The sequence below is a fragment of the Flavobacterium sp. FlaQc-48 genome (genome assembly GCF_044007335.1).
GTDB lineage: Bacteria > Bacteroidota > Bacteroidia > Flavobacteriales > Flavobacteriaceae > Flavobacterium.
This window is the reverse complement of sequence record NZ_JBIPCR010000020.1, coordinates 1-57671: the sequence shown is the minus strand read 5'-3', so window position 1 is coordinate 57671 and position 57671 is coordinate 1. Positions and strand designations below refer to the sequence as shown.

Genomic DNA, 57671 nt, shown 5'->3' with positions numbered 1-57671 from the left:
TAATTTGCTGGTCTTTTAATGTCTGACCGCTTACAATTTGTATGTTTTGCGGAATTTCAAGCACTGGAGTCTGAAGACGTAATGACAATGAAGGTTTATCCTGTTTGTATTTATTCTTGGTAATTACTACTTCGTCAAGATCTTCTTGGCTTTCAGAAAGGCTGAAGTTTTTAGTTGTTGTTTGTTTTGCAATTATCGTAATCTGATCTTCAATTGGATGAATGCCTACAGCACGTATACTGATTGTGTAAGTAGCCGGTTTAATGTTTTTAATTTCGTATTGTCCATGCTCGTTTGTAACAGCTGTATATTTTGTTCCCTTAAGAATTACAGAAATATTTTCTGCTGGTGCATTTCCACTCAAAGAAACTTTTCCCGTTACTTTTCCTAGTTCCTGGCCCATCATGGATAATGAGGTCAAAAACAGCAGGCAAAATATCATTTTTTTAATCATCATGGTATTCATTTTTTTTGGTTTTGATTTCGATGGCAAAAGTAAATGCTAAATATCTGTTTTCCAAATTATTTTTAATCATTCTAAATAAATATAAACTCTAATTAAAATCATACAAATCTTAAACAATATTGTCGTCCAAAAGATTAAATAATAAGTAAGTCTGCTTATCTTTAATCTGCAAAACAAAAAATCCCGCTATGAACACTACCACCACCATTAGAAAAGTTGCCATTGTTGGCTATAACAGAATTCCATTTGCACGTGCTAATACCGCTTACGCAGAGGTTGGAAATCAGCAAATGATGACTGCTGCTCTCAATGGACTTATCGATAAATACCATTTGCAGGGAAAATTATTAGGCGAAGTTGCCGGAGGCGCCGTAATCAAGCACACGTATGACAATAACCTGATCAGAGAATGTGTAATGAAAACTTCCCTTGATCCAGCTACTCCTGCCTGTGATTTGCAACAAGCCTGTGATACCGGAATCGAAAGTGCCATTTATATTGCCAATAAAATCGCACTGGGTCAAATAGAATCAGGAATTGCCGGAGGTGTGGATTCTATAAGTGATATGCCAATTGCCGTTAGCGAAAAACTGAGAAAGATTTTACTGAATGCCCGAAAAGCAAAATCATTAGGCGAAAAAATGAAGCTGTTTCTAAAACTTCGTCCAAAAGATTTATCGCCTTTGGTTCCTAAAAATGAAGAATCGCAAACAGGACTTTCGATGGGTGGCCATACCGAAATTACGGCCAAACATTATAAAATTTCACGGGAAGATCAGGATAACCTGGCCCTTAAAAGTCATTTGAATATGGCTAAAGCGTACGAGGAAGGCTTTTTTAATGATATGATCACGCCTTTTAACGGATTGGAGAAAGACAATAATCTAAGAAAAGACAGTACCATTGAAAAATTAGCACAATTAAAACCTGCCTTTGATAAAGTAAACGGAACATTGACCGCAGGAAATTCAACTCCGCTTACTGATGGTGCTTCCTGTATCCTTTTAGCCAGTGAAGAATGGGCTGCAGCACAAGGATTACCCATTTTGGCTTACATTACTTTTGCTGAAATCGCTGCCATTGAATATGTAAAAAATCAGCAAAATCTTTTACTGGCCCCTTTATTTGCAGCCAGCAGAATGCTCGAAAAAGCCGGACTCACTTTACAGGATTTTGATTATTATGAAATTCACGAAGCTTTTGCCGCACAAGTTTTAGCCACTTTAAAAATTTGGGAAAGTCCGGAACTAAGCACACAATTAGGCTTAAAGAAATCTCTTGGGGCTATTGACAGAGAAAAACTCAATATAAAAGGAAGCAGTCTTGCCGCAGCACATCCTTTTGCCGCAACCGGAGGACGAATCATTGGTGTTATGGCAAAACTATTAAACGAAAAAGGTTCAGGAAGAGGGTTTATCTCAATTTGTGCCGCCGGAGGACAAGGCGTAACCATGATCATCGAAAAGTAATTTATACAAAATAAAATCCCAGCCAAAGCTGGGATTTGTAACTTAATACTAAAAAGCAAATCCTTCAACAGCTGCCAGAGCACTTGGTAAAGCGTTCTCTGCCAGATCCGGAATTGATGTTCCTTCTACACGAAAAGTGGTTATATCAGTAATTCCTAAAAAGCCCAGAACAGCACGTAAATACGGTTCTGCAAAATCATAACTTTTATAAGGACCATTAGAAAATACTGCTCCTGAAGCAATAGATAAGTATACTTTTTTACCCGTTATTAAACCTTTTGGCCCATTTTCATCATAACTAAAAGTTTTACCCGCTCTCGCAACCTGATCAATCCATCCTTTTAATAATGCCGGAATTCCAAAATTATAGATGGGAACACCAATTACAATAATATCAGCTTCTAATAAATCATGTATAGCATCATCAGAAAGTTTAACAGATTCTAATTGGTTTTCAGAATGCGATCCTACAGGAGTGTAAAATGCATTAAGCTGCAATTCATCAAGATAAGGCAATGGTGTTTTAGAAAGATCAAAAGTTTGTACTTCACTTTGTGGGTACTCTTTTGCAAGCTTTTCCAAAACGGCATTTGATAATTTATTACTAAATGAAGCATCTCCTTTGACGCTTGTCACTATATTCAGAATCTTTTTACTCATACTTATTCTAATTTTGTTTTATGATACAAACTTATATACATTTGCTATCTCTTTTATAGTACTATCCTCAAGGATAGCGCTATCCTTGAGGATAGTAACATCATCAATATGAAAACAAAAAGCGAAATAACAAAAGAGATGGGCTTTCAACCAGAGGAGTGTCTGGCAGCATTATTACCTGTAAGAGATGCCCTGGAAGTTTTAAGTGGCAGATGGAAGTTACCAATTTTGATCGCATTATCGAACAGGCCAAAACGATTTAAGGAAATTTCTAAAGACATAAACGGGATTACAGATAAAATGCTTTCGAAAGAACTTAAAGATCTGGAAATAAACAAACTGGTTACCAGAACTGTTTATGATACGTTTCCACCAACTGTTGAATATGCAAGAACAGAACACAGCCATACTTTATACAATGTCATTGGAGCATTGAATGAATGGGGAACCTTACACAGAAAAGAAATCATTGGCCATTAGATAATTTAACGAAATCCCAACCCGATAGTTTAAAAGCCTGTCGGGTTTGTTTTTTTTATAAATTTCTATTTCAGAACATCCGGCAGGAATCTATTTTGTAAAAACAAATACCGTCTCTAAAGCTATTTCTATTAGTAAAAAATGATATTTATCAGGACACAAGTCAATATTTTGTAGTAAATTACACCTTTTAAAGATAGATTTCATTTTAAACAAAATAAAAATGATAAACTCAAAAATACCCGAAGGTCCTTTAGCGGAAAAATGGAATACTTACAAGGCAAAAGCAAAACTTGTTAATCCTGCCAACAGAAAAAAACTGAACATTATAGTTGTGGGCACTGGTCTTGCCGGTGCTTCCTGTGCAGCCTCGCTGGCAGAACAGGGCTATAATGTTCAGTCATTTTGTTTTCAGGATTCAGCCCGAAGAGCACATTCTGTAGCGGCACAAGGAGGCGTTAATGCTGCCAAAAACTACAAAAATGATGGCGACAGTACGTACAGAATGTTTTATGATACCATAAAAGGTGGTGATTTCAGATCGCGCGAAGCCAATGTTTACCGTCTGGCGGAATGCTCAGCGGCTTTAATCGATCATGCCGTGGCACAAGGTGTTCCTTTTGCGCGAGAATATGCAGGCTATCTGAATAACAGGTCTTTTGGAGGTGTTCAGGTTTCCAGAACATTTTATGCACGCGGACAAACCGGACAGCAACTTTTACTTGGGGCATATCAGGGATTACTAAGACAAGTTTCATTAGGGAAAGTTAGTTTGCATACCCGACATGAAATGCTGGAATTAGTAGTTATTGACGGAAAAGCAAAAGGGATCATTGCCCGAAATCTGGAAACAGGAGAACTTGAACGTCACGTTGCTGATGCCGTTGTGCTGGCTTCCGGCGGTTACGGAAAAGTCTATTATCTTTCTACACTCGCAATGGGCTGCAACAGTTCTGCTATTTGGAGAGCGCATAAAAAAGGGGCCTATATGGCAGGCGTGAGCTGGATTCAGTTTCACCCTACTTCGCTTCCGCAGCACGGAGCCAATCAGTCTAAACTTACTTTAATGTCGGAATCACTTCGTAATGACGGACGAATCTGGGTGCCTAAAAAAGCTGCCGATGACAGAAACCCAAATACAATTCCGGAAGACGAACGGGATTATTATCTCGAACGAAAATATCCATCCTTTGGAAATCTTGCCCCCCGCGATATTTCATCAAGAGCCGCAAAAGAACAAATCGATGCCGGACACGGAGTTGGACCGATGAAAAATGCCATTTATCTTGACTTTTCGGATGCTATTAAAGTTCAGGGAAAAAATACAATCGAAGCCAAATACAGTAATCTTTTTGCGATGTACGAGAAAATTACCGGAATCAATGCTTATAAGGAACCCATGTTAATTTCACCCTCGGCACATTTCACGATGGGCGGTCTTTGGGTTGATTATGAACTGATGACCACTATTCCGGGTTTATTTGCCCTGGGAGAAGCTAATTTTGCCGATCATGGCGCAAATCGACTTGGAGCAAATTCATTGCTTCAGGCTTGTGTTGATGGTTATTTTATTGCGCCTTATACGATTCCGAATTATTTGACAGGAGAATTAAACAGTCCGAAATCAGATATATCCCATCCAGCTTTTGACGAAGCTGAAAAATCAGTCAGAGATCAGTTAGATAAATTTCTAAACAGTAAAGGAACGCTTTCAACAGATTATTTTCATAAAAAAATAGGCCGGTTATTGTATGAAAAGTGCGGGCTTTCCAGAAGTAAAGAAAAACTGGAAGAAGCTTTGAATGAAATCAAATTAATAAAAGCCTCTTTTGAAAAAGACTTACTTATTACCGGGGATGATACTTTAAACAGCGAACTCGAAAAAGCCGGACGAATCGCCGATTATATTGAACTGGCCGAATTAATGTGTTATGATGCCCTGCAAAGAGAAGAATCCTGTGGCGCACACTTTCGCGAAGAATACCAGACTGCCGATGGTGAAGCGGTTCGAAACGATGCTGATTTCTGCTATGTTTCGGCCTGGGAATGGAAAGGAAAAGAACAAGCACCGGAATTACACAAAGAGCCCCTTGTATTCGAATCGGTTGAACTGGCAGTTAGAAGTTACAAATAATCAAAAAGCTTACGAATATGAAACTATATCTTAAAATATGGCGACAAATCAATACTTCTTCTAAAGGAGAAATGGTAAATTATGAAATTGACGAAGTTTCGGAACACATGTCTTTTCTGGAAATGCTCGATCTTTTGAACGAATCTTTAATTCAGAAAAAAGAGCGTGTTATTGAATTTGATCACGATTGCCGTGAAGGAATTTGCGGACAATGTGGTGTTATGATTAATGGAAGAGCTCACGGACCTTTAAAAAATACGACCACCTGCCAACTTCACATGAGAAGTTTTAAGGATGGGGATACCATTTATATTGAACCCTTTCGGGCAAAAGCCTTTCCCGTTTTAAGAGATTTAAAAATAGACAGGTCTGCTTTTGATACTATTATAGAATCCGGTGGTTTTATTGGCGCTTCAACAGGTCAGGCGCCTGAGGCCAATAGTATTCCGATCTCGTACGAAACTGCCGAAGCTTCTTTTGATGCTGCCGCCTGTATTGGTTGTGGTGCCTGCGTAGCAACGTGTAAAAATGCGAGTGCGGCTTTGTTTGTTGGTGCCAAAATAACGCATTTGGCTTTGCTTCCGCAAGGAAAAATCGAAGCTTCAAAAAGAGTTTTAACTATGGTTGAACAAATGGATTCAGCAGGTTTTGGAAACTGTTCCAATACGGGAGCCTGCGAAATCGAATGCCCACAAGGGATTTCTATTCTTTCAATTGCCAAAATGAATGCGGAATATAGTAAAGCTTTGATTTTTAGAAAGTGATAGTGTAACAAAAAGGAATCTCGCAAAGCCGCCAAGCCGCCAAGTTTAAAAACTCAAAAAAGAAAAAACTTTGCGTCTCCCACCTCTGCGAGATTAAATCCTAAAAAAAATTACTCTTTTTTATAAAACTTCTCCTGCCCAACCTGATAAATTCTTTTAATTCCTGTTACAACATTATTTTCTAAAACAATCTTTATACGGAAATCATCTATTCCATCCAGTAGAAATAAATCCTTTTCCAGAGGAATCAGTAATAAAGTGACTATATTATTCCAGTTGTAATACAAATTATTGTTTTCATATTTCAATTCGGCTTTTCCATATTTGCCTTGATAAGATTTTAAAATTTCGCTGTTAATAGTTACCGTTTTTTGTCTGTTTTTAATAATTGGAATAAACCAATCCAGATTGTTTGATGCATCTTTATTTTTTGATGATAGTTTCTGTAAAGCAAGTATGTGCGATGTGTTTATGGCTTCTTCGCTTTTGCATAAAACATCCGGCACAACGCCTTTTCCTTCAAAATCAGTATTGGTAATTGGGTCTTTGACTTCTCCAAAAGGGATATTTACAGAAAAACCGTCTGGCAATACTTTTCGATCAATTGGGTGTGCGCCACCAGCCGTTTTTTCGCCCACAATCGTAACACGTTTTAAGTTTTGGAGTGAATAGCTCATCCATTCAGCAGCAGAAAATGTAGTGTTGCCTGTTAAAATATAAATATCAACATCCTCCATACGTTTCCCTGGTACAGATGGTAATAACCACATTTCTCTTTCTACTTTTTTTCTGTTTTTTTCGTAATAATAATATTTATAAAGAGGCAATTCCTTAGCTGAATAGAAATAACTGCTTAAAAACTGTCCCATTTCCATAGCTCCGCCATTATTTTGGCGTAAATCGATAATTAGCGCATCAGTACTGCTTAAAAATTGCATGGCCGATGCTGCAGTTTCACTTCCTATTGCAGGATCTTCAAAATAATCAAACTTTAGATAGCCTATATTTCCTTCTAAAATCCGTGCTTGCTGAAAACCGAAATTTTTCTTTTTAGCTTCGGTTAATTCCTCGGCTTTAATTTTTTTCTGTATCTCTTTATTTTCTTTTTTTAGCTGATTTTCTGTCCATTCCGGATCATACATTACCCTAAAATGTAAATCTTTACTAACCTCTATAAGATCTGAGCTTAGCTTACCGGCAAATTCATTTGGTTTTACAATATCTTTGTAGAGTCCTTTTTTATAATTCTCATTCAGTTTCTTTTTAATCTCTCCAACTGCATTTGGTCGTATATAAAACGCTTCAAGGTGTTTGGTCAGCGAATCAATAATTTGTTTTTTACTTAATTCAGTAAGTTTAATTTCTTCTTTTAGATCTGGGGCATTTTGGGCATAGGAACCAATTGAAAATGTTAGAAATAATAAGGCAAATAGGTGTTTCATTTTTATGAAGTTTTACAGTTTAAAATTATTTTATGGAGGATTTTATCAAGTAATTGAATTTCATCAACAGCTAATCCATTAAGAGCAGTTTTACGATTGAGTTTAAAAACAGGTGTTAGTAAAACAATTGTCTTTTTACCTTTTTCTGTTATGATAAGCTTAGATTTCCTTTTATCCAATTCATCTGTTTCTCTGGTCAGGTAATCTTTTTTAACCATTAATTCAATTATTCTTGTAATCGAGGCATTATCCTTAAAGATTAATTTAGCTATATCGATTTGAGAAATTTTAGCATTTTCATTCAAGATGATTAATACTAAACACTGGTCAACAGTAATATCGCTTACCAACTTCTGTATGTTTTTCTGGCAAATTTTCCTGTATTCCTTAATAGTCTGCTCAATAGTATACAGTACAGTTCCGGTTGGGTTTTTCTGGTTCATATTAAATGGGTTCGTTTGAATTTATTTGATATATCAAATATAATTATTTATTTGATATATCAAGTATTATTGATTAAAAATTTTCTACATACAAGAAAGCCCGACAGGTTTTAAAAACCTGTTGGGCCTGGATATTAAAGAAAATATACTTTATGCGATTAATTTTCTAAGCTTTATTGTGGAGTTTCTGGTGTGATCCTTCCTTCGTCAGGATGACAATACCAAACTTTGTGGCTCTTCGGGATTAACTTTTCAGCTTTACTTTGTGGAGTTTCTGGTGTGATCCTTCCTTCGTCAGGATGACAATACCAAACTTTGTGGCTTTGTGCTTTTGCGGGATTAATTTTCTAAGCTTCACTTTGTGGAGCTTCTGGTGTGATCCTTTCTTCGTCAGGATGACAATCATAAACTTTGCGGCTTTGTGCTTTTTCGGAATTTACTTCATTTTTTCAAGTTCTGAATTAATCATTTTATAAAATCAAATAAAAATTTCCGATAAATACTACAGATAATTTTTGCTTAATATATAGAAAAAAAACAGACGTAAAAAAAACTTTTGAAATGCTCAACTACATTTATTTTCAGTAGTTTTACGAACTGATTGTCCCAAATAAAATCAGTAAATAATGGCTTACAATAACAAAGAATTGGTTCGTTTTTTAGATGCGCAAAATAAGTTATACCTGTCTGCGCTTTCGGAAATTAAAAAAGGTAAAAAAGAATCTCCTTGGATGTGGTTTATTTTTCCTCAGATCAAAGGACTTGGCTCTTGCGATACTTCTAAGTTTTACGAAATTAAAAATGCCGACGAAGCCATCGCTTTTTTAGAACATCCGATCCTGGGCAAACATCTTATCGAAATTACGGCTGAATTAATCAAAACTGACGAAAAAACGGCTACCGAAATATTCGGAAATCCTGACGATGAAAAACTACAATCCTGTATGACTTTGTTTGCCAGTGTTCAAAACACTGAACCTGTATTTAATGAAGTATTGGATAAGTACTTTGACGGATCATCTGATTTTCATACACTGCAATTGTTATACAGTAATTTTTAGACTACTTTTTTACGTAACAGAATTTATACAACTAAAATAATACGCGATTTTAGCTCATTTCTAAATAAGATATCTATATTTGCAACTAAGTTGCATTAGTTAATAACTCAGAAAGTCCGCTACCTGTAAGGTTTTCCAAAACAAGAATGAAAAAGAAAATTGTCTTAATTAATCTTTTTATGTCTGTAACCGTATTGTTCGCAATGCTGTTTCAGACGATACATTCTTACGAGCATGTTTACAAACAACTCCATCAAAAGCATTGTGATCATCATTCTGCCAATGGTCAGAAGCAAATAACTCACAGTCATACTGTCGAGAGCAATTGCCATGTCTGTCATTTTGCTTTTAGTACATTTATTCCCAATACATTTCAGGCTTTATCCTTTCATAAAGTCATTATCGAAACTTCTTCTGTATGCTATTATACAAAAGGAATTTCTACTTTCTTTAAAGGCAGTCTTTTTGCCCTTAGAGCACCTCCTGCTTTGATCTCGTTTACTACATTTTATTCGAAAAATTAAGAATACCTCTTACGGATCATTGGTACATGTTAAGCCCTAAAGATTAAGCATTACATTTATTTAGAGCGAAAAAAAGAATTCAACATTCTTTACAACTCTGAAATTTTATCCTATTTCAATTACATCGCAAGGTTTCACCTTTGGGACGTTTGTTGCATGATAATGAGATGTTTTATAAAATGCGGTTCAACGTTTTTAAACCATTGGTTATGTAACAGGCTATTTAAATGGGCGTATTTCCTTATAATTTATTTAAGGGAGAAATCTATTTGTAGCCTTGCCAGAATCATTTTTCCGGCAAAAACAAGATCAGACTGAGAGACATAAAGACATTCTTATTTTTCAAATCCTAATAGAAATTTTTCTACTAAAACAGTAGTAAACTCCCATTATTCCAACTCAAATTCACCTCTTATCTCATTAAGAATGTCACTGACATTGTTATTGCGACTGAAAGTTAAAACTAAAAAATCATCCAAATACATCAAAACTATGCTTATAGCTGAAAACCTGACCAAAAAATATGGTGACAATGTCGCTTTGAATAAACTGAACTTAACCATTAAAGAGGGCGAAATCTTTGCACTTTTAGGTCAAAATGGAGCCGGAAAAACCACTACAATCAATCTTTTTTTGGGATTTATAGCACCAACAGACGGAGAATTAAAAATCAATGGCATTTCGGTTATAGAAAAGGCTCAGGAAACTAAGAAGTATGTAGCTTATATTCCTGAAACAGTAAAGTTATATCCAAATCTTACCGGTCTAGAGAACCTGAAATTCTTCTCTTCTCTTGCCGGATTTAAATATTCGACAGGAGAACTAACCTATTTCCTTACCAAAGCAGGTTTACAAGTTACGGCACACGATCAGAATCTTGAAGGATATTCTAAAGGAATGCGACAAAAAGTGGGTATTGCCATTGCTATTGCAAAAAAAGCCAAAGTACTATTGTTAGATGAACCTACAAGCGGATTAGATCCTAAGGCATCCAATGAATTCTCTCAAATCCTGAAAGAACTTTCAGCAGACGGAACGGCAATATTGATGGCGACTCACGACATCTTCAGAGCCCGGGAAGTCGCCTCACACATTGGAATCATGAAACAAGGAAACCTGGTTACGATTATAGAAGCTGATAAAATCTCGGCAAACGAACTTGAAAACCTGTATTTACAAACTGTATAAAGGAAGTACCATTTCCATCATCATAAAAATGAAACATTTATATCCTTTTTTATTTTTAATAATGGGTACACAATGCGCACAATCGCAAACCATTACTACAAAAGCCACAGATAGTATCAATTCTGATTCCATCAACCGAAATGAATTGCAAACCGTTGAAATCGTGGGCCGTTCGACAAAAAAATACAACAGCGATTATTCTTTCGCGGCTACAAAAACGGCAGCATTGAACAAAGATATTCCGCAATCTATATCGACTATTACTAAAGAATTAATTGCCGATAAAGCCGCCTTTTATCTGGCCGATGCCGTAAAAATGGCAAGTGGTGTGATTCCGGCTAGTTATTACAATCAATATACCATTCGGGGCACTAGTCAAAACGAAGAAGGCCAGATTATCAACGGCATGCGAACACGGCAATATTATTTTTTACAGCCTTTGACCAATAATATAGAACGTGTTGAAGTAATCAAAGGTCCGTCGAGTGCCACATTTTCGTCTGTAGATCCGGGCGGAAGCATTAATTTAGTTACCAAAAAACCTTTGACTGTCGATCGAAAAGAAGTGAACCTGAGCGTGGCGAGCTTTAGCACTTTCCGGGGATCTTTAGACTTTACAGGACCTCTAAACAAATCTAAAACGCTTTTATATCGGGTAAACGGAGCGTATCAGGAAGCCAAATCATTCCGGGATTTAGTGCGTAACAAATCATTTCTGATCTCTCCATCGTTCAGTTATATCCCCAATGAAAAAACGGCTATTAATACCGAACTGATTCTAAGCGACATGACGGGAATTCTGGATCGTGGCCAGCCTATTTTTGGCGCTGTTGCGGGTGTTACTCATTTAAATAAAACACCAATTAGTCTCAATCTGGGTTCTCCGGGTGATTTTTTCAAATCTAAGGAAATGATTTTCACGACCAGTTTTGCGCATAAATTTAGTTCTAAAATTGGTTTTAATGCACAATATATGAAACAGTCCTGGACCGAAAACCTTCAGGAACACAGAACCACCAACGGTTTTGCGGTAGATATGAACAATCAGCCCGTTACTAGTCTGGCGATGATGCAATTCGTGCAACGCCAGCAATATTGGGCGATTGATAATTTGAGTACCTATTTTAATTTCAATTTGAAAACTGGAAAACTCAAACATACACTATTAGCAGGTTACGATTTAAGCTCCTGGAACAAAACGAAAGGAGGCGGACAAAATGCGGCAAGGGGTTATCTGTTAAAAGACGGAACCGTAGCCAGTACTTTTGTCACCGCAAACGCTGCAAATTATCAAACCACCACAATTGATGGGGTCGTTTTACCCAGGCCAAATGTCAATTATTTCAATCTCAATAACCCAACGTATACGCTAACAAGTGCCGACGATTATACGCTGAATGTCAGAACGGCATTGCCATCAGCTTTGACAACTACAAATGCCATTTATATTCAGGATCAGATACAGTGGGATAGCTTTACTTTTTTACTGGGCTTGCGAAACGAGTGGTTTGAAGATATTACCAATTATGAATCGAACAATGAAATAAAGGTTAAAAAAGCGGCTTTGCTGCCTCGTGTGGGCCTGACTTATGCGATTAACAATGAAATCAATGTTTACACGACCTATCTCGAAGGGTATCAGCCACAATCGAATACGGTTACTTTAATGCCGCAAACTGGTTCTTTGCCAGCCGGAAGTTTGTTTGATCCGCTTAAAAGTAATTTGAAAGAAGTGGGTGTAAAAGCTACTTTCTTCAACAATTCAATGAGTTTTAATGCTGCGGTTTACGAAATCAATCAGCGCAATATTTTGATGAACGCCAATGATCCTGCAAATCCTGATTTACTGGTAACGAGGGGCGCTGAAAGAAGCCGTGGTTTTGAGTGCGATTTAGCGGGTTACATCACCGCCGACTGGCAAATAAATGCTTCATACAGCTACATAGATGCCCAAATTACGAATGATCGTGATGCTTCGTTAATTGGTGCCAGAAAACAAAACACGCCAAAGAACAGCGCTAATTTATGGACGCGATATAATTTCAATTCTGATTCGGCTTTAAAAGATTTGGGCGTTGGTTTCGGGATGCAGTATCAAAGCAGCAAAGTGCCCTGGTTTACCAGGGCTTTTACACTTCCTGATTTTACTGTTTTTGATGCCGCTTTATATTACAAACCTAACAAAAGCAATATGCAAATTGCGGTAAATGCGGGTAATCTATTCAACAAAACGTATTGGTTAGGCGCTCAGAATTATTTGCGATTGTTTCCCGGAGCACCACGAAATTTTAGCTTAACTGTTACTTATAAATTTTAATTGGTATGAAAGCATTGCACATCGAAATTTTAATTGCCAGACATTTAAAGAATTCCGTTTTTAAGAATAAGGCTGTGTTTATCATCACACTTTTTATTGGGATTATTTTACTTTACGCTGCCTTTTCGGGTTGGGAAAACTACACCAATCAAAACAAAACCAGCGAAAAATACCAACATGAATCCCGCGAGGACTGGCTAAAAAATCCGGACAAAAACCCACACCGAATGGCACATTACGGCAACTTTGCGTTTCGAAAAAGTACGCCGTTAAGTGTTTTTGAATTTGGAATGGAACCCTTTTTCGGAAATGCTGTTTTTCTCGAGGCACACAAACAAAATACCGCCAATTTCTCTGAAGCCGGATTCTCAAACAGTATGCTTCGTTTTGGAGAAATCAGTATTGCGATGGTTTTGCAAATTTTACTGCCTTTATTGATCTTTTTCTTAGGTTTTAATGCCGTTGCAGCCGAAAGAGAAAACGGAACCTTAAAGCTGCTTTTGAGTCAGGGAATCAACTGGAAACAACTTTTAACGGGTAAAATTTTAGGAATCGCAAGCGTAATCATGCTGCTTTTTGTTCCAGCCATTATAGTATTGGTTTTTATCTGGCTTTTGCTTCAAAACTTTAGCGTTTTAGTTGATGAGATGATCAAAATGCTTTTATTTATTGGTTTCCATTTTATTTATCTGATCTTCTTTTGTGTCCTTGCCGTTTTGGTTTCTGCTTCCAGTAAAACCTCTAAAAAAGCTTTGATTTCGCTAATCGGGATCTGGCTGGTTTTTACGATTATTTTACCCCGAACCACTCAGGCGATTGGTGCTTATATTTTTCAGGCGCCATCTAAAATTCAGTTTCAGAGCGATATCGAAAAAGATATTCTAAAACAAGGAGACAGCCATAATCCGAACGATTTGCATTATAAAGCAATTAAAGACTCCCTTTTGAGCGTTTACCAAGTTGATTCGGTACAAAAACTACCTTTTAATTATTCGGGGTTTATCATGACTGAAGGCGAGAAAATAAGTTCCGGAATCTACAATCAGCATTTAGAAAGGTTACTGCAGGTTTACGAAAAGCAAAACCGTTTTTCTAAAACAGTTTCTTTTATAAATCCGTACATCGCGATCAAAAACGTATCAATGGGATTATCAAATACAGATTATGATTCGTATATCGATTTTCAGAAACAAGCCGAAAAATACCGTTATGCTATGGCGCAAAAAATGAATGCTCTGCAGGTTAAGTACATCAGCAACAAAAAACCGGGACCCAATGATAAACCTCTTACTATTAACAAAGAACATTGGGCTGATGTAGCCGAATTTCATTATGAACCGAAAGGAGTTTCAGATGTTTTAAAATCTGAAATAGTTGCTGTCCTTTCAATTATTCTCTGGATTATACTGCTGTTCATTTTCATTCGAATAGCAGCTAAAAACCTTAAAGCCATTTAATATGTTAACATTACTATTTAAAAATTTTATACGATCTAAAGGAACCAAAATCGGACTGATATTCCTTTTAATCATTTGTTTTATAAGTCTGTTAATTGGTCAGCAATTTCAGCAAAAACAACAGAATAACATTCAAGAAGCGGCACTTTATCAAAAAGAACATATTGCCAGAAATGCGGCTTTTCATAAAGACGAAATGGGACTCCTCCTTTACTACATCAAGTTTTCATTGGTCAACAAAACACTGCCTTTAAACAGTCTGGCAATTGGTCAGCGAGATGTAAATCCGTCGATACAAAGTGTTACGATTCGCGCTTTGGAAGGCCAGAAATATGACGCGGAACTAAATAATCCGAATAATCTTTTATCCGGAAATATCGATTTTAGTTTTGTGCTGATTTATCTTTTTCCGCTTTTAATTATTGCATTTTCGTATAATCTGGTTTCAGAAGAAAAAGAAAGCGGAACCTGGAAAATTGTCGCTACTCAAAGCCAGAACACCTTTTTGTACATTCTCAAATTATTCTATATCCGAATTTTAAGTCTGGTTTTGCTTTTAACAATCGTGCTTTTTATAGCAGTTTTGTTTTTAAGCATCCCATTTAACACATCACTTTTCATTTTTTACACTATTGGGATTCTATATGTCCTTTTTTGGTTTGCGGTTTGCTTTTTTATTGTCTCATTGCAAAAACACTCAAACTTCAACGCCGTTATTTTATTGACGATCTGGTTGTTTCTGATTATCATTTTACCGGCAACCATCAATACTTATATTGTCACTAAATTTCCAGTTCCCGAAGCTTTAGAATTAACGGTTAAACAACGAAACGCCTATCATGAAAAGTGGGATATGGATAAAAAGATTACTATGGATAAATTTTATCATCATTATCCGCAATTTGCACATTATCCTTTGCCTAATACTGAGTTCAGCTGGCTTTGGTATTATGCAATGCAGCAAGCGGGAGATGATGATTCGGCAAAACAATCTCAGGAATTAGAAAGCAAATTACAACAACGAAATGCGGCAAGTCAGTTTATTGGGCAATTTATCCCTACTTTACATGCGCAGATGCAGCTGAATGAAATCGCGAAAGCTGATTTAGGAAATCAGCTTTTGTTTCTAAAAAAAACAAAGCAATTCCATGAAAAAATGAGGTTGTATTTCTATCCAAAAATATTTGATAATGCAAAAGTGGAAAAAGAAAACTGGTCGAAATTTAAAGTTGAAACATTCAGTGATGCTTCAGAAATCAACTTTTTAAAAGCATTTTTACCATTATTACTTTTCAATTTAATATTAATTGGTTTGGGATGGCGAAATTTTAAACGCAACCTATTTTAAAAGGAGTGTATTTTTAACTGCAAAGTTCGCAAGGGTTTATCTAAAGCTATCAGGCAAAGCTTGCGATCTTTGTTTGCGTTTTTGTAAAACGTATCGTACATAAAAGACCTTGTTTCTTTGCAGTAAAAAACAAACAACTCACTTCTTTCTAATCCTATTCTGAATAAAATTTCTTCAAATATTCAATAATTCTATTTTATTTAGAATTAATATAAATAAACTTTTATATTTGCCGCTTTCCAGGCAAATCCGTGTAGTTTTATAAATTTACGAAATTGCCTTTCCAAAGTAAATTTCGTTTGATGAACAACAATAACAGTTTCGAATTGAATCTTTTTGAATCTTTCAAAGAAGGAGACGAAACTGCTTTTACTTATTTTTACGACAAATACTTTCGTCGAATCACTGCTTTTAGCGTTCAGTTTATTTATGATCAGGAAGAAGCCGAAAACCTGGCTCAGGAGGCTTTTTTGCATTTATGGCAAAGCAGAGAAAACGTCGGGTCTGTCAACGGCATACCATCTTTTCTTTACACCTATGCCAAATCGAAATGCTTAAATATGATCCGTCATAATAAAGTGAAGGATAAATTTAAAAGCGACATACTCAATCAAAAAGAAAGAGAACTGGATATCGAAATTTTAAATTCGGTGCAATTTGATACGTTAGAATTGACGGAATTAGAACGTTTAATTCACGAATATATAAACGATTTACCTCCCAAAACCAGGGAAGTTTTTATAAAAAAACGCTTTGAAGATAAAAAAAATGCAGAAATAGCCGAAGAAATGCAAGTAACCTTAAAAGCGGTTGAAGCCCACATGACAAAGGCTTTGAAGATTTTAAAAACGAAATTATCGGATTATTTATTCTTCATTTTTATCCTTATTTGTAATAATTAAAAATAAAAGGTAGGGTATTTTATTTCTGAAGTGTACTTACTATAACCAGAAGATTAAAAACCAAAATATGATTACCGAAATTATTCATAAATACCTTTCCAACGAAGCTTCAGAACCAGAAGTTCAGGCACTTTTTGACTGGATCGACGCTTCAGAAGAAAACAAAAAGCATTTTATTGCCTTAAAGAAAACCTGGGCTTTAGCAGCGCTTTCTGAAAATATTGCAAACCATTCAACTCCGGTAATCTCTATTCAGCCAAAAAAGAAAACAATTCAGTATTTGAAATATGCTGCTGTCTTTTTAGTTCTATTGGGTCTGGGAAAACTGGCTTTCGATTTTAGTCAAAAAGAAAATTCATCAAAAGAAATTATTTTGGAATTAGCAGACGGGCACTCAGAGAAGATTACGACAGACAATCAGACGCAATTAGTAAATGACAAAGGCGATTTGGTGGCAAAGAAATTTCCAAACCAAATTATCTATTTCGGAAAAGTTGAGGATCAAAAAATAGTTTACAATACACTAAAGGTTCCTTACGGCAAAAGATTCAAACTTATTCTTTCAGACGGAACTGTTGTAAGTTTAAATTCAGGTACAACTTTAAGATATCCGGAACAATTTGGCATCAACGGAAAAAGAAATGTATACTTAACCGGTGAAGCTTTTTTTGAAGTGGCCAAAGACAAGGAACATCCGTTTATAGTCAACGCCAATCAGGTTGACATTGAAGTTCTCGGAACCAAATTCAATGTGAGTGCTTATCCTGAAAACCCTACTGTTAATGGTACTTTGGTTGAAGGAAGCATTCAGATGTATGAAGTCGAAAACAAACAAAATCTGGTTTTGCTCAGGCCAAATCAAATGGCAACCTGGAATATGAACTCCAAAAAAATTATAACTAAAGAAGTTGACCCTGCCTTTTATGCGGCCTGGACAAAAGGTGAACTTGCTTTTAAAGATACCCCATTTTCTACAATCGCTAAAATAATTCAGCGTACCTACGATGTCGAAATTATCAATGAAAATACTGTTTTGGCCAGGCAGAATTTCACTGGTACTATTAAAATTAGCGACTCGAGTGTCGAAAACATTTTAGAACTTCTAAAACGTGACACGCCATTCCATTATTCGATTAAAGAAAATACAATTACCATTACCAATCTTCCATAACTAAACAAACATGACTTTTACGATACCCAATTTCAGGAAAATGCTATTTTTCCTAGCCCTGCTCATATCCAGTTTTAAAGGTTTTTCTCAGAATAAAGGCATAACATTACAGGTAAAAAATAAGCCTATTAGTTTGATTATTAAATCGATTGAAGAACAAACTGATTTTAGGATCCTTTACAATGCCCGAAAAATTGATGCCAATCAACTGGCCGATATTAAGGTTCAAAACGCCACTTTAGAAACCACATTAACGCAATTATTTGCCGGAAAAAATATTTCATTTTACATTCAAAACAAACAGGTTTTATTAACGGGCACTGCTCCTGCTTCGCCTTCTAATACAAACGTTACCGAAAAGGAAAGATTTATAAGCGGAATCGTTTATAGTGCCAAAGAAAAACTGCCGCTTGCCGGAGCAACAATCCGTATTAAAGGAACCGGAATGGGTGCTATAACCGATTTTAACGGAAAATTTGTTTATGAACTAAAAGGGAACAATATCAATAATATGGTTCTTGAAGCTGGCTTTTTGGGGATGGAATCGCAAACTGTAAAGGCAGAAAACAAAAAAGAATTTATATTTTATCTGGAAGAATTCACAGACGAATTAAATCAGGTGGTGATTACGTCTTCTTACGGAACTAAAAAATTGAAAGAAGAAATTGTGGGAAGTATTTCTACTTTGACGTCAAAAGACATTCCGGTACAACAGGCTTCAGAAAGTATTGATAAAATGGTCGAAGGGCAAATTGCAGGTGTTTTAGTCGAAAATACTTCTGGTGTTGGAACTCCGGTTAAAATAAACATTCGTGGTCAGGGAACTTTAAAATCTATAAACGGAAATCTTTTAGGCACTTCAACTCAGCCATTAATTATCGTTGACGGTGTGATCATGAATGAACAAAAAGGTATCGATAGTGCAAGTTTTGAAGCAACTGGTGGTCTTGGAGAAAGTTTATCAAATCCTTTAGCGTTTATATCTCCTGATAACATTGACTCTTTTACAGTTCTAAAAGATGCTGCAGCTGTTGGTATTTATGGTGCCGACGGAGCAAACGGAGTCATTTTGATTACGACTAAAAGAGGAAAACAAGGAAAGGCTCAGTTTCAGTTTTCGAATCAGTTAGGCGTTTCTACTGCAATCAATCAAATTAAATATTTAAACGGAGAACAGTATAATGAAATTAACAATGCGTTCAATGTAAGCCAAAATCCAAATTATGTCCCCGTTCCTTACAATGGAGTTAACACAGATTGGTTCGGTATTTTAAATAATTCCGGTATTTATAATAAGTATAATTTCAGTGTTTCGGGAGGAACCTCAAAAATTACATATCGTACCAATATTACGTATTTGAATATTGATGAAGCACAATTAGGAAATTCAACAAAACAACTAAATGGTAGTATAAATTTAGGCTACAAACAATCTAAATGGGACATTAATTTATCTTTCAATCCGAGTTATGTAAAAAAAGATGCACCAAACATCTATTATGATTTTGCATATTTGCCAACGATTTCTCCTTACAATGCTGACGGATCATATTCTAAAATAGGTTTAATAGGTTCTACCGGAGGAAATCCGTTAGCGGCAATCGAACAAAACAAAAATGAAACTGAATCCAAAGCGATTTTAGGAAGTTTAAACGTTGGTTATGAACTTAATAAAAACATCCGATTTGCAACTTTATTTGGTTTAGACTATTTGGATAAAGTACAGGATCGTTATTTTTCCGGTGAAAATGAAAGCGGCCAAAATAATGGTACATTCCTTTTAAATGGAGAGACTTATTCAAATTGGGGAAGACGATTATTAAACAAACGAAATTCGACCAAATGGAACTGGCAGGGGCAAATGATATTTAATAAAGATATAGATAAAAACAATTCGATTGATGGTGTTGCAGGATTTGAACTTTCACAAGAAAGAAACAATTTTAATTTTGCCTCAGGAACAGGATTTGTAAATCCGAATGTGATTAATAATATTCAGGATGCGCTTCAGGATGATAATCCGGATACTACTACTGATGAATCTAAAACAAAACAATCTTACAGAAGTGATATCAATTATAATGCCCGTGTTTCTTTCTTTGGACAGTTAAATTACAATTACAAAAAAAGATATTTTGTCTTAGGAAATATAAGACGTGACGAAAGTTCTGTTTTTGGAGACGATACAAACGTTGCCTTAAACAGTGGTGCTGGTTTGGCCTGGATAATTTCTAATGAAAATTTCTTAAATCACTCTTCCTGGATTGATTTCTTAAAATTAAAAGTAAGTTATGGTTCTACAGGAAATTCCAGAATTGGTTCTTACCGTTCTAAAGGTTTGTATAGTGTCCTTCAAAATGGATATAATGGAGGTTCTTATGCTACGCCAAGTACTTCTCCAAACGGAAATTTAAGCTGGGAAAAGAACAAAAAGTTTAATGCAGGTGTCGATTTTAATGTATTTAATACTATAGAATTATCATTAGAATATTATTATGATGACTTAAACGATTTGATTACAAGCCGCGAAATCCCCACAGAAACGGGTTACAGCAGTATGCAATTGAACGCAGCAAGTATGTATAATAAAGGTTTTGAACTGACTACAAGAATTAAATGGTTTCAAAAAGGAAAATTCAAATGGACATCTTCTTTCAATATTTCAACAGTTGATAATAAAGTAACCGATTTAGTTGGTTTAGGAAGTGATTATTCTATAGCCAATCTTGCTCTTGCTCAAAAAATTGGTTACAGTACAACAACTATTTGGGGAATAAAATGGGCTGGTATTGATCCTGCAACAGGTCGCGATTTAATTCGAAAAGACGGACAGCTTTACGATGCTGCAACCTGGAGAAGTTTGTTTAACGAAACTGACTGGGAGCCTATAGGCGATATGCAGCCAAAAGCATTTGGAGGCTTCAGCAATAGTTTTTCATTCAACAACCGTTTTACTTTGTCTTTTACCGGAGCATTCCAGTGGGGAGGCGACAAATTAATTTCGGATGAAATCGTTTCAAAGTACAGTAATTTATCAAACCGAAATATGTCTGTAAATGCTTATGATTACTGGAAAAATCAGGGTGATATTGTTTCACAGCCTGCTCCTAGCAGAAATACACTGCTTCCTAATTTAAGCAAATATGTTTATGATGCTACTTATATTAAAATTAGTAATATCACCCTGAGCTATAATGTGCCAATCAAAAACACTTTTCTGGAAACTTTGACCGTTTTTGCAGATGTTTCTAATGCACTTTATTGGTATAAAGAAAAAAGCCCTTCAGGAATGAATGGAATTAGAGAATTCAGCTTTAATTATCCGCAGTCGAGAACAATTTCATGTGGAATTAATACAAAATTTTAAAAAATGAAACATTTTAAACATACGATAAAACTAAAAGTAACTTTCCTACTGGCCTCAATAGTATTATTGCAAAGCTGTAGTGATTTTCTGGAACAAGAACCTGGTACTCAAACTTCTATTACAGAACAGTTAAAAAACAAAGAAGGCGTACTGCAGGCAATGAGAGGAATGTATGGTGAAGTTGAAGCAGCGGTCCGAACGGCCCCTTTTGCCGTTTATGCAGATTTACAGGGCGGAAATTTAAAATTTACCCCCACAATAAGCAGTGGTACTTCTAATGGTCAGATTACTGTGGCAGGAAGTGTTACAGGAATTTATTCCTTTGACGATGTAGCTGAATCTTCCAATTTTGCTTCATTTTATGGTAATTGTTATGATATCATCAATCAAACCAATTTGTTTTTAGAATTTACAGATGCTCTTCCGGATGCAACAATAGAAGAGAAAAATCAAATAAAAGCAGAAGCATTAACAATTAGAGCTTATATACATTTTTTACTAAGCGAAATATATGCTCAAAATTATGGTTATACAGCAGATGCTTCTCATCCTGGAATCGTCTACAATAAAACTTCAATAAACGAAAAACTTACTTATCCGGCGAGAGAAACAGTCGCAAATACATATACTTTTATAATTGAAGATATTACAACTGCCCTAAATCTGTATTCTGGTGTAAATTTATTTGATGGGCCTTCTTATTCTTATTTTAATAAAATAAGTGCTAAAGCCTTATTAGCCAAAGTTTATTTATCTAAAAAAGATTGGAAAAATGCTTATGATACAGCCAATGATATTATTACAAATTCTGGCGTGAATTTAATAAGTTCAGACAACTACATAGCACAATGGGAACAGCCAGATCTTCCTGTTTCAGAGATTCTATTAGAATTTTCTATTCCAAGATCTAATGATGGGGCGGTAAGTGGATCGCTATTTGCACAATATGGATATACCAACAATACAAATTATGGTACTTATGCTGCATCTGACGATTTGGTAAATCTGTATGAAAACACAGATATCAGAAAGCAATTATTTTTAACCCGATCAATTCCAACAATCGTTAATTTACAATCGGTTCCAAGAGATTACAATTTTACAAAAAAATTTCAAAACAATCCTGGTTATGTGGCTTTTAGATTAAGCGAACAATATTTAATCCGCGCCGAAGCTGCTATTGGATTGAATAACCCGGATCAAGCCAGAACAGATATTAATAGTATTAGAGCCAGAGCAAAAGCATCACTACTTACAAACAACAATAATATTGCAGACCTATTGTTCCTGGAGCGTAGAAAAGAGCTTTGTTTTGAAGGGCACTTATTTTTTGATATTGCCCGAAACAAAAAAGATGTTTCCCGTAATGACGGCTGTATCTCGCTTAGCTGCGGCTTAACTTATCCGTCTACAAAATATGTATTACCAATACCACGCAGAAATATAACTCTTAACTCAAACTTAAAACAAAATGAATCATACTAAAATTATATCCGCATTATGCCTAGTTGTAATCTTACTTTCATCTTGTTCTAAAGATGATTATAAACTGGATTCACAAAATATTGATCCTTTTATCAGATTCAATTTTATGACTCTAAATGGAGTTCCATTAGAATATCCAAGAGTAAGTACAACTACTTTGCCAGCTGCAGACTACGAAAACAAATCGGTTAAAATACTTAAAGTACCGGTTACTTTAACTACTTCATCTTTAAAAACTCCGGTTACGGCAACATTCAGTGCGGTTACTTCCGGAAGCCCAGATACATTTACACTAGAGCCAGCGACCGAATTACTGTTTCAGGGCAGTAAATTGACCGATACTATCTATCTGTCATTTGATAAAAGATGGAAAGACAAACAAACCATCACCTTAAAATTAGAAAACACATCAGATGCTAATATTCATATTGGAAATCGAAATACTGCAGCTCCAAATGATATTTTTACAATTAATTTAGGTGAAGTGGTCACGCCTTATACCTTTCCTGTAAATAGTTATCTTCTGAAAGGGCAAGTTGGGGAAAAAATCGATTTTAAAGTTAATTTCCCAAACGGATTTGTTCCTGAGGAAATTGACCAAACCAGCATTTTCAAATTTGTAAATGGTTTTGAATATTCTTTAACGCATGATGATTATGGAGACAATAGAAGTTCGATCACGTATCATCTTACACTTTTAGAAGACATTCAAAATGATGATGTTCGTTACGAAACAAAACTTTCTCTTGTTACTTCTACAAATTACATTGCTACCGGAAATACAGTTTTAACCATTGCCAAACCAATAAAATCGCTTAGAGATGTTCAGGCAAATCCGGCTTCCAAATTTTATGATTTATCTAATCAGTTTTATTTAACTTATGGTGAAAACTGGTTTGACAAAAGCGGAACCTGTGCGTGGCAGGCATTTAATGCATTTACTTTTCCGGTTGTAGTAACCAAAGACAATGAAAATGCCATTTTATACAGCGATAAAGGCACAGCAAATACAAACGATGACGTATATCATGATGCTTTCAAAATTGGGTTTAATGTGGTAACCGGAACTTCAACAACGAATTCTTTTAATTTAAAAAGATGGTTTACTAATGAAGCCATAGCTGCTGCAAGTTCTCCGGGTTTTAATATTACCTCAGCTTTAGAATTTTTCCCAGATAAAGGAAACAGTAAAACAAGTGGAAAAGTTTTAGTAATTCCGCAGGATATTACCATTGCAGGAACGAACAAAAACAGCTACAGCATTGCCATTTCCGGTGAAGGAACTTATAAAGAAATCAGTGCAGGCTTATTTGAAATTTCTTTTGAATTAAAACTAACAAATGATAAACTTTTTGGCGGTACAGTTTCGGGACAATATAAAATGTACAATAACAAGACCTATCCAAAAATTAATCCCTTAACAGTAGACTGTCCGAAAGAAGTTACGCTTTAATGGGGAATTGTTGATGGTTGATCGCCATAGAGCTTTGTCAAAGTTTTTGGCGGGTAAAACAAAAAAAAAAGTTTCAGGTTTCAGGTTTCAAGTTGCTGCAGAACGTGAAACCTGAAACAAAAACAAAAACAAAAAGATAAAAAATTGAAAAAACTAATCTTCCCTCTCCTATTCCTGCTGGGTTTGTCGGCTTATAAAAGCGTTGAACAGCCCGATTATATAGATGTTCAGGAATTACGAAAAGTCTATTCCGGCGGTGATGTTTCAAAATGGCCAGCTGCGGAATTGCACGAAAGTGTCGATAAATCTAAATTTCAGGATATTGGAGGGCTTCCTGCTGTTCCTTATCCTGCTTATAATCCGTATTCTAAGGAAAAAGAAAGCTTGGGAAAGATTTTGTTTTTTGATCCGAGGTTATCCCGAAGCGGACAAATTGCCTGTGCTTCGTGCCATAATCCAGAATTGGGCTGGACAGATAATTTGACGCGTTCTTTCGGGCATGATCGCCAAACGGGAAAACGAAATTCGATGACGATTTTAAACTCGGCGTATGCCACTTCTTTATTTTGGGACGGACGCGCTTCTAGTTTAGAAGATCAGGCACAGTTTCCTGTTTCGGATCCTTTGGAAATGAACGAGAAACTGACCATTGCCGTTGATAAAATTGCGAAGATTAAAGGTTATAATTCTTTATTTGCAGCTGCTTTTGGAGACAAAAAAGTGACTTTAGAACGAATTCAATATGCGATTGCGACTTTTGAAAGATCAATCAATAGTCCGAAAAGTAAATTTGACCAGTTTGTGAGCGGAAAATCAGAGGCTTATTCTGATTCTCAGGTTAAAGGAATGCATTTATTCAGAACCAAAGCGCAATGCATCAATTGTCATAATACGCCTTATTTCAGCGACAATCAGTTTCATAACGATGGTCAGACTTTATTTGGCACTAAAAATGAAGATTTCGGACGTTATAATGTCACGAAAGATGTAAAAGACATTGGCAAATTCAGAACGCCAACGCTTCGTGAAGTGGTCAACACAAAACCGTGGATGCATCACGGGCATTTTCCGAGTTTATTGGATGTTGTGGAATTGTATAACGGAGGAAACCCTTCTCCTGTTCAGAAAAAATATCTGGGAACAGCGAGAGATTCCCTAATTCCGAAAGTAGATCCTGCTCTTAAGAAACTGAATTTAAGTAAAGAAGAAATAAGCGATCTTTTGGCTTTTATCGAAACGTTGAGCACGCCAACACGACGAATTATAACGCCAGCAATGCCGAAGTAATTTATAATTACAGACTTAAAATGGTTTGCAAATTGCCCCCAATAATTTTTAAACCTGCTAAGCCTGTTTCTTTTCTGAAACAGGCTTTTTTGACTCAAAGAATGTTTTGAAATAAATATCTTTACAAGACCAAAAATTATTCAGATGCCAAAACAGGAATTAAGTAAGAACTTTAATCAGATGAATAAGCAATTATTTAGAGAAAATCTTTTGAAAACAATTGAGGAAATATGCTCCGCCCAAAAACAGTCCTCGACAATTTATAAATTTTTAGTAACAATAGATGAAGAGCCTACCAAAAATCACAATTCAGCTGATGATTTTATGAGATTAGTAGTTTTAAACAACTATGATATTCCTAATCAGGTCAAAGAATTAGATAACGTTATTGATTTTCTTACGCATCCTAAGCACTACTTTCCATTATGGATTAATGTTTCCGTACATGAACATAAAGAGGGCTGTATTATCTTCAAACTGGAGTCAAGTTCCAGATTCAGAAAACCTTCTGAATTGCAAAATAAAGAAACAAACCATCCTCCATTTAAAGCAGTCTACTAAAATAACCAGGCTGAACAGCGAACTTTTTGCTGCCATTGGTGATGACGACGGTTTATTGATTATCGTAAAACCAAATCGAAACTTCCAACTCAGACCCCTTCTGAAAGTAATAAAACTAAAGTGGGTGTAGAAAATAAGGGAATTAAAAATTTTAATAAAATTCTTACTTTTATATTCTAATATTTTTTATTTTTATAACCAACTTAAAATTTAAAAAAATGCCATTTGTCCGAATCAGTCTTCCCAAGAAACTTTCGCAGGAAACAAAAAATAATATTTCAGCATCAATTCATCAATCTCTAATAGCAGAATTTCATATTCCTGAAGCTGATTATTTTCATGTTATTGAAGAGTTAGCACCTCATCAAATAAAATACCCTGAGAGTTATCTTGGTATTTCGCATTCCCAAGATATTATATACGTTCAGATCACTGCAGGCCAGGGAAGATCATTAGATCAAAAAAAGAAGCTGTACCATCAAATTGCTACAAGAATTTCGGCTTCAACAGAAATACTGATCAATAACATCATCATTATTTTATTAGAAAATAATGGATTAGAAAATTGGTCTTTTGGCAATGGAGAAATTCAGGAACAAAAGCATTTAAAGAAATAGTAAGAATAATAAAATTTATAGGAGATGAACTGGAAAAATTCGATTACAGATTTACTTAATATTCAATACCCTCTTATTCAGTCGCCTATGTTTGGGGTTACAACACCGCAAATGACAGCGGCAAGTTCTAAGGCAGGCTGTTTAGGATCATTACCTCTTGCAGATTTAAGTCCTGAAAACTGCATCAAACTTATTAACGATACTCAAAAGCTGACAGACCAGCCATTTGCAGTCAACATTTTTGTAAATGAAGTTCCAAAAATTGATGCCACGCTTACAGAACAATACTTTAAAGCGAAGACTTTTATAGAACATCTGGCCAATGAAAACGGGCTTCACGTCGTGTTACCGGAATTAAACACCTTAAAAATAACGGATTATCACGATCAGATCGAAGCTATTATCAGTCAAAAATGTAAAATTCTGAGTTTTATTTTTGGATGTATCGACGATCAATCGATAGCACTTTTAAAGAAAAACAATGTTCTTTTAATAGGAACCTGTACTTCTGTAGAAGAAGCTAAGATTTTATCCGAAAAAGAAACAGATATTATCTGCGTTCAGGGAATTGAAGCCGGTGGTCATCGAGGAAGTTTTAAAGCTGATAAAATAGCCCAAATTGGCGGAATTTCTTTGTTGTCTCAAATAGCGGAACAAGTAAAGAATCCTTTAATTTATGCAGGCGGAATTTACAACGCAAAAACCCTTCTGGCCGCAAAAACTTTAGGAGCTGCGGGAGTTCAGGTAGGAAGCTTACTTTTAGGAGCAACAGAAAGTGCCTTAAAACCATTTGAAAAGAACCACTTAAAATGGGCTAAAGAAGAAGATATAATGCTAACAAAATCTTTTTCAGGAAGATATGCCCGAGGAGTCAAAAATAAATTTATTGAAATCATTGAGCATTCTGAGTATGTTTTGCCCTATCCCTATCAGAATAAATTAACCTATGAACTTAGAAAAGCTGCAAAAGAAAAAGAGCTTGCTGATTTTGTAGGCATTTGGATGGGACAATCTATTAATGGTTTTAGTGAGAAATCTACAACTGAATTATTGAAAGGTTTAATTCAGGAAACGGAAGATTTTTATAAAAATTAAAACAGTTACATTTTTGCCTAATGCTGGTTTTGTCGTATGCTTCAAAAAAAAATTCCCTTTGATATAGTCGTAAAATGGCTTACCGCCTGGTCCTTATCCAGAAAATTGCCATCACCTGTACCGTACAAATCGGGACTTATGGTCGATGTTGGGTATGAAGATCAAAAAAGGCGCTATGTTTTTACAGCTCTTAATGATGATCTTATTCAATTATCAAAATCTATTGATCAACCGGGAATTTTTATAAAAGTTTGTGCTTCGCCTGATGAACTAAAAAATAGCGTATCCAAAAAATGGATTGTTCAGCCTCAAGGTTATATGATGTATTGTTGGCACAAAATGGATATTCCAAACCGTACTTTGCACACTGCTTATAAAGTAGAATTTGAGCAATACAACTCGACTTATCTTGTTCGAATTGTTACCAGAAAGGGGGAATTGGCGGCAACAGGACGCGTTGTTCTTGTCGATGATCTGGCAGTTTATGACAGAATTTCAACTGAACCCAATCATAAACGAATGGGACTTGGCACTTTAGTGATGAAAGAGCTCGAGAAAATTGCCCTTGCCAATAGCGTTTACCATAATTTTTTAGTAGCCACAGAAGAAGGTAAACTATTCTACGAATCTCTAGGGTGGGAATTGTATAGTCTTTATACCTCCGTTGTTATTCCGGATAAGAATAAATAAAATCAAGTTTACAGACCCTAAAAAGTATAAAAAAACCGTCTCAAATTGTAGTATGAAACGGCTCCTTTTTATTTATTTTGAAATTAAAACTTCATCTTCTGAATTCTCACAGCATTTAATATCGCCAGTAAGGCGACTCCAACATCGGCAAAAACGGCTTCCCACATCGTGGCAAGTCCGCCAGCCCCCAGGATTAGTACAAAAGCTTTTACTACAAAAGCCAGCGTAATATTTTGCCAGACAATTTTTTTGGTTTGTTTCCCAATATTAATTGCCATTGCAATTTTGCTGGGTTTATCATCCTGGATCACCACATCGGCAGTTTCAATAGTGGCGTCGCTTCCTAAACCTCCCATCGCAATCCCAACGGTACTTAAAGCGATAACAGGAGCATCATTTACCCCGTCGCCAACAAAAGCTACGGTTTCATTTTTGGCTTTAATTTCGTTTAGTTTATCGACTTTATCTTCCGGCAATAAATCTCCATAAGAGTTGGATATCCCTAATGTATCGGCAACAAATTGTACTACATTGGCTTTATCACCGCTCAGCATGGTTACTTTTACCCCTAATGCTTTTAGTTTACTTACAGCTTCCCGGGCATCGGCTTTGATTTCATCGGCAATGGTTAAATATCCTGCAAATTTTTTATCGTAGGCGATAGCAATGGTAGTGTAAACCACTTTATTGGGATCAATGTCATATTTAATATTGAATTTATCCATTAATTTAAAATTCCCTACATGCAGTTCTTTTCCGTTGATTTCAGCTTTTAATCCATGTCCGGCAATTTCTTCTACATTTTTCAGTTCAACTGATGAATCAATCTGTCCCACGTGATTGTGAATGGCCGTCGCCACCGGATGGGTACTCTGACTTTCCAGAACATTCACGAACTTCAAAATTTCATCTTTATCAAATTCCGCTGAAATAATGACTTCCTGAACTTTAAAAACACCTTCGGTCATCGTTCCGGTTTTGTCCATCACGACATTCTGAATGGTCGAAATGCTGTCTAAAAAGTTACTTCCTTTAAATAAAATTCCGTTTTTACTGGCAGCACCAATTCCGCCAAAATATCCTAACGGAATACTAATCACCAAAGCGCATGGACATGAAATTACAAGGAAAACCAAAGCTCTGTACAACCAATCGGCAAAAACGTAATCGGTCACAAAAAGCATTGGCAGCAAACAAATGGCAATCGCCAGATACACGACGATTGGTGTATAGATTTTCGCAAATTTGCGGATAAACAATTCGGCAGGTGCTTTTTTAGTTGTGGCATTCTGTACCATTTCTAAGATTTTCGAAAGCTTACTGTCTTTATAGGCCGTGGTTACTTTTACTAATGCAATAGTATTGCCATTGATCATTCCGGCTAAAACAGTTTCTCCTTTTACTTTGGTATCCGGTTTACTTTCTCCCGTTAATGCCGCAGTATTAAACGAAGCAGTATCAGACAATAATTCACCATCTAATCCTAATTTTTCTCCGGCTTTTAGCTGAATAATCGATCCTATCGTAACATCAGCCGCTTTGACTTTTGTAGCCACATTGTTTTCCAAAACATTTACTTCATCAGGACGCTGATCCAGTAAACTTTTGATATTCGATTTTGCCCTGCTAACGGCTAATCCCTGGAAATTTTCTCCAATAGTATAAAACAACATTACGGCAACTCCTTCCGGATATTGTGATATCGCAAAAGCACCAATAGTAGCAATACACATCAGGAAAAACTCTGAGAAAACATCGCCTTTCATAATGCTTTCGTAGGCTTCTTTCAACACAGGAAATCCTACCGGTAAGTATGCTACAACATACCAGGCAATCCTAACATAACCTGAAAACCAGGTTTGTGGAAAATAATTGTCAAAGCCAATCCCGATAAGCAATAAAACAAAGGAGATTATGGCGGGCAAAAACATTTGAAAGATACCGCCATCCGCATTATGGCTGTGATCGTGATCATGTCCGTCATCATCTGAGTGTGCATGTTCTTCGTGAGTGGAACAGCATCCGGACTGATTAATTTTCTTTTTTGTTATCTTTTCTTCTTTATGTATATGTTCCATAAGACGGGTTTCAAGTTTTTAAAATTATTGTTTCAAGTTCTCCTTGTTTCAGGTTTCAAGTTCAAACTTTGTCTAAATTTAAGGATTTTGTTGCAATTGTTTCTACGCAAAATTATTTAATCTCGTTAAGTTTTATTTTAGTTTTCTTTGTTTCAGTTTTCAGATTTAAAACGAGTTAATCGCATGTTTCGCAAATATTTACGAAAATTTAGCAGGTTCAACAACTTGAAACGTGAAACAAAATAAACCTGAAACAAACCCCTTTTAATGTCCGTGCTCGCCTCCGCCTTTCATAGCAGAAAGCAGATAAAAAGCACCTTTTGTAACAATTTTGGCATCTGCAGGAAGTTTATCTACAAATTTTACTTCTGTAAAACCTAAATCTGTAGTTCCCGGAACAACTTCAATGGCTTTAAAGTGAATTTCCTTCTCATGATTTCCTGCACCTTTATTCTTCTCTTCTTCATGATCGTCTTCCTGAATGTATACAAAATACTTATCTGCATTTCGAACCACAGCATCTTTTGCTACTGCCGGAACCGTAGCATTTGTAATATTGATATTCGCAGAAACGTACATTCCGGGAATTAATCCTTTTGCATCTGCCGGTTCAATTTTGGCATGTACGGCAACCGTTTTACTTTCATTAGAAAAAGATTTATTGATTCCGAAGATCTTTCCTTTTATCGATTTATTAGATTGGTTCGTTAAAACAAAATCTATTACCTGCCCCACCGAGATAGCTCCCAAATCCTTCTCATAAACATTTAAATCCAAATGCATCTGGCTATTGTCTACGACTTCAAATAATGCGACTCCCGTTTGTGCATAAGCCCCTTTTGCGATGCTTATTTTGCCTACATAACCACTTATTGGAGCCACAATGGGCACTAACGAAGTACTGCCTTTTGTACTGACATGCAACGCTTCTAATTTATTCTTAGCTGCTTGTGCACGGGCTCTTTCGGCTGCCAGTTTCGATTTTACTTCCTGAAAAACTTTTCTTGGATTTACATTTTCATCACTTAAAGTTTTCTGGCGATTGTATTCTAATTGCAGGTATTCGATATTGGCTGTAGCCGAATGATAATCTTCCTGCATTTCGATTACTTCGAGATTCTGAATCGTCGCCAAAACTTTTCCTTTGTTTACAAAAGTTCCTTCTAAAACAAAAATATCCTTCACCGTCCCTCCTATCAAAGTCGAAACCTCGGCAGAGTTTTGTGGCGGAACAGTCGTATATCCGTTTGCTTTGATGACTTTATTCAGGTTTCTGTTTTCTAAAACTCCCGTTTCGATTCCGACTGTTTTATATTGAGATTCGTTTAAAGCGACTTCTGTTTGTGATTTTTCTTCTTCAGGAGCTTCTTCTGCTTTCTTTTCATTACATGCAAATAAGCTAACCGCAAGGCACGCAAAGAGAGAAAAGCGCAAAGTACGCAAAGAGATTAAACCTGGCGACCTTTGCGAAAAACCCTTTGCGTTCTTTGCGGTTAAATCTGCGGTTAGATTTTGAAGTATATTTTTCATTTTTAATTGTTTTTGATGGTTGGAAATTGAAGTTCGATAGCACTTTGATTAAAGTTATGAATGGCCTCTGTATATTGTTTTTTAATATCAATCGCCTGATTTAAAAAACTGATGTACGCCCAATAACTCAAATCACCATTAGCATAACTTTTTTGCGCTGTATTGATAATCTGATCCGCATACTGCAATCCTTCTTTTTGATAATAATCTAATGCTTTTTGCTGCTTTGCAAAGTTGTTTTGCAATTCCTGCTTTTGCAGGTTCAGCGTCAGTTTATTTTTGTCTAAAGCCAATTGCGATTGCGAAATACTAATAGCCGAAGCTTGTGCCTTAGCTGTATTAACACCCCCAAATAACGGAATCTGCAATCCGGCTGTAAAACCCTGAAACAAAGATTCGGTATTGATCGTTTGGGCAAAATATCCCAATCCCAGTTTAGGTGTCCGCATGGCTTTATACGTATTGGCTTCTTTTTGATATACCGATATTTGCTGCTGATAAAAATCGGTCATTAAACCTTCTGCTTTCGAATTTCCTTCTTCTTTCAGTATTGTATATTGCAAAGACGTTTTATCGTCAGGCACAATATTTTCATCGGTCTGAACAAAAAATTGCAGTTGTTTTTGGTAAATCACCAAATCGTATTCTAATTGTGCTTTTTGGGTTTCAATCTCTTTTACTTTGGCTTTTGCACTAATTACTTCAATATTTCCGCTTTCTCCGGTTTGAAAACGCAGTTCGGCATTCTTAAGGAATTTGGTGTAAATATCATTGAGTTCCAGGTTTAATTTCTGAATAGAAACGCCGTACAAATATTGATAATAGGCCAATGTAACCGCTTTTTCCATTTCATAAGACGATAATGCTTTTCGTTTTTCTGCCAGTTTTACCAGTTCTTCCTGCAATTGTCGGTTGGCTTTTGTGATATTTCCTATCGGAAAAAACTGCTGAATTGAAACGTTATGGTCAAAATCGACACTATTAAATTGTCCGCCCTGATATTGTACCTGAAGCGGTTCCGGCTGAAATGCGGTCTTTTTGAGAACAGTTTGTCTTTCGATTTCTTTATCGGCAATTTTTAAATCGATGTTGTTTAATTTGGCACGTTCTATTGCTTTTTCAAGACTGATTTTTTCCTGTGCCGATGTAACTATGCTCACCAATAAGAATGTGCTTAACCGCAAAGTTCGCAAAAGATTTTTCGCAAGGTTCGCTAAGTTTTTTATATATATTGAATTCATTTTTTTAATCTTTTAAATTTTCATTGCGTTCTTCGCGTAAATCTTCGCGCTCTTTGCGGTTAAACTTTCTTTCCAACAGCAAATAAAGAATTGGTAAAACGATTAACGTTAATAATGTTGCAGAGAATAAACCACCAATCACTACGGTTGCCAAAGGTTTTTGTACTTCTGCTCCTCCGCTTGTTGATAATGCCATGGGCAAAAATCCCAACGAGGCTACGGCTGCGGTCATTAAAACAGGGCGTAATCTGGTTTTCGTTCCAATTAAAACTCTTTGCAGCGGATCTAAAATGCCTTCTGCTTTAAGCTGATTGAAATACGAAATCAGGACAATTCCGTTTAAAACCGCAATTCCGAATAAAGCAATAAAGCCAATTCCTGCCGAAATACTAAACGGCATTCCGCGTAGCCAGAGTGCAAAAACACCTCCAATGGCCGATAAAGGAATAGCGGTAAAAATCAATCCGGCTTGTTTAAAACTTTTAAAAGTAAAGTACAGCAACACTAATATTAATCCCAAAGCAATAGGCAATGCTACCGAAAGTCGTTTGGTGGCTTCGATTAAGTTCTCAAACTGACCTCCGTAAGTGATATAATATCCTGCAGGAAGTTTAAAATCTTTATCCAGCTTTTGCTGAATTTCTTCTACCACACTTTTTATATCGCGGCCCCGAACGTTTAATCCAACGGTGATTCGGCGTTTTCCGTCTTCACGGATTACTTGTACCGGACCTTGTTCATAATCAACTGTAGCCACTTGCGAAAGTGGTACTTGCTGGCCGTTTGGCAACGGAATAAATAAATTACTCACATCGGTAATATCTGCCCGATTGTCTTCGTTCATTCTTACCACAACATCAAACCTTTTACTTTCGTCATAGATTTTTCCGGCACTTTCTCCGGCAAACGACGAACGGATAATCTGGTTGATATCTGAAATATTCAATCCGTATAAGGCAATTTTATTGTAATCGTATTTGATGGTAATTTGAGGTAATCCGCTTACTTTATCGGCTTTTAGATCCCCAATTCCCTCGATACTTTTGATCTTCGAAATTAACTCGGTAGCTTTGGCGTCCAGAATTTCCAAATCATCTCCAAAAATTTTAATGGCGATATCGCTTCGGCTTCCGGTCATTAACTCGTTAAAACGCATCTGAATAGGTTGCGAAATCTCAATATTGGCGCCCGGAATGATTTCCATCTCTTCTTTCATGGCGTTTGCCAGTTCTTCCCAGTTATGGTATTTTTTTGACCATTCCTTTTTGTCCTTGAGTACAATAATCAAATCGCCGCTTTCGATAGGCATGGGATCTGTCGGGATTTCCCCACTTCCTATTTTGGTTACTATGGTTTTGATTTCCGGAAATTTGGCTTTTAAAATTTGTTCGTATTTAGTGGTCGTTTCCACCATTTGCGTCAGCGAACTTCCGGTCATGATGGTCGCATTTATAGCCAAATCGCCTTCTTCGATTGTTGGAATAAATTCTCCTCCCATACGCTGAAAAACAATTAAGCCAACTACAAATAAGCCAAGTGCTATTCCCAGAACGATCTTTTTAAATTGTAATGCTTTATTTAAAAATGGCATGTACAATTTTTCAAACCAAAGCATCATTCGGTCACTGAAATTTTCCTTATGCTCTGTTTTTTTCGAAAGAAATAAAGCACTCATCATGGGTACATACGTCAGCGAAAGTATGAAAGCACCAATTACAGCAAAACCAACTGTCATGGCCATGGGCCTGAACATTTTACCTTCGGTACCTATTAAGGCTAAAATAGGCAGATAAACAATCAGAATGATGATTTCTCCAAAAGCCGCACTATTTCTGATTTTTGAAGCTGAATTGTAGACTTCGGCATCCATTTCGTTTTGCGACAATTCTTTTTTGCTTTTGAGTTTTTGTAAATGATGCATCGTGGCTTCCACAATAATCACGGCTCCATCGACAATGATTCCAAAATCAATTGCTCCCAGACTCATTAAATTTCCGCTTACGCCAAAGGCATTCATCAAAATAATGGCAAACAACATTGCTAACGGAATAACTGAAGCCACGATCAATCCTGCACGAAGATTGCCCAGGAATAAAATCAGTACAAAAATAACGATTAAGGCGCCTTCCAGTAAGTTTTTTGTAACAGTTCCGATGGCATTATCAACCAGTTTTCCCCTGTCAATAAAAGCTTCGGCAGCAACGCCTTCGGGTAAGCTTTTATTGATCTGAATCATTCTTTCTTTAACGCGGTCAACAACTGCGCTGGAATTTTCGCCTTTAAGCATCAAAACCATTCCGGAAACGATTTCTCCTTTTCCGTCTTTGGTTGAAGCCCCGTAACGTAAGGCAACGCCCTCTCTAACTTCGGCAACATCACGGACTAAAACGGGCGAACCATTTCGGTTTTTCACCACTACATTTCCAAGGTCTTTTGTGCCTTTTGCCATTCCGACACCACGAATAAAATAGGCATACTGATCTTTTTCAATATAAGCGCCTCCGGTATTCTGGTTGTTTTTTTCAAGGGCTTCAAAAATTTCGGTAATCGTTACGCCCAGACTGTTTAAGGTATTAGGGTTAACGGCAATTTCGTATTGTTTTAGTTTTCCACCCCAGGTACTCACATCTGCAACGCCTTTAACGCCTTGCAGTTGTGGAATAATAATCCAGTCCTGAATCGTTCTTAATTTTACCGCATCATATTTGTTTTCGTAGCCTTTTTTGGCATATACATCATATTGGTAAATTTCTCCCAATCCGGTTGAAATAGGGGCTAATTCAGGCGAACCGGCATAAGCGGGAATGTTTTCCTCGGCTTGTTTTAAGCGTTGAAAGATTTGTTCCCGGGCCCAGTAAATATCAACATCATCTTCAAAAACAACGGTAACAACGGATAACCCGAAACGGGAAATACTACGAAGTTCGATCACATCCGGAACTGTTTTTACGGCTTGTTCCAGCGGGTAGGTTATTAATTGTTCGACTTCCTGACTGGCCAAAGTGGGAGCTGTCGTGATAATCTGCACCTGATTATTGGTAATATCCGGCAAAGCATCTAAGGGTAATTTTTTAAGCGAATAGCTTCCCCAGGCTATTAAAACAAGGGTAAATAGCAGTATAACGAATTTATTCTTTATACTAAACTGTATGATTTTATCTAACATTTTAATGGTATAATGATGTGAGAAATTAGACAAAGTTTTGTCTGTCACTTTTGTGGAATATCCACCATACTCTACCCGAATCCCGATAGCTATCGGACGGGCATCATTATACTATTTGAGGGGGTTGCCAGATACTTCCGTAGAAATTGGAAGCAAAAACAGAATTATAATTGGGTAAAGGAATCGAAATAAGGGAACAGGCTACAGGAAAATCAAAAACCAGAGGGGTTTGATAGCTTAAAACCTGGGCACCACAACAATTACAAGCACAAAATGGTGAACATAAATCATTGTCTTTATCGTGTGAATGATTGGCTTCTGAGGAAAACTGTGCCGTTTTATGAACAGCGCTATCGATCTCCATATCTGCACAAGGCATATTGGAAAGCGCCATTAAATAAACCGACAATATGATTGTTATCCATTTCACGTCACAAAAATAGCATTTATTTCTATTACAAAATCTAAATAATTGAAAATGATGAAGATTAAAAAGATTAATTGTTCCTGAAATTAGATCCAATTAATTTTTGTTCAAAATTATACTTTCTTAAAAAATATTATAACTGATAAAAAAATTTAGTTAACTTTAACAATAATTACCATATAAATCCTGTTCTTAAACTAAAAGCAAAAAAACCTATTTCGCTATATACCAAAAAGATACACATACATTTCCTCAAGAATATTTTAGTACATATTTATTTTACGCAGTTCTATTAATTAATCATTAAAAAAACAAAAGTCAATGAAATATAATACACTACTATCAGCCTTTTTACTATTCTTTAGCATGCAAATTTTCGGGCAAGTCTATACCGAAAAAATCGTAGGAGAAAAAAACCAGCAACTAAAAGACAGTCTTGCCATAGAAAAATACCCTTATGCCTTACCTATCTGGGGAGAAAAAGTAGCTCAAAAAGGATATAAGTTACCGTATTCTGCCGGACTTTCTATCAATTATTTCTGGCAGGATTCAGACATTATCATAAAAGATTTAGAAGTTGGGTTTAATAATGGCCCTTTATATAATTTAGATGAAATTGTCCGCTTTGATAAATCTTCTGTAGTTACCAGTTCGGTTACTATCAGACCCGATGTCTGGCTGCTGCCTTTTTTAAATGTATATGGAATTTTTGGTCAGTCAAAAACCACTACAAAAATAAATGCCGGAATCTGGATTCCGGATGCTGATAATAACTGGACACAAATTACTTCTATTAATAGCAGCGCTAATTTTGACGCTACAACATTCGGGTTTGGGATGACGCCTACTATTGGTATTGGCGGGGGCTGGCTGGCACTTGACATGAATATGGCCTGGACCGATATTAGTTCTCTCGACAAACCTGCATTTTCATATATTTTTGGCCCGCGACTGGGCAAAACGTTTAAGTTGCGTAAACCGGATCGAAATATTGCATTGTGGGTTGGCGGATTTAGGGTACACATTTCAGGGGATACGAATGGAACTATTTCCCTGGGGGATGTTTTGAATCTGGAAGATGCTGAGCAAAAAGTAAATAATGGCCTGGATAAAGTGGCTGAAAACCAGACAAAAGTTGATACCTGGTGGAACGGATTGACCCCTGCGCAACAAAATAATCCTGCCAATGTTGCCAAACATAATACGGCAGACAGGGCATTGACCTCAGCCGGAACTTTCCTGACTACATTAGATGGCGCTTTAAGTACTGCTGAATCATCAACAGTACAATATTCACTGCATAAAGCACCTAAAGATATGTGGAATTTTATTGTAGGATCTCAATTTCAATACAGTAAACATATTATGTTTAGGGTTGAAGCCGGATTTTTAGGAACCAGAACGCAGGTTTTAGGTGGTCTTCAGTATCGTTTTGGACTTTAAACCCAATTATATGAAAAAAGGTTTAGTACTACTTACAGCATTGCTTTGTATGGCTCCGGCACGCTCTCAGGTTTTAATTTCCTTAATTTTTGGCGACAAACTTAATTCTCCTTTTTTAGAATTTGGGTTAGAAGGCGGCGCCAATTTTTCTACTATAACAGATCTCGAAAGTTCCGGAACGAATGTAGGGTTTAATCTTGGGTTCTATTTTGATTTAAGGTCCAAAAAGAATCCTGCCTGGATGATTAACACCGGGGTTATTGTAAAATCACCAATGGGGGCGCACAGTATTCCGGTATATTCTTTAAACGATGTAAATCTGGACAATACTTTTGCTGACGGAAGTGTCAACCGTGAAATTCGTTATTTTAACGTTCCTATTTTAATTAAGTACCAATTCAAAAATAATATCTATCTCAAAACCGGGCCGCAATTTGGTTTATTAGCCAAGGCTTTTGATGAATTCAAAAAAGAAGTCGATAAAGATGATGTAATTTACAAAAAGAATATCCGTGATCAGATACGTGTTATTGATGCCGGTATTGCCCTGGGTGCAGGTTATCATATGAATGTTGGAAACGGTTTAAATATTACAGTCCAATATTATTACGGTTTGGTTCCGGTCATGAAAGGAGACGGCCCAAACGTGTATAACCGATCTTTATACCTGACAGCCGGAATTCCTATTGGAAAAGGAAAAGCGGCACAAAGAAGAGCTGAAAAAGAAGCAGAACTGAATAAAATTGTCCTTCCGGAAGATGAAATGGTTAAACCTAAAAAATAACTTTTAGCTGTTAATCGAACTGATAAACGCTAAAATTTCGGCATTGTCTAAAACAAAATCCGGATTGGTATTTAAAATGGCATTACGGGGCATAAAAGGCATCTCTGCTACTGTCGGGTTTTGTACCACAATGGTTCCGCCGGCATTTTTAATCGCTTTCAAACCATAAGTTCCGTCTGTATTAGAACCTGATAATAAAATTCCAACCAAAGATTCTCCATAAATTTCTGCTGCCGACTCAAACGAAACGTCTATACTTGGCCGGCTGTAATTTATTTTCTCTGATATATCTAAAGAAAGGGTATTGTTTTTCTCAAATAACAGGTGATAATTTGAGGGCGCGACATAAATAAATCCGGGAACAAGGGGTACTTTATCCTCAACCGGTTTTACTGAAACTGTTGCTTTTAAAGCTATTAATTCTTCTAATGTCTGATCATCTGTACTTTTTCTGTGTAAAACAATTACGATGGCAAAACCATTCAACTGGGATAAATCAGGTAAAATTTGCATTAAAGCATTTAAGCTTCCTGCAGATCCTCCAATGATAACTACTTTACGGCCTGATATTATTTTACTTTCCTCCATATTTTTTCTTTATCCAGCTGTTTGTATTTATTCATTGAAATAGAATATTTTATCGTTTCTTTAGTTCCTAAAGCCAAAAAACCTAAAACAGCTAAGCTTTCATCGAATAAATTAATGACTCTTTTTTGAAGATCGTTATCGAAATAAATTAAAACATTGCGGCACAATATCATGTCAAATTCATTGAATGAAGTATCTGAAACGAGATTGTGTTGGGAGAAAACCATTTTTTCTGCCAGTTCTTCATTAAACTTGGCAATACCGTAATTGGCAATATAATAGCTTGAAAAGTCTTCTTGTCCGCCCGCATCACGATAGTTTTCGGAGTATTCTTTCATCATCCTTAAAGGAAAAATTCCTTTTTTGGCTGTTTCTAACACGGTGGCATTGATGTCTGTAGCATAAATTAAGGATTTGTGCAATAAACCTGCTTCTTTTAGCATAATTGCCATCGAATATACTTCTTCGCCTGTAGAACAGCCGGCATGCCATAACCGGATAAACGGTTTTGTGCCTAATAAGGGTAATATTTCATTTCTGACCACGGCATAAAAAGCAGGATCACGAAACATCTCGGTAACGTTTACCGTGATTTCATCGACCATTCTTTTGTAATACTCTGTATCATATCGAACTTTAGACAGAAACTCATGAAAATGAGTAAAACCATCTAAATGCATTATCCTGTTGACACGTCTTTTTAAGGAAGCCCTTGAATAACTGCTAAAGTCGAAACCATAATATTCATAAACATCATTAATAAGCGTTTCTAATTCGATATCCTCAATCATAATCCATTTTAAATTTTGCCTAATATAAGCAGTAATTTATCTACATCAACCGGTTTAGAGATGTAGGCATCTGCCCCGGCCTCTAAACATTTTTCTTTATCTCCTACCATTGCCTGTGCCGTTACAGCCACAATAAAAACTGATCTTCTCTCAGGAAGTGCCTTAATTAAAGGAATTGCATCATAACCATCCATTTCCGGCATCATCATATCGATCAAAACAGCGTCGATATGTTCATCTGTACTTAATAATTTTAAAGCTTCTTCGGCACTTAAACAAGACAAGCAATCAAATGATTTTGCACGTAAAGTGTGTTCTAAAGCAAAAATATTTCTAGAATCATCATCAATAATTAAGAGTCTTTTTTTATTCATTTCGTCTACTTTTTATTTTGTTCGCCAACAATTGCGTTCTGTTTTGTTTGCCACCAATTGCACGAATTAGCGTTAATTTTTAAATTCTTTATTCCCTTTTTATTCGTGTAATCGGGACTTCCCTTGTTTCTTTTATTGCCACAGATTAAAGGATTTCTTTATTAAAAAGAACCGGTGAGAATCTGTGGCATTATTTTTTGGTCCCGAATTTCCCTAATCCAACTCATTTCTGATCCTTAAATTTACTCATTGACCGGTGTAAATTCATGAAATTCGCGTTCCTTATTTTAAATTTTATCGTACAGCCATACTCGCAATAACGAAAGTAACTGATCAATATCGACCGGTTTGGTGATATAATCTGAAGCACCTGCCTTAATACATTTTTCTCTGTCGCCTGTCATAGCTTTGGCTGTTACTGCAATTAAAGGTAAGTTTAAAAATTTAGGATTGCTACGAATTTTTTCGGCTGTTTCGTACCCGTCCATATTTGGCATCATCATATCCAGTAAAACAATGTCCGTGTCCGGGTTTTCTGCCAGGATTTTAATGGCTTCTTTTCCGTCAAATGCGGTAATGACATTCATTTTAAAAACTTCTAACGCTTTTGTTAAGGAATAAATATTACGAACATCGTCGTCTACAATGAGCACTTTTTTCTCGTGCAGGATATTGTTCAGTAAATTGAGCTTTTTATGGCTTTCTTTTTTGTTATCACCTTCTTTTTTATCTTCGACTAAATGAAGGAATAAAGAAACTTCATCGAGCATTCGCTGGTAAGAATGTGCTGTTTTTACGATAATAGAATCGGCGTATTTTTTAATTTTTACTTCTTCTTTCATTGATAAACTTTTTCCTGTAAACACAATTACCGGAAGGTTTTCCAGCCCCGGAGATTTCTTTACGCCATCCAAAATCTGATATGCATGTTTGTCCGGAATTCCCATATCGAGAATCACACAATCTACTTCAGTTTTGGTTAAAGCTTCTAAGCCCTGCGAAACTTCGCTTTTAATTTCTGAATTGATGTTATAGGTTTCCAGGAAAAAGGCCAGTGCTTTGGCATGTTTCGGGTTATCTTCGATAATTAAAACCTTTTGTGCTTCTTTATTAATGATATGTTCAATTCGTAAAAACACATCCGGAATTTTATCAAAAGCAACCGGTTTGTCTAAGAAATCTACGGCACCTTTTAGCAAACTTTCCTGTTTTAACTTGTGCGACGACATAATATGAACCGGAATATGTTTGGTATGGGAATGATTTTTTAATTCTTCCAGAACTTCCCAGCCACTTTTTATTGGAAGCTCGATATCCAGCAAAATTCCAACCGGCTTATAAATTAGTGCAAAATTTAAAGCATAATCACCACGAACAGACACAATCCCTTTATATCCTTTTTTTCTGGTGAAAGCCAAAAGCGATTTAGCAAAATTAATATCATCTTCTACAATTAAAATGACTTTATCACCCGGTAAAACTAAATCTCTGTCGTCCTCAATTTCATCAGGAATGGTTTCACTGATGTATTTTTTCTTTGCCGGAACTTGTTCGTCGGCCTCTACTTCTGTAAATTCTGTTGGAGGAATTTTCTCTACATTGATTTTATGAATGGCAGATCCAAACACCGGAAGGCATAATGTAAATGTACTTCCTTCATTGACCTTACTATGCAATATAATTTCGCCACGAAGCAGTTTGGCCAATTCCCTGCTAATCGACAATCCTAAACCTGTTCCGCCATATTTACGTTTTGTCGAACCGTCGGCTTGTTGAAAAGCTTCAAAAATTAAAGGCTGTTTTTCTAACGGAATTCCAATACCGGTATCTTTTACAATAAAGCAGATGATTTTATCGTCGTCTGTGTTTATTTTAATTTCTAAACTTACAGTTCCTTTTTCTGTAAACTTTATTGCATTCGAAATCAGGTTCTTCAGGATTTGCTCCAAACGCATTTTGTCTGTTTTAATGACAATTGGTGCATCTTTAGAGATAATTTCAAACTTAATTCCTTTTTCTTTGGCTACCTGATTGAATAAATTCCATAAAGTATCTGTGATTTCTTTGGTCGAAACGTCTAAGAATTCAAGTTCCATTTTTCCGGCTTCAATTTTAGAAAGATCCAGAATTTCATCAATCAGTCCCAATAAACTGTTTCCGGAGCTCTGAATTACTTTAGCAAATTCAATTTCTTCGGCCACCATGCTTTTGTTATTGTTTTCAGACAACAAACGGCTTAAAAGTAAAATCGAGTTCAGAGGTGTTCTTAATTCGTGTGACATATTAGCCAGGAATTCAGACTTGTAACGTGTCGTCAGTTCTAATGCTTCTGATTTTTTCTGGATTTCATTATTCTTTTCTTCCAGTAAAACACTTCTTTCAGACAGTTCTTCATTGGTTTGCTCCAATTCTTCCTGCTGTACACGAAGCTCCTCTTCAGAAGCCTGTAGTTTTTCTGTTTGCGCTTCTAATTCGGCATTAATTGCTTCTAATTCGCTGTGCTGTACCTGAAGTTCTTCAGATTGTGATTTGGTTTCCTCCAGCAATTCCATCACTCTTTTTCTGTTTTGAGTTGATTTAAGTGCGATTCCAATGTTATTTGAAACCGTTTTTAAAAACTCTAAATGTAAATCAGAGAACCCGTAGACACTGGCCAATTCAATAGCGCCTTCAATTCTGGTATCTAATAGAGGGATGGCCACAATATGAGTAGGTTTTATTTGCCCTAAAGCATAATTGATCTGAATATCATCCGGAGATAATGTTTTCAATTCCAGTATTTTTCCGGAAACAATCGCCTGTCCAATTAAGCCTTCGCCTTTTTGAATGCGTTCCCTATTTTTGCTTGGGATATAACTGTATCCGCCAGCCATAAAAAGTTGATTATCTTCTAAAACATACAAAACCCCTGCACTGCTATTGGTATACTGGCATACAAATTCGATCACATCTTTGGATAATTTTTGCATTGTCTTATCGCCCAGCATCACATTATTAAGATTGGCAATACCTGTTTGGAGCCATTCTTTTTGTGATAATAAATCGAAAGAAGTTTTAAGTGAAACCCCCATACTATTTAATGATTCTCCCACGCTGCCTAATGCATCAGCCTTACTATCGTCTACGCGAATGTCATAGTTTCCACTGGAGATATTGCTGGCAATTGTACTGATAGCTTCAATTCTTTGAGCGGTTTCGCGATCTTTTTTCTCTAACTCGTTTTGAAGTAAGGCACGTTCATTAAAATCTTTTAAAATTCTAATTAAAAAAACAATTGAAATAATAAAGGCAATAATAAAAGCCACAATAATCAAAATCACACTATATTTACCGTAGCGTTCTGAGTTTTCGTTGCGTTCTTTTAAAAGGTTTTGCTCTGTGTTTTCTACTGTTTTAATTTTCGCACGCAAATCGCTCATCATATTTCGGCCTTCAGTAAGGTCAAATATAGCAGCGTTTTTTCCGAGACGTTTTTTTACAATTTGATTGTTCAGGTATTTAAAAAAGTTATCACGAAGAGGTTTTAATTCTTTTAATTGCATTTGCTGCGACGGATTATCCACCGTAAGTTCTGCTACTTTATCAAAATAAGTATTAGATTTTGCCTCGGCATCATTATATCTGTCCACATATTGTTCGTCACCAGTGATCAGATAACCGCGCATGCTGGTTTGGGCTTCGGTAATTATGGCCGAACCTTCGTTCAGGTTATAAATTACGTCCTGTGTATGGTTGACCCACGAATTACTGTCTAACAAGCTTTTTATACTAATAAATGAAGCTGTCGAACTGATCATTAAAACCAGTAACGAAACTGTCGAACTTATTAATAAATTTCTTCTAAAATTACTCTTCATGTTTTTACTTTAAAATTTTGTGATACTTTGCAGTGCATTTTTTGTTTTGCACAGAGTAAATATTACTAGGTTGTGATTTTAATCTGTGTCTTATCTTTTTTATTCATATTTTAACGGAAGGACAATAATAAAGCTTGCACCCTGCCCTACCTGGCTTTTCGCTGTAATTAATCCGTTGTGTTTTTCGATGATTTTTTTGGCAATGGCCAATCCAATTCCGGTTCCTTCGTAAGACTGACGATCATTTAGACTCTGAAAAATAATAAAGATGCGATCGAGATAAATTTCGTCAAAACCAATTCCGTTATCCTTTACCGTAATTCTGCAAAATTTTCCTTGTGGAGAAATGGGACTGTCAAACGATTTGTCTGAAATTATTTCTGAGGTTATTTCGATGAGCGGCTTTTGCGTATTTCCGGAAAACTTTAAGGCATTTCCGATCAAATTCTGAAAAACCTGCCTCAGCTGGCTCGGAATACTGTCTATAGTAGGAAGTTCACTGGTTTTTATAGTAGCATTTTTTCTTTCGATAAGATAATCAAAATCCGAAAGTACTTCCTGCAAAACCACATTTAAATCGGTTAGTTCCGGTTTGACCTGTGATGACAATCGTGAATAGGCCAGTAAATCTGTAATTAAAGTCTGCATTCTTTCGGCCGATTTAATCGTGCGGTCTACATAATCAACTGCTTTGGCATCATTGGCGAGATAAAGTTCTTTAATGATTTTTATAAAGATTTGAATCTTTCGGATGGGTTCGTTTAAATCGTGCGATACTACCCAGGAAAACTGCTGCAGTTCGTGATTTTTCATCTCTAATTCTTCGTTCTTCAAAACCAGTTCTTTGGTTCTTTCCGCGATTTTAATTTCGAGATTATCCTGTGCTTCTTTCCTGATTTTGATTTCTTTTGAAAGCAGTTCCTTTATCCCTTTTAATTCGTTTTGTTGCTCGTATAGCTTGAGGAAGGTCTTTACTTTTAAAATCAGTAAATCGGAATCGACAGGTTTGGTAATGTATTCTACAGCACCGGTTTCATATCCTTTAAAAATATATTTTTTCTCGATATTAAGTGCCGAAAGAAAAATAACCGGAATGTCTTTGGTGCGTTTGTTTCCCGAGAGAATTTTTACTACTTCAAATCCGTCAAGTCCCGGCATCTGAACGTCCATTATAATTAAACAGTAGTTGGTTTTAAGGATTTTCTTGAGCGCTTCTTCACCTGACTCTGCAGTATCTACGTCGATATCATGCAGCTCTAATGTTTTTTTTAAGGCAATAATATTTGCCTTTATATCGTCTACGATCAATACCATACTGTTCTGGGGGAGTAAAGTGTTATGAATAAAATTTGTTTTTAAGTTTGAAAAGCTTTTTAGAAAATGTGGTTTAAAAGCATCTGATCCTGCTCCTAAAACATCATTGGCAAAACCCTCAAATTTATAAAAAAAAAGAAGAAAGCAATTTTATCGAAAATATAATTCGTTACATAATTCCCATGTTTCACCTTGAAATTTTGTAACCTTTTTTATTGGGATACTCTTAAATTTCTTACGGTTAATCTTTCCCTTCTGTATTAACTATTTTAGGGTCAGATTAATTGCTCTAAACCTTATTTACTATGAAAAAGACAAAGACATTTCCGGAACAGAAACAAAATCTGCCGGGCCACGAATATTTAATGCATCCTGAGCCTGAGATTATCAGAGAAAATTATACCGGAAGCGGAAAACTTCTGGGAAAAGTAGCTTTTATAACCGGCGGTGACAGCGGTATTGGCCGAAGTGTTGCCGTACATTTTGCGCGGGAAGGTGCCGATATTGCCATTGTGTACCTGAAAGAAGACAAAGATGCACTGACAACAAAAGAACTAATCGAAAAAGAAGGCCGCCAATGTTTATTGATTAGCGGAGATTTAAAAGAGGAGAAATTCTGCAAAAGTGCCATAAAAAAATGCCATACCTATTTTAAAAAATTAAACATTGTAGTCAATAATGCTGCGGTACAATTTCCGCAAACCGAGCTGGAAGACATCACAGCCGCACAGCTTCACAAAACATTCGAAACCAATATTTATCCTTATTTTTACATCACAAAGGCAGCTTTGCCTTTCCTGAAAAAAGGAGATACGATCATCAATACAAGTTCGGTTACGGCGTATCGCGGCAGCGAACATCTGGCAGATTATGCAAGTACAAAAGGCGCAATTGTAAGTTTTACACGCTCTCTCTCCGGTATGCTTGCCAAAAAACAAATACGGGTAAATGGTGTTGCCCCCGGACCAATCTGGACACCTTTGATCGTAGCCAGTTTTGATAAACTGTCTGATTTTGGAAAAGACAATCCCATGGAAAGACCCGGACAACCCTCAGAAGTGGCTCCTGCTTATGTGTTTCTGGCTTGCGAAGACAGTAGTTATATCACGGGACAATTTATTCATATCAATGGTGGTGAATTGGTTGGAGGATAAGTTTTTTTATAGGGGCAAAGATTCAAAGATACAAAGGGGCAGAGATTTTTAAGAATTAGGCAGAGATTCAATCTTGCAAAATTGCGTTTCTGCGCTTTGCGCGATTAAGCAACTCAGAACTTTAATAACTCAAGAAAAATGAATTTAATAGATGTTGTCGGACTCTTCGCCGGAACCTGTGTTACGATATCAGTGATTCCGCAGATTATTAAAGTCTGGAAAACCAAAAAGGTCAAGCAAATCTCGCTTAAAACCTTCAGCATTCTGACTTTCGGGATATTGGTCTGGATTATTTACGGTATTTTAAAAAATGATTTACCCATAATAATAACCAACAGTGTCTCTTTATGCCTGAATTTGATTATGGTTTATTTTATTATTTATTATGAGAAGGAAAGTTAGGTGCCAAGGTTCTAAGACTCTAAGTTTCTAAGCTACTGAGTTTTTTTTCACGAAGACACAAAGTTTTCTTTTTGAAGTGTATTGTCAAAATCCGGGCAAAGTCGCGAAAACGCGAAATTTTTTTATATCGCTATAAAGACTAAATCATAAAAAATCTGCGATAATCAGCATTTTCGCGAAGCGAATCCGTATCATCCGTGGGCTATTTTCACCATAATCCTTCACAAAACCGCATAAAAAAACAGCTCGTAGAAAGCTGTTTTTTTCGTAAAGAGAAGTAGTATATGTAATGCTTATTAGCTAGCTAGTTTTTGATTGTATGGCTTATAGGATAAATGGTATTTTTCTTTAAAAATACGTGGCAAATAGTGTCGGCTTGCTAAACCTGCTGCATTCATAACTTCAGAAATATTCATGCCTGAAATTCTTTTGATTTCATTGATTTGTTTCGTAGCCAGGTTCAAAATGGGTACAAACGTATTGATGTAGTTATAACTGTGTTGGGCTATCTCTAGCGCTACAATTTCTTTTAATACTATTTTTTTAAGTAAATTTCGAACAATACCCTGTTGCGGAAGTGTTTTAAGTTCCTGCCATTTTTGGGCAATTTTTAAGCTTCCGTGCCCTACATAAATATAGTTTCCGGATTCGTTCCTAAATCTTTTCTTCAATTGCGAAATCATTTCAAAATCCTGATTTTCATCAGTATTACTGGTTGGCACCCCAATTAATGAAAACTGAATGTGTTTATGGCTTTCAAAATACAACACACTGTTGATTACGGATGTATTACTCAAAACACCCGTCTGATTCCTTTTAAGGCTTTTTTTCTCGCCATTGGCACCAAAACTGTGTGTCAGACTTCCTTTTTCGCAATACGCAAAAAACAAGGGTGCCGACTCAAAAGATTCTATACTTAAACTTACATCCTGATTTAATATAAGGTCAAAAGTTACATGCGACATTTTATTGTCTAAACAAACACCGCTAATGGTTCCTTTTGCCCATTTTGATTTAATAGCCAAATGGTATTCAGAATTATTAAGAGTTAATTCGCCTTTAAAACTATCTTTAAGATCATTAAAAATAGTGTCAAATCTTCCTGTATTTAAGTATAGTTTTTTCATAATGCTCTGGTTTAATAAAATGGTTCGTACTTATTTACGTACAAAATATCGTTTTGGTTTTTATCTCTTTTTGATATTTCAAATTTCGTACATATTGCTAATCAATTTATTATACAATTCCGCAGAGATATTTCATAATTAAAAGTTAGTGTTATGATTTAAAATTTAAAATCTTAACATCTAAGAATCTCACTATCTCACTATCTCAATATCCCAGCATCTCAGCATCTCAGTATCCCAGCATCTCAGTATCCCAGTACCTCAGTATCTCAGCATCTCAGTATCTTACTAAAAAAAAACAGCTGCTTCAGATAAATCTGAAACAACTGCTCCCCAGCAAAATAAAAAATACTCTTATTTTATTTTATGTAAGTTCACTAATGTCGGCATTTTTAGAATAATTTGCCTTTGGAATATCTTTAAAAAATTCAGCTTCTTCTAAGTCGGCTGTTGGGCCGTATCCCAGTAAATGTGTTCCTTTCTTTTGATCCTTAGTTTCGATGATGTATAAAATTGACATATCATCAGGATCACTCATTCCCTCGTACCTGTGATGAGCCACAATAAAAATATCTTCCGGTTCATAGACGTCTTTCGTTTCTGAATCTATTAGATACTTACCATCAAACAAGTAATTAGTAGTATAACCTTCGTCCTGGTATTTTTTTATATAGTCGGTTTCGTGTTTTTGCTCTTTTTTCATGATCCATTGAATTTAAGATTTTTTCAAATCTGTTGTTTAATCAAATTTCATCATTGAAATCAAATAAAATTGACTCAATTGATTTTAATCTTATCTCATTCAAAAAAATCGAAATAAAATCAATATTTATTTTACTAATTTTAACAATTCGATCTCAACTTATTTAGAAACCATTTTATTTAATGCTGATGCTTTATTGTTTTAACCCAAAACAAAATAACCTTTAATGAGTACTGTAAATCACTATTTTCCGGCTAATGGAGGCGAAATGGGTGCACTCACGCGCGCTAAAGACTGGACTAAAACCCCTCTTGGTACGGTTGAGTCATGGCCACAAAGTTTGCGCACTACGCTTGGTATTCTTTTAAATTCAAAATTTCCGATGTTTTTATTCTGGGGACCGGATCATATTTGTTTTTATAATGATGCTTATCGTCCGAGTCTTGGAAACGATGGGAAACATCCTGCTATTTTAGGACAAAAAGGCGCCGAATTCTGGCCTGAAATCTGGGATTTTATAAAACCGTTAATCGATCAGGTACTTACACAAGGCGAAGCTACCTGGCATGAAGATCAGTTGCTGCCGATTTACAGAAACGGAAAAATGGAAGATGTATACTGGACGTTTAGTTATAGTCCGGTAAACAATGATGAGGGAAAAATAGATGGGGTACTGGTGATTTGTAATGAAACCACAGAAAAAGTAAAAATTAATAAAGAACTGGAGAACAGCAACCAGCGGTATTTAAACAATATTTTGCAGACCCCCAATGCGATGTGCATTTTCAGGGGAAAGGATTATGTTGTTGAGATTGCAAATGAATTGATGCTTGAAATCTGGGAACGCCCGATAGAAGATGTTATCAATAAACCCATTTTTGAAGCCTTGCCTGAAGCTAAAGGTCAGGGCCTTGAAGATATTTTACTTCATGTATATAGTACCGGGGAAAGATTCACGGCTTATGAACTTCCGGTTAAACTAACGAGGAAAGGAAAAGTTGTCAATACTTTTATTAATGTCGTCTACGAAGCCTTAAAAGAGCCTGATGGCACTATTTCGGGTATTGTAGCCATTGCAAACGATGTTACGGTTCAGGTCGTTTCCCGCGCTGCCGTCGAAGAAAGTGAAAAACGATTTAGAAATACAGTCAAACAACTTCCGCTTGGAATAGCTATTCTTAAAGGGGATGATCTGATGGTTGAGATGGCAAACGCTACTTATCTTCAAATTGTTGATAAAACAGAAGACCAGATTGTGGGAAAACCTGTTTTTGCTATGGTTCCTGAAGCGAAAGACAAAGTGTATCCATTACTGTCAAAAGTTTATAAAGATGGTGTTCCTTATTATACTGACGAATTAGAAGTCACTTTAAATCGTTACGGAAAAGAGGAGATTTGCTACTTTAATTTGGTTTTTCATCCTTTAAAAGACGAAAAAAATGCTATTGAAGGCGTTATTATTGTTACCCATGAAGTTACCGAAGCCGTAAAAGCAAAGTATTTGCTGACCGAAAGCGAAAAAGCATTTAGGAAACTGGTAATGGACTCTCCTATCGCGATGGCCATTTTTAGAGGAAAAGACCATATTATCGAAATGGCCAATACTACCATGATGAAAACCATCTGGCAAAAAAAGAAAAAAGAAATCATTGGCAAACCTATTGTTGGGGTTTTTCCGGAATTATTAGAACAAAAATATCCAGAACTGCTTGATCAGGTTGTCCTGAATAAGAAAATTGTACATGAAAACGAAGCGATTGCTTATGTAAATATCAAAGGAAAACTTAAAAGATTCTATCTTGATTACCAGTACACGCCTTTACTTGAAAAAGATGGCGAAGCCTCCGGTGTTATGATTACGGTCAATGATGTCACCACAAAAGTAGAAGCCCGTAAGAAAGTAGAAACTGCCGAAGAAAGAGCCCGTCTGGCCGCCGAAATTGCAGAGATTGCGACCTGGGACCTCAATATTGATACTCAGGATTTAATTTATTCAGAAAACTTAGCTGCCATTTTTGGACATGAAAAAAAGGCAAAAATAACACGTGCCCAAATTAAAAATCAGGTGCATCCGGATGATAAGCCAATTTTAGAAGAAGCTTATACGTTAGCGCTCAAAACCAGCATTTACAAATACGAATCACGCATTATTAAACCGGACCATTCTATTAGCTGGATTAAGGCACATGGTAAAATTTTTTTTGATGAAAATAAAAAACCTGTAAAAATGCTGGGGACTATAATGGATATCACAGACGAAAAAAACAGCCAGGAGACGCTGATTAAAAGTGAAGAGAAATTCAGGCTCCTTGCTGATTCCATGCCGCAACATATCTGGACAAGCGATGCGCTGGGCAACCTCAATTATTTTAATGAGTCTGTTTATACCTATTCCGGAATACCGGTTGAAGAAATTGTAAAAAAAGGCTGGCTTCAAATTGTGCATCCCGAAGACCGACAGGCCAATGTAAATGCCTGGATGGAAGCCATAAAAACAGGAAAAGATTTTTTACTTGAACATCGTTTTCGCCGTTTTGATGGCGAATACAGATGGCAGCTGAGCCGCGCGATTGCGCAAAAAGATGCTGAAGGAAAGATTCAGATGTGGGTTGGTACCAGTACTGATATTCAGGACCAGAAGAATTTTACCAATCAGCTTGAAAAAGAAGTTTCTGAACGAACTGAGCAGCTGGAAATCAAAAACAGGGATCTGATCAATATGAATATTGAGCTGCAGTCTTTTGCCTATATTTCCAGTCATGACTTACAGGAGCCGCTTAGAAAAATCCAGACTTTTGCCAGTCGTTTATCTGATTTGGATGAGCAGAATATTTCGGCGAAAGCCAAAACATACCTCAGCCGGATTGAAGTTTCGGCAAAGAGAATGCAGACTTTAATTCAGGACCTTCTGGAATATTCCAGAACCAATTCTGCCGAAAGAGTGTTTGTAAAAGCCAGTCTGGATGATATTGCCGAAGAAATCAAAAGTGATTTTTCTGAACGCATTGAAGAAAAGAATGCACAGCTTCTTTTTGACCCTTTGGGCGAGGCTACCATCATTCCTTTTCAGTTTAGGCAATTGCTGCACAATTTAATCGGAAATGCGCTTAAATTCTCTAAAAAAGACGTTGCGCCTGTTATTACTATTAAAGCAAATAGCATAAAAGGCTCCAGAATAAAGCAAACGGTAGATTTTACGGATAAAATATACCTTCATCTTCAAATCTCAGATAACGGAATTGGTTTTGATTCTGAATACAATCAGCGCATTTTTGAAGTATTTCAGCGTTTAAACACCGAAGCTGAATTTGCAGGTACCGGAATTGGCCTGGCGATTGTAAAAAAGATTGTCGAAAACCACAAAGGAATTATCACAGCCACCGGCGAAAAAGACAAAGGGGCTACTTTTGACATCTACATTCCTGAACTGCAATAAGTGTATTTACGATTTATAAACAAAGTTTTTATCGGTTGGATTAAATTTTTTCCAGTCGATTTCCAGCGCATGCTCTATTGATTTTACAATGTCTTTCATTAAAACAGGCTTTGTAATAAAATAATTAGCGCCTAGGTTGCGGCATCTTTCAATTATGCTTGGCTCGTTTGAAGTCGAGAAAATAATTACCGGAATATTGTTTTTTACCTCTGAATTTCTAAGTTCGGCCAAAACATCAAAACCGTTTTTGCCGGGCATATTCAAATCTAAAAACACTACATGTGGCGTAGGCGGCGGGTTATAAATTGCATTTAACAATTTCTCTCCTCCTGAATAGGTCTGAAGCTGTATCTTTTTTGGTAATGATTCTACTGCATCTGTAAAAATGCTCAAATCGTCTTCATCATCATCTGTATAAAATATAGTCAAATCAGTCATGTGGTATTTTGTAAATCCGGGATTGTTCCTGTTCAAAGATAACCAAATTTCCAGATAAATGGATGCCTTTTTGTATGGATAATTTAAAAATTAGTACTTGAAATCTCATAAATTAAAACCTGAATTATGTAAGCTCAAAAAACATAAAAATGGCAACTTTACAAGTATTAAGTTTTTAATGAAATTCGTGATTTTAGTACACACTAAATGAGAATTTTACAAAATAATATAACATAATTTAAAAAGTATAAAGCCATGGGAGATCATAAAGACCTTACGAACGAATTTGCTGTAGATAAAATTAAAGATCTGGCAGAAAATATAAAAACGTGCATGTTTTGCACCTACGACGAATACAGACTTCAATCACGTCCAATGTCTGTTCAGAAAATTGATGATTTGGGACAGCTTTGGTTTTTATCTGACCGTAACAGCAGCCACAATGCCGAGATTACACTTAATCCGCAGGTAGAACTTTTCTTTTCTGAGCCACACGATAAATTCCTGACCATTCACGGAAATGCCAGTATTTCTTATGACAGGGAAACCATCAAAGAACTATACGATCCTATTGTAAAAGTTTGGATGCCGCAAGGTGAAGATGACCCCAATTTAAGCGTGATCAAAGTAGTTCCGGAAGACGGTTACTACTGGAACAACAAAAACGGAAAAATGGTCGCTATTGCAAAAATGGCCGTTGCGCTGGTAAGCGGTAAAACAATGGATGATGGTATTGAAGGCAACTTGAAATTGTAACGATTTAATCCGAAAGGGTACAAAAATTTTTAGCCACAGATTAAAGATTATGGAGATTTTAAAATCTTTGCAATCCTTAATCTGTGGCTAACTTTTTATATCACATTTTGTGCCTGCCCTCTTTGTGTTTACGTCTTATTCCAACATATGTTTTAACTCTAATGCATTTAAAATCCCCGCTTCGCTTGCCGTATTATTAAAATACACAAATGCTGATTTTAAATCTGTTGCATCTTTTATGTCAAGTAATTCTTTAGTATCGTAACTGGAATAAAACATCTTCGGAATTCCATGCAACCGAATATAAATAAGAGGAAAATCTTTAAAAATAGTTTGCGGTAATTGTGGATGGCTTACGCTGCAAAACGTAATATTATGAGCTAAAAAGGCATCCCAGACTTCCTGGTTCCACCAGCTTTGGTGACGAAATTCTATTACATTTTTAAAATTTAAATCCAACTTACCGATAATATCATGAAGTTTCTCTGAAGTAAAAGAATAACTGGGCGGAAACTGAAACAATACACATCCTAATTTCTCTTTTAAACCTGTTTGACAAACGTTATAAAACTCGGATAAAAGGTTTTCGCAGTCATTAAATTTTCGGATATGGGTAATTTCTTTGGGCGCCTTTACTGAAAAAATAAAATTTTCAGGTGCTTTTTTATACCAGTTATCAAAAATTTTAACCGTAGGAAACTTATAAAAGCTTCCGTTGAACTCATAGGTGTTAAAGTACTGGCAATAAAAGGTAAAGAACCCTGAACCAGACATATTGTCAGGGTAAAAAATCCCCTTCCAGAACCGATTATTGTAGCTGGAGCACCCTATTAAAACTTCATTTTTCATACTTCTAATTTTTGACAGTTGGTACAAAAGAAACTACGGCGCTTTTTCTTCCCTGTATGTTTTTTATGGAACGGAAGATTACATCGCAAACACGTTTTTTTGGTGTGGGCCAGCCAGTGTTTTTTTAATTCAGATTTTTTCTTCCAGTACAAAAATTCAAAGCTATAAACAGAACATTCGCTAATGATCCGGCTCAGGTCTTCTAACGGAATTTTTCCTACCCGTGATTCAGGATGAATTTTGCACCGGTACAGCACTTCGTTTTTAATAATATTCCCTACTCCTGAAAAAATATTCTGATCTAAAAGCGCATCGCAAATCATTTCGTCCGGGATTTTTTCTAAACTCTGTTTTGCTTTTTTGGCGTCCCAGTTTTCATTCATTACATCTTCATTCCAATTGTAATAATCGTTTAGGTCTCCTTCGAGGATTTTAACTGAGCAGGTGTAAAAATTAAGTTCTCCGTTTTTAAAAGTCAGGCTTAATCTTGGCGTGAGTGTTTTGCGTTCGTTGATCCTGTAAGTACCAAACATGAGCAGGTGAATCTTTACCGTAAAATCCTCCAGACAAATTAAAAAATGTTTTCCCCAGGTTTTAAAGTCTTTTATAGTCTGATTATCCAGGCGCTGAATGTCGGCGGAGCTGCTTCCGGAAACTGAAATAATTTTTTGTCCTGAAAATTGTGCTACTTCTTCTTTTAATATTACTATTGATGGACCTTCTGGCATACTTTTTAATTTTTAAACCAAAAAAGTGCAACCTTAAGCCGCACTTTTTTAGTTTTGTTATTGACTCTTTTAATCCGCTTCTGCAGCTTCAAGATTTACAGCATTAACCGCTACTTCTGTAAGCTTTTTATCAGCACCTTTTTCTTCGTCTAATGTTAGTTCTAAAATCGAAGCCACTTCAGTCAGTCCCAGGGTTTCCGCAAATTGTCTCAGCGTTCCGTAGGTCGCGATTTCATAATGCTCGATTTTCTGGCTTGCTGCAATAATCCCCGCGTCGCGCACCACTCCTATTTCGGTTTCTTCCAGAATCCCTTTTCCCTCTTCAATTAAGCCTTCCATGGCATCGCATTTTTTTGCTGTTGCCTTTTGGTCAATAAGTGCAAAAACCTGCTCTAAACGCGTTACATGTTCTTCGGTTTCGGTTAAATGATGGTTTATCGCATCGATTAATTCCGGAGAGGTTGCGTTTTTAGCCATGGTTGGGAGTGCTTTGGTTAACGCCTTTTCTGCCCAGTAAATGTCTTTTAGTCCGTCTTCAAACAATTCTGTCAATCCGGATGCGGCATTTGACTTGGGTTTTGTTACTCCTTTTTTAGCTGCCGGTTTTGCAGCCGTTTCTTTTTTACTTGTTGTAGTTTTCATGGTAATAATTTTACAGATTAATATTTCTCAAAATTACCGACCTGATTATCAGATGAGTTATATCATTATTTTTTTTAATTGCATTCTAAACACCTGCAGATTATACAATTCCATTTTAGAATTCTATAATAAAATTCTGGTAGAGACGGGATAAATTTGTAGTACTTAAATTTAAAAAACAACAATCATGAAAACTCATATAGATACTATTTATCAGGAAGCCATTCTTTTTTTTCATCAGAAATATCAAAACGGACATTTGGATGTTGATACTGCTATTTTAATTGATAAAGCGATTGATAAATTGCTACGTTCAGATAATATCTCGCGAAATGAAAACATCCCAAATGAGGAGCAAGTGGTAAATGAAGATGATTATATTACCAATACCCAGGAAGAAGAGGATGATTTTAATCAGGCAGAAGATTTTGATGAGGAAGAACATATCGAAGACGAAGATCATTTTGATGATGACGACTTAGAAAGAAATGACAATTAGTATTTTATCTGCTAAAGTCTTTATAAAAGAAAAACAAAAAATCCGCTATTTCTCACAGCGGATTTTTTTATGGAACAGCAAAAACATAACCATCTGTTAATTATACAATTACAATTGATAATCTTATAATAAAAACGGTTCATTTCCTGCCTAGATTTGTGAAATAGAAACACTTAAAATTCAACGTCATGAATACTACAGATAAAAAAAACAGCACTTTAAATAAGGACTATAAAAATCATAATTCATACGACAGAAGCAATGCTGTTAGTGACGAGTTCTTTGATTTAGACAAAACCAAAACAACAGAGGACAGTAACGAGGAAATCGCTGATCGCGGTTATACCGTGAGAGACGGCCACAACCCGAACAAGCCCAATCCGGATGAGCGATATCTTGACGACGAAGACGATCTCAATGATGATTTTCATACGGATCGTGACCTCGAGGATAACGAGGATACGATTTACGAAGTCGAACTAGAAGACGATGATGCAGAACTGGACATCGACGGAAATGAATTAAACGAAGTAAATGACGAATTGGATAATCCGTCCGATGATTTTAATGAAACCGAAGAGGATCTCGAAGACCTGGATCAGGACGACGACGAGGAAGAAGAAGAATATATTGAAGATGATGTTCAGGAAAAGGATGACAATGAAGATTATCCTGACAATGATCCCCGAAAATTTTAGTTTTTTTTTTTAAAAGGGGCAAAGGTTCAGAGAGGCAAAGGTTCAGAGTTTATATACTTTGTGGTTTTGTTTCTTTGGACCTTTTTTTTTCAATTCACCTTGCTCCTTTGTCCCTTTGAACCTTAATCCAGAACCGGACATCGACACAAATGAACCAAACGAGGTAAATGATGAATTGGATCCCAGAAAATTATTTTTTTTTTAAGGGGCAAAGGTTCAAAGGGACAAAGGTTCAGAGTTTATATACTTTGTGGTTTTGTTTCTT

46 protein-coding genes and 1 pseudogene (1 of these 47 running past the window's edge) are annotated in these 57671 nt (G+C 36.1%); 28 read left to right on the top strand and 19 right to left on the bottom strand.

Annotated elements, in window-relative coordinates:
• Window positions 1–457 carry the 5' portion of a TonB-dependent siderophore receptor gene (locus tag ACHRWY_RS23385; RefSeq protein ID WP_395357802.1) on the bottom strand. The gene continues 1940 nt to the left of window position 1, outside the view, so the window shows 457 of its 2397 coding nt (coding positions 1–457); the start codon lies at window positions 455–457; the stop codon falls past the left edge of the window.
• A gap of 197 nt (window positions 458–654) precedes the next feature.
• Here ACHRWY_RS23385 and ACHRWY_RS23380 point away from each other — a divergent pair, with 197 nt between their 5' ends.
• Window positions 655–1935, top strand: coding sequence for an acetyl-CoA C-acetyltransferase (locus ACHRWY_RS23380; protein ID WP_395357801.1), 1281 nt, complete (start codon window positions 655–657; stop codon window positions 1933–1935).
• Window positions 1936–1983: 48 nt separating this feature from the next.
• Here the strand turns inward: ACHRWY_RS23380 and ACHRWY_RS23375 are convergent, their stop codons facing one another.
• Window positions 1984–2595: an FMN-dependent NADH-azoreductase gene (locus tag ACHRWY_RS23375; protein WP_395357800.1), complete on the bottom strand. Its 612-nt coding sequence runs from the start codon at window positions 2593–2595 to the stop codon at window positions 1984–1986.
• A 108-nt stretch (window positions 2596–2703) separates the two neighbouring features.
• Here ACHRWY_RS23375 and ACHRWY_RS23370 point away from each other — a divergent pair, with 108 nt between their 5' ends.
• From ACHRWY_RS23370 to ACHRWY_RS23360, 3 genes are all read left to right on the top strand, one after another.
• On the top strand, window positions 2704–3075 hold the full coding sequence (locus ACHRWY_RS23370; protein WP_395357799.1) for a winged helix-turn-helix transcriptional regulator: 372 nt from the start codon (window positions 2704–2706) through the stop codon (window positions 3073–3075).
• Between the two features lie 223 nt (window positions 3076–3298).
• Complete coding sequence (locus ACHRWY_RS23365; RefSeq protein ID WP_395357798.1) at window positions 3299–5209, top strand: fumarate reductase/succinate dehydrogenase flavoprotein subunit; 1911 nt, start codon at window positions 3299–3301, stop codon at window positions 5207–5209.
• Between the two features lie 17 nt (window positions 5210–5226).
• On the top strand, window positions 5227–5973 hold the full coding sequence (locus tag ACHRWY_RS23360; RefSeq protein WP_395357797.1) for a succinate dehydrogenase/fumarate reductase iron-sulfur subunit: 747 nt from the start codon (window positions 5227–5229) through the stop codon (window positions 5971–5973).
• A gap of 110 nt (window positions 5974–6083) precedes the next feature.
• On the opposite strand, the gene ACHRWY_RS23355 is transcribed toward ACHRWY_RS23360, so the two are convergent.
• The gene (locus ACHRWY_RS23355; RefSeq protein ID WP_395357796.1) at window positions 6084–7415 is read right to left on the bottom strand and encodes a S41 family peptidase; all 1332 of its coding nucleotides are present in this window, start codon (window positions 7413–7415) and stop codon (window positions 6084–6086) included.
• A gap of 2 nt (window positions 7416–7417) precedes the next feature.
• A complete protein-coding gene (locus tag ACHRWY_RS23350; protein ID WP_395357795.1) occupies window positions 7418–7858 on the bottom strand; it encodes a MarR family winged helix-turn-helix transcriptional regulator in 441 nt (146 codons plus the stop codon).
• 626 nt (window positions 7859–8484) lie between these two features.
• Between ACHRWY_RS23350 and ACHRWY_RS23345 the strand changes: the two genes are divergently transcribed.
• The 16 genes from ACHRWY_RS23345 (at window position 8485) to ACHRWY_RS23270 (ending at window position 28381) form a co-directional block, all read left to right on the top strand.
• Window positions 8485–8919, top strand: a complete 435-nt coding sequence (locus tag ACHRWY_RS23345; RefSeq protein ID WP_395357794.1) for a DUF1810 domain-containing protein — start codon at window positions 8485–8487, stop codon at window positions 8917–8919.
• Between the two features lie 146 nt (window positions 8920–9065).
• Window positions 9066–9443, top strand: a complete 378-nt coding sequence (locus ACHRWY_RS23340; RefSeq protein ID WP_395357793.1) for a hypothetical protein — start codon at window positions 9066–9068, stop codon at window positions 9441–9443.
• A 492-nt stretch (window positions 9444–9935) separates the two neighbouring features.
• On the top strand, window positions 9936–10631 hold the full coding sequence (locus ACHRWY_RS23335) for an ABC transporter ATP-binding protein (RefSeq protein ID WP_395357792.1): 696 nt from the start codon (window positions 9936–9938) through the stop codon (window positions 10629–10631).
• A 28-nt stretch (window positions 10632–10659) separates the two neighbouring features.
• Window positions 10660–12948 carry a TonB-dependent siderophore receptor gene (locus tag ACHRWY_RS23330; protein ID WP_395357791.1) on the top strand — a complete coding sequence of 763 codons (2289 nt, stop codon included), beginning with the start codon at window positions 10660–10662 and terminating at the stop codon, window positions 12946–12948.
• A gap of 5 nt (window positions 12949–12953) precedes the next feature.
• Entirely contained in the window at window positions 12954–14405 is a 1452-nt protein-coding gene (locus tag ACHRWY_RS23325; protein WP_395357790.1) for an ABC transporter permease, read from the top strand.
• A gap of 1 nt (window position 14406) precedes the next feature.
• Window positions 14407–15753: a DUF3526 domain-containing protein gene (locus tag ACHRWY_RS23320; protein WP_395357789.1), complete on the top strand. Its 1347-nt coding sequence runs from the start codon at window positions 14407–14409 to the stop codon at window positions 15751–15753.
• A 302-nt stretch (window positions 15754–16055) separates the two neighbouring features.
• Window positions 16056–16655 carry an RNA polymerase sigma-70 factor gene (locus tag ACHRWY_RS23315; protein ID WP_395357788.1) on the top strand — a complete coding sequence of 200 codons (600 nt, stop codon included), beginning with the start codon at window positions 16056–16058 and terminating at the stop codon, window positions 16653–16655.
• A 67-nt stretch (window positions 16656–16722) separates the two neighbouring features.
• Window positions 16723–17826, top strand: coding sequence for a FecR family protein (locus ACHRWY_RS23310; protein WP_395357787.1), 1104 nt, complete (start codon window positions 16723–16725; stop codon window positions 17824–17826).
• A 10-nt stretch (window positions 17827–17836) separates the two neighbouring features.
• Window positions 17837–21193 carry a SusC/RagA family TonB-linked outer membrane protein gene (locus tag ACHRWY_RS23305; RefSeq protein ID WP_395357786.1) on the top strand — a complete coding sequence of 1119 codons (3357 nt, stop codon included), beginning with the start codon at window positions 17837–17839 and terminating at the stop codon, window positions 21191–21193.
• Between the two features lie 3 nt (window positions 21194–21196).
• On the top strand, window positions 21197–22678 hold the full coding sequence (locus ACHRWY_RS23300) for a RagB/SusD family nutrient uptake outer membrane protein (RefSeq protein WP_395357785.1): 1482 nt from the start codon (window positions 21197–21199) through the stop codon (window positions 22676–22678).
• Entirely contained in the window at window positions 22665–24131 is a 1467-nt protein-coding gene (locus tag ACHRWY_RS23295; RefSeq protein ID WP_395357784.1) for a hypothetical protein, read from the top strand. The genes ACHRWY_RS23300 and ACHRWY_RS23295 overlap by 14 nt, the downstream gene beginning before the upstream one ends.
• A 144-nt stretch (window positions 24132–24275) precedes the next feature.
• Complete coding sequence (locus ACHRWY_RS23290) at window positions 24276–25418, top strand: cytochrome-c peroxidase (protein ID WP_395357783.1); 1143 nt, start codon at window positions 24276–24278, stop codon at window positions 25416–25418.
• Window positions 25419–25562: 144 nt separating this feature from the next.
• Complete coding sequence (locus tag ACHRWY_RS23285; protein ID WP_395357782.1) at window positions 25563–25979, top strand: hypothetical protein; 417 nt, start codon at window positions 25563–25565, stop codon at window positions 25977–25979.
• A 218-nt stretch (window positions 25980–26197) separates the two neighbouring features.
• Window positions 26198–26596, top strand: a complete 399-nt coding sequence (locus ACHRWY_RS23280) for a tautomerase family protein (protein ID WP_395357781.1) — start codon at window positions 26198–26200, stop codon at window positions 26594–26596.
• A gap of 24 nt (window positions 26597–26620) precedes the next feature.
• Entirely contained in the window at window positions 26621–27691 is a 1071-nt protein-coding gene (locus ACHRWY_RS23275) for an NAD(P)H-dependent flavin oxidoreductase (RefSeq protein WP_395357780.1), read from the top strand.
• A gap of 36 nt (window positions 27692–27727) precedes the next feature.
• Window positions 27728–28381 carry a GNAT family N-acetyltransferase gene (locus tag ACHRWY_RS23270; RefSeq protein ID WP_395357779.1) on the top strand — a complete coding sequence of 218 codons (654 nt, stop codon included), beginning with the start codon at window positions 27728–27730 and terminating at the stop codon, window positions 28379–28381.
• An 83-nt stretch (window positions 28382–28464) separates the two neighbouring features.
• Here ACHRWY_RS23270 and ACHRWY_RS23265 read toward each other — a convergent pair whose 3' ends face one another.
• From ACHRWY_RS23265 to ACHRWY_RS23250, 4 genes and pseudogenes are all read right to left on the bottom strand, one after another.
• Window positions 28465–30459, bottom strand: a complete 1995-nt coding sequence (locus tag ACHRWY_RS23265) for a heavy metal translocating P-type ATPase (protein ID WP_395357778.1) — start codon at window positions 30457–30459, stop codon at window positions 28465–28467.
• A 264-nt stretch (window positions 30460–30723) separates the two neighbouring features.
• Complete coding sequence (locus tag ACHRWY_RS23260) at window positions 30724–31989, bottom strand: efflux RND transporter periplasmic adaptor subunit (RefSeq protein WP_395357777.1); 1266 nt, start codon at window positions 31987–31989, stop codon at window positions 30724–30726.
• A gap of 2 nt (window positions 31990–31991) precedes the next feature.
• Window positions 31992–36396 (bottom strand): annotated as a pseudogene (locus tag ACHRWY_RS23255) (CusA/CzcA family heavy metal efflux RND transporter).
• 106 nt (window positions 36397–36502) lie between these two features.
• Window positions 36503–36826 carry a DUF6660 family protein gene (locus ACHRWY_RS23250; RefSeq protein WP_395357776.1) on the bottom strand — a complete coding sequence of 108 codons (324 nt, stop codon included), beginning with the start codon at window positions 36824–36826 and terminating at the stop codon, window positions 36503–36505.
• 318 nt (window positions 36827–37144) lie between these two features.
• Between ACHRWY_RS23250 and ACHRWY_RS23245 the strand changes: the two genes are divergently transcribed.
• Entirely contained in the window at window positions 37145–38266 is a 1122-nt protein-coding gene (locus ACHRWY_RS23245) for a hypothetical protein (protein ID WP_395357775.1), read from the top strand.
• A 10-nt stretch (window positions 38267–38276) separates the two neighbouring features.
• Window positions 38277–39050 (top strand): porin family protein, encoded by a 774-nt coding sequence (locus ACHRWY_RS23240; protein ID WP_395357774.1) that lies wholly within the window; start codon window positions 38277–38279, stop codon window positions 39048–39050.
• Window positions 39051–39053: 3 nt separating this feature from the next.
• Here ACHRWY_RS23240 and ACHRWY_RS23235 read toward each other — a convergent pair whose 3' ends face one another.
• The 5 genes from ACHRWY_RS23235 to ACHRWY_RS23215 all read right to left on the bottom strand — a co-directional run bounded on the left by ACHRWY_RS23235 (window position 39054) and on the right by ACHRWY_RS23215 (window position 45974).
• On the bottom strand, window positions 39054–39638 hold the full coding sequence (locus ACHRWY_RS23235) for a chemotaxis protein CheB (protein WP_395357773.1): 585 nt from the start codon (window positions 39636–39638) through the stop codon (window positions 39054–39056).
• Window positions 39620–40429 (bottom strand): CheR family methyltransferase, encoded by an 810-nt coding sequence (locus ACHRWY_RS23230; protein ID WP_395357772.1) that lies wholly within the window; start codon window positions 40427–40429, stop codon window positions 39620–39622. The genes ACHRWY_RS23235 and ACHRWY_RS23230 overlap by 19 nt, the downstream gene beginning before the upstream one ends.
• An 8-nt stretch (window positions 40430–40437) precedes the next feature.
• The gene (locus ACHRWY_RS23225; RefSeq protein ID WP_395357771.1) at window positions 40438–40803 is read right to left on the bottom strand and encodes a response regulator; all 366 of its coding nucleotides are present in this window, start codon (window positions 40801–40803) and stop codon (window positions 40438–40440) included.
• 287 nt (window positions 40804–41090) lie between these two features.
• Window positions 41091–44660: a response regulator gene (locus ACHRWY_RS23220; RefSeq protein WP_395357770.1), complete on the bottom strand. Its 3570-nt coding sequence runs from the start codon at window positions 44658–44660 to the stop codon at window positions 41091–41093.
• Window positions 44661–44759: 99 nt separating this feature from the next.
• On the bottom strand, window positions 44760–45974 hold the full coding sequence (locus ACHRWY_RS23215) for a response regulator (RefSeq protein WP_395357769.1): 1215 nt from the start codon (window positions 45972–45974) through the stop codon (window positions 44760–44762).
• Between the two features lie 305 nt (window positions 45975–46279).
• Here ACHRWY_RS23215 and ACHRWY_RS23210 point away from each other — a divergent pair, with 305 nt between their 5' ends.
• Together ACHRWY_RS23210 and ACHRWY_RS23205 are read left to right on the top strand one after the other, a co-directional pair.
• The gene (locus ACHRWY_RS23210) at window positions 46280–47128 is read left to right on the top strand and encodes an SDR family oxidoreductase (RefSeq protein ID WP_395357768.1); all 849 of its coding nucleotides are present in this window, start codon (window positions 46280–46282) and stop codon (window positions 47126–47128) included.
• A gap of 138 nt (window positions 47129–47266) precedes the next feature.
• On the top strand, window positions 47267–47530 hold the full coding sequence (locus ACHRWY_RS23205) for a SemiSWEET family sugar transporter (protein ID WP_395357767.1): 264 nt from the start codon (window positions 47267–47269) through the stop codon (window positions 47528–47530).
• Window positions 47531–47826: 296 nt separating this feature from the next.
• On the opposite strand, the gene ACHRWY_RS23200 is transcribed toward ACHRWY_RS23205, so the two are convergent.
• Together ACHRWY_RS23200 and ACHRWY_RS23195 are read right to left on the bottom strand one after the other, a co-directional pair.
• Complete coding sequence (locus ACHRWY_RS23200; protein ID WP_395357766.1) at window positions 47827–48657, bottom strand: hypothetical protein; 831 nt, start codon at window positions 48655–48657, stop codon at window positions 47827–47829.
• 364 nt (window positions 48658–49021) lie between these two features.
• Entirely contained in the window at window positions 49022–49360 is a 339-nt protein-coding gene (locus ACHRWY_RS23195) for a hypothetical protein (RefSeq protein ID WP_395357765.1), read from the bottom strand.
• Between the two features lie 226 nt (window positions 49361–49586).
• On the opposite strand from ACHRWY_RS23195, the gene ACHRWY_RS23190 reads away from it, so the two are divergent.
• Window positions 49587–52796, top strand: a complete 3210-nt coding sequence (locus ACHRWY_RS23190) for a PAS domain-containing protein (RefSeq protein ID WP_395357764.1) — start codon at window positions 49587–49589, stop codon at window positions 52794–52796.
• 6 nt (window positions 52797–52802) lie between these two features.
• Here ACHRWY_RS23190 and ACHRWY_RS23185 read toward each other — a convergent pair whose 3' ends face one another.
• Window positions 52803–53270, bottom strand: coding sequence for a response regulator (locus tag ACHRWY_RS23185; protein ID WP_395357763.1), 468 nt, complete (start codon window positions 53268–53270; stop codon window positions 52803–52805).
• A 219-nt stretch (window positions 53271–53489) separates the two neighbouring features.
• Here ACHRWY_RS23185 and ACHRWY_RS23180 point away from each other — a divergent pair, with 219 nt between their 5' ends.
• Window positions 53490–53990 carry a pyridoxamine 5'-phosphate oxidase family protein gene (locus ACHRWY_RS23180; protein WP_395357762.1) on the top strand — a complete coding sequence of 167 codons (501 nt, stop codon included), beginning with the start codon at window positions 53490–53492 and terminating at the stop codon, window positions 53988–53990.
• 135 nt (window positions 53991–54125) lie between these two features.
• Here the strand turns inward: ACHRWY_RS23180 and ACHRWY_RS23175 are convergent, their stop codons facing one another.
• From ACHRWY_RS23175 to ACHRWY_RS23165, 3 genes are all read right to left on the bottom strand, one after another.
• A complete protein-coding gene (locus ACHRWY_RS23175; protein ID WP_395357761.1) occupies window positions 54126–54839 on the bottom strand; it encodes a DUF72 domain-containing protein in 714 nt (237 codons plus the stop codon).
• Window positions 54836–55567, bottom strand: a complete 732-nt coding sequence (locus tag ACHRWY_RS23170; protein ID WP_395357760.1) for a DNA-formamidopyrimidine glycosylase family protein — start codon at window positions 55565–55567, stop codon at window positions 54836–54838. Before ACHRWY_RS23170 ends, ACHRWY_RS23175 begins: the two co-directional genes overlap by 4 nt.
• Window positions 55568–55636: 69 nt before the next feature.
• Window positions 55637–56209 carry a ferritin-like domain-containing protein gene (locus ACHRWY_RS23165; protein WP_395357759.1) on the bottom strand — a complete coding sequence of 191 codons (573 nt, stop codon included), beginning with the start codon at window positions 56207–56209 and terminating at the stop codon, window positions 55637–55639.
• A gap of 187 nt (window positions 56210–56396) precedes the next feature.
• Here ACHRWY_RS23165 and ACHRWY_RS23160 point away from each other — a divergent pair, with 187 nt between their 5' ends.
• Both ACHRWY_RS23160 and ACHRWY_RS23155 read left to right on the top strand, forming a co-directional pair.
• Window positions 56397–56708, top strand: coding sequence for a hypothetical protein (locus ACHRWY_RS23160; RefSeq protein ID WP_395357758.1), 312 nt, complete (start codon window positions 56397–56399; stop codon window positions 56706–56708).
• 188 nt (window positions 56709–56896) lie between these two features.
• Window positions 56897–57406 (top strand): hypothetical protein, encoded by a 510-nt coding sequence (locus tag ACHRWY_RS23155; protein WP_395357757.1) that lies wholly within the window; start codon window positions 56897–56899, stop codon window positions 57404–57406.
• The last annotated feature ends 265 nt before the right edge of the window (window positions 57407–57671 follow it).

Coding starts and splice junctions, on each gene's coding strand:
- ACHRWY_RS23380 (WP_395357801.1), top strand. CDS start 655: ATGAACACTACCACCACCATTAGAAAAGTTGCCATTGTTGGCTATAAC.
- ACHRWY_RS23375 (WP_395357800.1), bottom strand. CDS start 2,595: ATGAGTAAAAAGATTCTGAATATAGTGACAAGCGTCAAAGGAGATGCT.
- ACHRWY_RS23370 (WP_395357799.1), top strand. CDS start 2,704: ATGAAAACAAAAAGCGAAATAACAAAAGAGATGGGCTTTCAACCAGAG.
- ACHRWY_RS23365 (WP_395357798.1), top strand. CDS start 3,299: ATGATAAACTCAAAAATACCCGAAGGTCCTTTAGCGGAAAAATGGAAT.
- ACHRWY_RS23360 (WP_395357797.1), top strand. CDS start 5,227: ATGAAACTATATCTTAAAATATGGCGACAAATCAATACTTCTTCTAAA.
- ACHRWY_RS23355 (WP_395357796.1), bottom strand. CDS start 7,415: ATGAAACACCTATTTGCCTTATTATTTCTAACATTTTCAATTGGTTCC.
- ACHRWY_RS23350 (WP_395357795.1), bottom strand. CDS start 7,858: ATGAACCAGAAAAACCCAACCGGAACTGTACTGTATACTATTGAGCAG.
- ACHRWY_RS23345 (WP_395357794.1), top strand. CDS start 8,485: ATGGCTTACAATAACAAAGAATTGGTTCGTTTTTTAGATGCGCAAAAT.
- ACHRWY_RS23340 (WP_395357793.1), top strand. CDS start 9,066: ATGAAAAAGAAAATTGTCTTAATTAATCTTTTTATGTCTGTAACCGTA.
- ACHRWY_RS23335 (WP_395357792.1), top strand. CDS start 9,936: ATGCTTATAGCTGAAAACCTGACCAAAAAATATGGTGACAATGTCGCT.
- ACHRWY_RS23330 (WP_395357791.1), top strand. CDS start 10,660: ATGAAACATTTATATCCTTTTTTATTTTTAATAATGGGTACACAATGC.
- ACHRWY_RS23325 (WP_395357790.1), top strand. CDS start 12,954: ATGAAAGCATTGCACATCGAAATTTTAATTGCCAGACATTTAAAGAAT.
- ACHRWY_RS23320 (WP_395357789.1), top strand. CDS start 14,407: ATGTTAACATTACTATTTAAAAATTTTATACGATCTAAAGGAACCAAA.
- ACHRWY_RS23315 (WP_395357788.1), top strand. CDS start 16,056: ATGAACAACAATAACAGTTTCGAATTGAATCTTTTTGAATCTTTCAAA.
- ACHRWY_RS23310 (WP_395357787.1), top strand. CDS start 16,723: ATGATTACCGAAATTATTCATAAATACCTTTCCAACGAAGCTTCAGAA.
- ACHRWY_RS23305 (WP_395357786.1), top strand. CDS start 17,837: ATGACTTTTACGATACCCAATTTCAGGAAAATGCTATTTTTCCTAGCC.
- ACHRWY_RS23300 (WP_395357785.1), top strand. CDS start 21,197: ATGAAACATTTTAAACATACGATAAAACTAAAAGTAACTTTCCTACTG.
- ACHRWY_RS23295 (WP_395357784.1), top strand. CDS start 22,665: ATGAATCATACTAAAATTATATCCGCATTATGCCTAGTTGTAATCTTA.
- ACHRWY_RS23285 (WP_395357782.1), top strand. CDS start 25,563: ATGCCAAAACAGGAATTAAGTAAGAACTTTAATCAGATGAATAAGCAA.
- ACHRWY_RS23280 (WP_395357781.1), top strand. CDS start 26,198: ATGCCATTTGTCCGAATCAGTCTTCCCAAGAAACTTTCGCAGGAAACA.
- ACHRWY_RS23275 (WP_395357780.1), top strand. CDS start 26,621: ATGAACTGGAAAAATTCGATTACAGATTTACTTAATATTCAATACCCT.
- ACHRWY_RS23270 (WP_395357779.1), top strand. CDS start 27,728: ATGCTTCAAAAAAAAATTCCCTTTGATATAGTCGTAAAATGGCTTACC.
- ACHRWY_RS23265 (WP_395357778.1), bottom strand. CDS start 30,459: ATGGAACATATACATAAAGAAGAAAAGATAACAAAAAAGAAAATTAAT.
- ACHRWY_RS23260 (WP_395357777.1), bottom strand. CDS start 31,989: ATGAAAAATATACTTCAAAATCTAACCGCAGATTTAACCGCAAAGAAC.
- ACHRWY_RS23245 (WP_395357775.1), top strand. CDS start 37,145: ATGAAATATAATACACTACTATCAGCCTTTTTACTATTCTTTAGCATG.
- ACHRWY_RS23240 (WP_395357774.1), top strand. CDS start 38,277: ATGAAAAAAGGTTTAGTACTACTTACAGCATTGCTTTGTATGGCTCCG.
- ACHRWY_RS23235 (WP_395357773.1), bottom strand. CDS start 39,638: ATGGAGGAAAGTAAAATAATATCAGGCCGTAAAGTAGTTATCATTGGA.
- ACHRWY_RS23230 (WP_395357772.1), bottom strand. CDS start 40,429: ATGATTGAGGATATCGAATTAGAAACGCTTATTAATGATGTTTATGAA.
- ACHRWY_RS23225 (WP_395357771.1), bottom strand. CDS start 40,803: ATGAATAAAAAAAGACTCTTAATTATTGATGATGATTCTAGAAATATT.
- ACHRWY_RS23220 (WP_395357770.1), bottom strand. CDS start 44,660: ATGAAGAGTAATTTTAGAAGAAATTTATTAATAAGTTCGACAGTTTCG.
- ACHRWY_RS23215 (WP_395357769.1), bottom strand. CDS start 45,974: ATGGTATTGATCGTAGACGATATAAAGGCAAATATTATTGCCTTAAAA.
- ACHRWY_RS23210 (WP_395357768.1), top strand. CDS start 46,280: ATGAAAAAGACAAAGACATTTCCGGAACAGAAACAAAATCTGCCGGGC.
- ACHRWY_RS23205 (WP_395357767.1), top strand. CDS start 47,267: ATGAATTTAATAGATGTTGTCGGACTCTTCGCCGGAACCTGTGTTACG.
- ACHRWY_RS23200 (WP_395357766.1), bottom strand. CDS start 48,657: ATGAAAAAACTATACTTAAATACAGGAAGATTTGACACTATTTTTAAT.
- ACHRWY_RS23195 (WP_395357765.1), bottom strand. CDS start 49,360: ATGAAAAAAGAGCAAAAACACGAAACCGACTATATAAAAAAATACCAG.
- ACHRWY_RS23190 (WP_395357764.1), top strand. CDS start 49,587: ATGAGTACTGTAAATCACTATTTTCCGGCTAATGGAGGCGAAATGGGT.
- ACHRWY_RS23180 (WP_395357762.1), top strand. CDS start 53,490: ATGGGAGATCATAAAGACCTTACGAACGAATTTGCTGTAGATAAAATT.
- ACHRWY_RS23175 (WP_395357761.1), bottom strand. CDS start 54,839: ATGAAAAATGAAGTTTTAATAGGGTGCTCCAGCTACAATAATCGGTTC.
- ACHRWY_RS23170 (WP_395357760.1), bottom strand. CDS start 55,567: ATGCCAGAAGGTCCATCAATAGTAATATTAAAAGAAGAAGTAGCACAA.
- ACHRWY_RS23165 (WP_395357759.1), bottom strand. CDS start 56,209: ATGAAAACTACAACAAGTAAAAAAGAAACGGCTGCAAAACCGGCAGCT.
- ACHRWY_RS23160 (WP_395357758.1), top strand. CDS start 56,397: ATGAAAACTCATATAGATACTATTTATCAGGAAGCCATTCTTTTTTTT.
- ACHRWY_RS23155 (WP_395357757.1), top strand. CDS start 56,897: ATGAATACTACAGATAAAAAAAACAGCACTTTAAATAAGGACTATAAA.